Source organism: Alteromonas gracilis, assembly GCF_002993325.1.
Lineage (GTDB): Bacteria > Pseudomonadota > Gammaproteobacteria > Enterobacterales > Alteromonadaceae > Alteromonas > Alteromonas gracilis.
The window spans coordinates 1-57,671 of the sequence record NZ_PVNO01000031.1 but is presented as its reverse complement, the minus strand read 5'-3'; the positions used below and the strand labels follow the sequence as shown (position 1 = coordinate 57,671).

Below are 57,671 nucleotides of genomic sequence, written 5' to 3'. Positions count from 1 at the left end.
ATGCTGTCCCGATTGCAGTATTAAAGTCACGCTGCGCATCACTCGAATCAATGTTTAGTTTTACCGTACCTGCTAAGAAATGTAGTATAACCATCGATAATACCAGTAAAGACGGATAGAGTAGAAATTCGAGAATGAGATTTCCCTTTGACCTATTAGACATCCTTTAATGATGCTCCAAGAAATATAAGCCAAGAAAAGGTTATTAAGGCAATACAGGCTAAAAGCCTGAGCTTATCCCTTCCTAATAAAAGACCCATCGATAACGATTCTAGTTCTTCCACTTCGTATTGAGCTTCCAAGAGTTGTTCAACGTTATTCTTATTCGTTTTACCCTCGTCTTCATCTTTAATATTGCGGACAACTTTTCTTTTCTCAATTAACCACAATGCGCGCAAATTCATAACTGGCTTATAAAGAAAAAAAGCAACGAATAACGAAAATAATAGCGTCATCAAAATATCAAAAGTCGGAATACTCTTTCCAAACCAAAAGACAGGAAAAAGGATTAATGCTCCGCTAGTAAGTGTTGCATTGAAGAGAGCAAACCTTGCTAGTGAAGTGATTGAGTTTAATCGATCGATTCCCGTAGCCGTTTGGTTTATAACAAATTTGTTCAAATAGTTAACGTAGGAGGATAACTGCACGAGGCACAGCAAAAGCAAGAACCAAAACAGAACTGCAGAGAAAGCAATTAGATATTGATGCAGCATCATTTTTGGGATGAGTAAACCCTCGATAAATACATATAACATCGCTATAAATAGGGCCACTATGAGGCAATTGACGCTATTAACATGTAATTTGGTCGTGAGAATGGCCCTATGTTGGTTTAGATGGCTTAACTGGTTCGTTTTTACTAATATCGAAATCAGCGTGCTTGTAACGTTTTTATGATTCAACTGTAGACACAGCCAAAAATATCCCGAAAGAATCGACATCCCAATTGCAGAATTGAAGTCTCGCTGTGCACGGATATTTCCAGCTTCAGGCCAATCAAGAGCGCCTGTGAAATAATGCACTGATAATAAAACCAATGTCGTCAAAAAAGGGAAGAGGCCAATAGAGACACCTTTGTGCATATTGGTGTAGGGGCTGAGTTTCATTTTTATTATTCAGTGGTTATAAAGCGAGAAATTTTTAACCGTAATACGTTTTATTTTCATTGGAAGCTACCTAGGTAACGATAAGCTTTGTGTAGTCTTATAGCAATAGAAATAAACGTAAGAGAATGTGAACGTCTACTTTTCATTCTGCAATAAAAAACCCGCCAGTTGGCGGGTTTTTTCAAAGCTGTGCTTTTTACTTGCGTAACTTCTGAATAAGACGAAGTTGTGCAATCGCTTCTGCAAGCTCGTGAGCTGCTTCTGCATAGTTAAAGTCAGCGCCTGGATTGGCGATGTGCTCTTCTGCACGTCGTTTGGCTTCTTGTGCTGCCTGCTCGTCAAGATCTTCAGCTCGAACCGCGGTATCAGCCAGTACGGTAACATTGCCAGGTTGTACTTCTAGTACACCACCAGCAACATAAATAACTTCTTCTTCACCGTGCTGTTTAACCAAACGCACCATACCAGGTTTAATAGCAGAGATAAGTGGCGCGTGACCAGGGTGGATACCCAGCTCACCTTCGCTACCTGTCACCTGAATCGTTTCAACGCGACCCGAGAAAATCGCTTTCTCTGCGCTTACCACGTCCAAATGTACTGTCATTGCCATGTGAACCTCCTGATTAGGTACGTTAGCATTATGCTAGGCTAGCCGAAGCTAGCCCTACACTTATGCTTTCTTGGCTTTCTCTAGCGCTTCTTCTATAGAACCAACCATGTAGAAGGCTTGTTCTGGAAGGTGGTCATATTCACCCTCTAGAATACCTTTAAAGCCACTGATTGTGTCTTTTAGCGATACATATTTACCAGGTGCACCAGTAAATACTTCTGCTACGAAGAACGGCTGAGATAGGAAACGCTGAATCTTACGAGCACGTGATACCACTAGCTTGTCTTCTTCAGATAATTCGTCCATACCTAGGATCGCGATGATGTCTTTCAGCTCTTTATAGCGCTGTAGAACAGTCTGTACGCCGCGTGCTACGTCATAGTGCTCTTGACCAATTACTAGCGGGTCTAGCTGACGAGACGTTGAATCTAGAGGGTCTACCGCTGGGTAGATACCAAGAGACGCGATATCACGAGAAAGTACTACCGTTGCATCCAAGTGAGCAAAGGTTGTCGCCGGAGATGGGTCAGTCAAGTCATCCGCAGGTACGTATACCGCTTGGATTGAAGTGATTGAACCCGTCTTCGTTGACGTAATACGTTCCTGAAGTACACCCATCTCTTCTGCAAGAGTAGGCTGGTAACCTACCGCAGATGGCATACGACCTAGAAGTGCTGATACCTCAGTACCTGCTAGTGTGTAACGATAGATGTTATCTACGAAGAATAGAACATCACGACCTTCGTCACGGAACTTCTCAGCCATAGTTAGACCGGTAAGTGCAACACGTAGACGGTTACCCGGTGGCTCGTTCATCTGACCGTATACAAGCGATACTTTATCAAGTACGTTTGAATCGTTCATTTCGTGATAGAAGTCGTTACCCTCACGTGTACGCTCACCAACACCTGCGAATACCGAGAAACCGCTGTGCTCGATTGCGATGTTACGGATAAGTTCCATCATGTTTACGGTTTTACCTACACCCGCACCACCGAATAGACCAACTTTACCACCCTTAGCGAATGGACAAACCAAGTCGATTACTTTGATACCAGTTTCTAGTAGTTCTACCGAGCTAGACTGTTCTTCGTAGCTAGGCGCTTCACGGTGAATAGACATACGCTCTTCTTCACCAATTGGGCCAGCTTCGTCGATTGGGTTACCCAATACGTCCATGATACGACCAAGTGTCTTCGTACCAACTGGAACCATGATTGGATTACCGGTATTTTCTACTGCAAGACCACGTTTTAGTCCGTCAGTAGTACCTAGTGCGATGCCGCGAACAACACCGCCACCTAATTGCTGTTGCACTTCCAGGGTTAGACCTGACAAGTCACCTTCGGTAACTCGTAGTGCGTCATAAACTCTTGGTACCGCATCTTGTGGAAACTCAATGTCCACAACGGCGCCAATGATTTGGACGACCTTACCTTGACTCATAATTTGTCCTCGTTATCTCTTTTAAACCTTTGCCTACACCGCTGCGGCACCGCTAACAATCTCACTAATCTCTTGTGTGATTGCAGCCTGACGCGCTTTGTTATATACCAGTTGTAACTCATCAATGAGGTTACCGGCGTTGTCGGTTGCTGCCTTCATGGCAACCATTCGCGCAGCTTGTTCTGACGCCGCGTTTTCTACAACACCCTGATACACCTGAGACTCAATGTAACGAACCATTAGTGCTTCCAAAATTTCTTTTGGATCTGGCTCGTAGATGTAGTCCCAACGATGTTGATATTCTTCGTCTTCTGACTTTGGCAAAGGCAATAACTGATTGATCACAGGTTTCTGTGTCATGGTGTTAACGAAGTCATTGAATACCAAGAATACTCGGTCAATTTGTCCTTCGTCATACGCTTTAAGCATAACGCGTACAACACCTACTACATCGCTCACAGACGGCTTGTCACCTAAACCAGATTCAGCAGCAAGTAATTTGCCACCAAAACGGTTGAAGAAACTGCACGCTTTAGAACCTAATGCAGCAAAATCCACTTCCACACCCTGTTCACGCCATTTTTTGACGTCTTGAGTGACGAGCTTAAATTCATTGGTGTTCAAGCCACCACATAAGCCTCGGTCAGTGGAAATCACAATGTAACCGACGCGCTTGACTTCACGCTCTTCCAAATAAGGATGGCGATATTCAAGGTTACCGTTTGCAATGTGACCAATCACTTTAAGCATATTTTGTGCATATGGACGGCCAGAAGCCATACGTTCCTGCGCCTTTTTCATCTTAGACGCAGCAACCATTTCCATCGCACTGGTAATCTTCTGAGTATTTTTGATACTCCCAATCTTACCTTTTATTTCTTTACCGCTGGCCATGACTATTTCTCCGATTACTCAACGAATTGCGCTGGTGGTTAAACACCAGCACCATTGATTACCAAGTTTGTGTCGCTTTAAAGTTTGTTAAAGCGTCGTTCAACTTAGCGGCAATCTCGTCGTTGTAGTTACCTGATTCGTTGATAGTCTTCATAAGGTCAGCGTGTTCGCTGTTCATATAAGAATGAAGAGCGGCTTCAAAATCTAGGATTTTGTTAAGCTCGATACCCTTAAGGAAACCTTTTTCTACCGCGAACAGAGAAACACCCATGTTAGCAATTGATAGCGGTGCGTATTGCTTCTGCTTCATCAGCTCAGTTACGCGCTCACCGTGCTCAAGTTGCTCACGAGTTGCATCATCAAGGTCAGAAGCAAACTGCGAGAACGCCGCTAGTTCACGATACTGAGCTAGGGCTAGACGGATACCGCCACCCAGCTTCTTGATGATTTTAGTCTGTGCAGCACCACCAACACGAGATACCGAGATACCAGCGTTAACCGCCGGACGGATACCTGCGTTAAACAAGTCAGTTTCTAGGAAGATCTGACCATCGGTAATTGAGATTACGTTTGTAGGTACGAATGCAGATACGTCACCAGCTTGCGTTTCGATAATTGGAAGCGCAGTTAGTGAACCAGTTTTACCTTTCACTTCACCGTTAGTGTAACGCTCTACGTATTGCTCGTTTACACGTGCAGCACGCTCAAGTAGGCGAGAGTGAAGATAGAATACGTCACCTGGGTAAGCTTCACGGCCTGGTGGACGCTTAAGTAGTAGTGAGATTTGACGGTAAGCAACAGCTTGCTTAGACAAATCATCATACACGATTAGCGCGTCTTCACCGCGGTCACGGAAGAATTCACCCATAGTACAACCAGAGTAAGGCGCTAGGTATTGAAGCGCTGCAGACTCAGATGCAGATGCTGCAACCACGATTGTGTGGTCAAGTGCACCGTGCTCTTCTAGTTTACGTACTACGTTAGCGATAGTAGACGCTTTCTGACCAACCGCTACGTACACACATTTGATGCCTGTACCTTTTTGGTTGATGATAGCGTCAACAGCCATAGCTGTTTTACCACACTGACGGTCACCGATGATAAGCTCACGCTGACCACGACCTACTGGGATCATGGCATCAACTGACTTATAACCAGTTTGTACTGGCTGATCTACCGATTGACGCTCGATTACGCCAGGTGCAATTTTTTCAACTGGCTCAAAACCAGCAGCGTCGATTGCGCCTTTACCATCAATAGGCTCACCAAGTGTGTTAACAACACGGCCAAGAAGTGCGTTACCTACTGGTACTTCAAGAATACGGCCGGTAGATTGTACTTTATCGCCTTCTTTCAGGTCCGCATATGGACCCATAACAACTGCACCTACAGAGTCTCGCTCAAGGTTTAGTGCAATTGCGTAACGGCTTCCAGGAAGCTCAATCATTTCACCTTGCATTACATCTGCAAGGCCATGAATGCGGATAATACCGTCAGTTACTGCGACGATAGTACCTTCATTACGTGCTTCACTGCTTACATTGAACTGTTCAATTCTTTTCTTGATCAGTTCAGCAATTTCAGTGGAATTAAGTTGCATGCTCTTATCCCCGTTATGCTTGCAACGCGTCTGCTAGACGGTTCAATTTCGACTTTACGGAACCATCAATAACTGTATCACCGGCATTTATTACCATTCCAGCGATCAGGGCAGGGTCCACGTTACAATTAAGCTTCACTTTACGTGCCAAACGTTTTTCCAAATTTGCAACCAACTCTTTAAGTTGTGCATCGGTCAGCGTAGATGCTGAGGTTACGTCCACTTCTATTTCTTTGTCATAGTCCGCTTTAAAAGCATCAAACAAAGTAGAAATTTCAGGCAACGCGGCTAAACGTTTATTTTCAGCCAAAACCTTTACTAGGTTTTGGCCGTGTTCGTCGAGTTGCTCGCCACAAACATTATTAAAAATGTCAGCTAGCGTGTCGGCTGAAACTGCACCAGTTAATAACTGATGCATTTCATCGTTTTCAGCTACCGCGCTAGCAAAAGCGAGCATTTCTTGCCATTTCACAATGGCGTTTTTCTCGACTGCAAAATCGAAAGCAGCTTTAGCATAAGGACGAGCAACGGTTGTCAATTCAGACATGGCTCATCTCCCTCTTAAAGCTCAGCGACAAGTTTTTCAACAATGTCGTTTTGTGCGTTAGCATCGATTTCACGTTGTAAGATTTGCTGTGCGCCAGCAACTGCAAGAGCAGAAACCTGCTTGCGCAAATCTTCTTTGGCACGATTGCGTTCAGCTTCAATCTCGGCATAACCAGAAGCGATAATTTTCTCGCGTTCCGCATGGCCTTTTTGCGTTTCTTCGTCAACCAGTTGGTTGGCGCGCTTTTTGGCCTGCTCGATAATTTCAGCTGCTTGCGCTTTCGCATCTTTCAATTGCTCAGTAGCTTTCGCTTGAGCAAGCTCTAGGTCTTTCTCTGCACGTTCAGAAGCTTCAAGCCCATCGGCGATTTTCTTCTGACGTTCTTCAATCGCTGCCATTAGTGGAGGCCATACATATTTCATGCAGAACACCACGAACACAGCGAAGGCGATTAATTGACCGATAAAAGTGGCGTTAAAATTCACAATCGCCCCTCCTCTTAAAGTTCGCTAAAAAAGTGTTTAGTAATATTAGGCACCAACAGCGAACAATAGGTATAGAGCGATACCAACACCGATCATCGCGATGGCGTCGATAAGACCCGCTACGATGAACATCTTAACTTGTAGTTGAGGTGCTAGTTCTGGTTGACGAGCAGCAGATTCAAGGAATTTACCACCTAGTAGACCGAAACCAATAGCGGTACCAAGGGCGCCAAGACCAATCAGTAGTGCAACAGCGATGTATAACATTTACGTCTCCGATTTAAGTTAAATTTAAAGTTAATGTTTAAAAGTCAAACTCTGTAAAAACGGTGTCGGATTTCCAGGTAACCGACACCCGTTAATGCTTAGTGTTCTTCACACGCCAGGCTTAAGTACACGATGGTTAGCATCATGAAAATAAACGCCTGAAGCGGAAGTACAAGAATATGGAACACAGCCCACATAAAGTGCAGTGGTAGCTGGAAGTAACCAATTGTAGCAATCAATATAAAGATTAGCTCACTGGCGTACAGGTTACCGAACAAACGCAGGGCTAGTGAAAGCGGGCGCGCAAGCAAAGTAACGGTTTCAAGAATAAAGTTCACCGGAATGAAGACTGGGTGACCAAAAGGCTGCATAGTAAGCTCTTTAGCAAAACCGCCAATACCTTTCATCTTGATTGAGTAGAAAAGAATAAGAATGAATACGCCCGACGCCAGTGCAAACGTCAAGTTAAGGTCAGTGGTTGGTACTGCCTTGTTGTAAACGTCGTGAGGGTCCATACCAAAAGCAGCTTGGCCAATAAGCCCTGACACCCACGGAATAAGATCAACTGGCACAAGATCCATAAGGTTCATTAACAATACCCATACGAAGATAGTCAGTGCTAATGGCGCGATAAGTGCGCTCTTACCGTGGAAGGTGCTTTTCACGTTGTCATCAACGAACTCAACAACAAGCTCTACAAACGCCTGCATTTTGCCCGGTACGCCCGTCGTTGCTTTTGAAGCGACGCTTCTAAAGATAATTAGGAATAGTAAACCAAGACCAATAGACCATGCCAATGTATCAACATGCCACGCCCAAAAACCAGCATCAGAACACGCTTTGTTAAACGCGATTCCGTTGTCAGTTGAGCACATGGTGGCATTGGTCAAGTGGTGCTTGATGTATTCTGAGGTAGTGTATTCAGATGCCATTGTTTAACCCAAGTTGTAAAGTGTAAAAATTTGGTGACTGGTTCTTATGCTTCAATCGATCGATTACGCTTTTTCGTTCTCGCAACGCCCTGCGTTGACTTTATTCTTTCGTACCGTAATGAAACATAGCTAGCCCGTGGCTAGCCGTTGTAATCACGAATGCCATGAAAATTTCCAGTGGCGAGGCATTTAAGCCTTTAAACGCAATTACAAATAAAATGATTGTCAGTGCCAGCTTCATTTTTGAGCCTTGGCTAAAACTACGTGCAACAAGCTCGTTTTTACTTGCTCCAGCATAACGAAATGCAAAAATAGCAAAAACAATATTAGGCAGGATACTTATTAGAGTTCCTGCGGCTGCTGATATGGCTGAATGACTTCCCCCAGCAGCGCCTGCGAGACCGGTAATGACTAAGGCTGTGATTGCCTGAAAAAGTAGCCCTTTCTTGGCGAGGTCTAACCCGCGTCTTGCTAACTTGTTCGTCACTTTTACTCGCAGCTTGTTCACGTCTTACAAAAAGCGTCAGAAGTATACTGTTTTACCGACAATTTTCAACAGTACAACGCTTTTTGAAAGTTATTCTGAAAATATTCTATTGCTATAACCGGAAAGGAGAGTGTCCGGTGTTCACACCAGACAGCGTATCGATTGCGGGTAGGCAAGGGTACTTTATTATTTCTTGTAATTATAAACTATTGAATTTTAGAGATAATTCCATCTAATTGCTCAAGATCACTAAAGCTAATTGTTAGCTTACCTTTGCCTTTAGCGTTGTGGTCAATACTCACTGGTGTACCTAAATTTTCTGAAAGTCGCGTCATTAGGTTTTGTATATCCGGATCAACTTTCTTTTCAGGCTTGGGTTTAGCTGGCTCTAACAGCTTTTTCACCAGCTTCTCGGTATCGCGAACGGTAAGCCCTTTACCCGATACCACTTGCGCCGTTTCTGATTGCGTTTCGCCTTCTAACGCTAAAAGTGCGCGAGCGTGACCCATCTCAATATCACCATGCTCAACCAATAATTTCACGTCATCGTTCAAATTGTTCAAGCGAAGTAAATTTGTCACCGTCGTGCGCGACTTACCCACGGCTTCAGCCACTTCTTGGTGGGTCAGTGCAAATTCATTCATTAAGCGGTCGAGGGCTTGCGCCTCTTCCATTGCATTTAAGTCTTCACGCTGGATATTTTCAATAAGCGCGATAGCAACTGCTGCCTCATCCGGCACGTTTTTAACGATACACGGAATCTCATCTAACTGAGCGAGTTGGGATGCACGCCAGCGTCGCTCACCGGCAATAATTTCATAGCGATGGTCGTCAACCCTTCTCACTACGATAGGCTGAATAATACCCTGTGCGCGAATTGAAGATGCTAATTCTTCTAATGCCTCGGGTGACATGTCTTTACGGGGCTGATATTTCCCCGGCACTAAATATTCAATAGGGAGTTTTTTTAACTCGCCATTTGTTGAACTGACCTCGGCTGCATCCTGTTCTCTTTGAGCAGATGACTGGCTGGTTGCGAGTAATGCATCTAAACCGCGGCCAAGGCCTCTTTTACGTGCTGACATAGTATCCTCTATGACATGTGCTGATGATATTCAGCTTATTGTCGTTTAACTTGCTTTTGCCTGAGCAGGCGATGTTTTATCTCTACGGCGTAGTATTTCACCCGCCAACGCTAAATACGCTTTTGCACCTGTTGATGACTTATCATAATACATCGCAGGTGTTCCGAAACTTGGTGCTTCAGCTAGGCGAACATTGCGCGGTATGACTGTGCGATAAACCTGCTCACCAAAATGGCGCTTCAATTGTTCTGAAACGTCGTTAGCTAGGCGGTTACGCGGGTCGTACATAGTACGCAATACGCCTTCAATCTTCAATTCAGGATTTACCACTGACGCTAATTTCTGAATAGTATCCATCAGGGCTGTAAGTCCCTCTAGTGCATAGTATTCACACTGCATTGGTACCATGACAGAATCTGCGGCAGCAAGAGCGTTAACCGTTAACTGATTAAGAGAGGGTGGGCAGTCGATAAATATAAAATCGTAATAATCCATCACGGGTTTAAGTGCGTTACGCAAACGCACTTCACGAGCGAACATTTCCATGAGCTTTATTTCAGCCGCTGTCACGTCACCGTTTGCTGCAACCAAGTCATATTTACCCGTGGTGCTTTTAACCACTACATCGTTAATAGGCTTTTCTTCTATCAACAATTCGAATGCGGTAGATTCAACGTCGTACTTATCAACGCCGCTCCCCATGGTCGCATTCCCCTGTGGATCGAGATCGATAAGCAATACTTTGCGTTTAGTTGCCGCCATTGAGGCCGCTACGTTAACTGCGGTAGTTGTCTTACCCACACCACCTTTCTGATTCGCGATCGCGATTACCTTAGCCACGTTTGATCCTGTTATTGTCTATTTCTATTTTTCAGCTATTTCTTTTTTAGCCAAACCAGATGTCGTTCGCCTACCAAATTTGGCACAGTGAGGTTTTCCGTTTTACTCACATGGAAGTGATCACTCACTTCGTCTATCTCATCTTGTGGAAACTGACCTTTAAGCGCCAAGAATTGCCCTTCTGAATCTACCAGATGTTGACACCAGTGCAACATATCTTTTAGTGAAGCGAAAGCGCGACTTAACACAATATCATAAGGTGACTCACCGTTGTGCTTTTCAACGCGGCTTTGCACCGGCGATACATTAGTCAAGCCAAGGATATGTACACATTGCGTCATAAAACGTACGCGTTTTCCTAACGAGTCGAGTAAAGTGAACGACTTTTCAGGGAAAGCGATTGCTAGAGGCATGCCCGGAAGACCAGGACCTGTACCCACATCAATTATATTCTCGCCCTCAAGAAACGGCACTATGGCTAATGAGTCCAGGATATGTTTAACCATCATCTGTTTAGGATCTCTTACAGAGGTTAGGTTATAAGCCTTATTCCACTTATCCATAAGCAGCACATAATCAACGAGTTGCTGCTGTTGCTTATCACTTAAATTTAATGAAAGAGCCTCGAGCCCAGAAACCAAAATGGTGTGCAATTCTTGCTGTATAGTCATCGAAAAGTCTGTTTATTCGCGTTGAAATGTTTTGCTTTACGCAGTTCCACATTGCTCAACACTATGCGTGTTAGTCGAAACTGCCATGAGTCTAGCCATTTTTTTCTATTCCCATCATGCTTGTTTCTTAAACGTGAACTGGAGAATAAGGCTACGCGCAGTTTAATTAGGCAATAGGCCTGAGTGAAAAGCGCCGAGTTTTTCTTAATTTCTTATTCACTATAATACGCGAATAAGTGAGAAAAACTAAGCGCTACGCGTTGTATGTTGAATTAAGCGCGCGATTTACGCGCTAATTTTTTCATGCTTACGCAGCATGCCATGTTTTTTCAGGTAAACCAGCAGTAGAGAGATGGCAGCAGGTGTGATGCCTGAAATACGAGACGCTTTACCTATCGTTTCAGGCCTTGCCTCAGTTAGCTTCGCTACAACTTCATTTGAAAGGCCAGAAATTTTGCTGAAATCCATATCAACGGGCAATAACGTATTTTCATGACGCTGAGTTTTTGCAATCTCGTCCATTTGACGGGCAATGTAACCTGCGTATTTAATTTGAATTTCCACCTGCTCAGATGCGATGGGATCTTCAAGACCAGGGCCAACACTTTCAATTTCCATCAACTGGCTGTAAGTCATTTCAGGTCGGCGGATCAATTCTTCCAAAGAATGTTCGCGACTTACAGGGTTCTTTAGCATGGTGTTTAGCTGAGGCGCAGCTACGTGCTCAGGATGGATCCATTGACCGCGTAATCGCTGTAGCTCACTTTCTACCGCTTCCATCTTTTGGTTGAACTTGGCCCAACGGGCGTCATCAACGAGACCAATTTCTCGTCCCATTGCTGTTAAGCGACTGTCCGCGTTATCTTCGCGAAGAAGCAAACGGTATTCAGCTCGGCTAGTAAACATACGATAGGGCTCTTTCGTTCCCATCGTCGCCAAGTCATCAATCAATACGCCCATGTAAGCTTGATCACGACGCAACACGAGAGGATCTTTTTGCTGTACTTGAAGTGCGGCATTAGCACCAGCCACTAAACCTTGTGCTCCCGCTTCTTCATAACCCGTTGTGCCGTTGATTTGTCCAGCGAAGAACAAACCTTCAATAAACTTAGTTTCGAGCGTTTGTTTTAAATCGCGAGGATCAAAAAAGTCATACTCTATCGCATAGCCAGGTCGGACAATATGCGCATTCTCAAAGCCTTTGATAGAACGCACAAGGTTCATCTGGACGTCGAAGGGCAAACTGGTTGAAATACCATTTGGATAGACTTCAATACTGTTTAACCCTTCAGGCTCAACAAATATTTGGTGTGAAGATTTATCGGCAAATCGAGTGATCTTATCTTCAATACTCGGACAGTACCGAGGTCCAATGCCTTCAATAACACCAGTGAACATAGGAGAGCGATCCAACCCGCCGCGAATAATGTCATGGGTTTTTTCGTTAGTATGGGTAATGTAACACGGGATCTGCGTCGGGTGCATGGTTCTATCACCCATGAATGAGAACACTGGTGTTGGATTATCACCTGGCTGAGGTTGCATTACCGAGAAGTCGAGTGAACGTGCGTCAAGTCTAGCGGGTGTCCCGGTTTTAAGGCGATCAACTCGAAACGGAAGCGCACGTAGTCTGTCAGCAAGCGCGATAGACGGCGGATCGCCAGCACGTCCACCTCGATAGTTTTCAAGGCCAATGTGAATGGTGCCGCCCAAAAATGTCCCAACCGTTAACACCACTGTCTTGGCGCTAAATTTTAAGCCCATTTGGGTAACTACGCCGCAAACACGATCATTTTCAACAATGAGATCGTCTACGCTTTGTTGGAAAAGCGTGAGATTTTCTTGATTTTCAACAATGTCTCGTATGGCATTTTTATAAAGCGTTCTGTCAGCTTGGGCACGGGTAGCACGCACTGCTGGGCCCTTTGAAGAGTTCAATGTTCTGAACTGAATACCGCCTTTGTCGATCGCCAATGCCATGGCACCGCCCAGTGCGTCGATCTCTTTGACAAGATGACCCTTACCGATCCCACCGATAGCAGGATTACATGACATCTGGCCGATCGTTTCAATATTGTGAGTGAGCAAAAGCGTATTGGCACCCATGCGAGCAGCTGCGAGCGCCGCCTCTGTACCTGCATGTCCACCACCAACGACGATGACATCAAATGCTTCTGCATAAAACATGGTTAAACCTCACTATTCACGGACGATAAGCCAACTTAAAACTATTTTTTCAAACAGAGAATGCTCAAAAAAGGGCGCGTATTTTATCTGACTTATTGGATAAAGAAAATGATTAAATTTTCCTCAAAACCTTTTGAGAGAAAAGGTGTGATCGTTTAATAAGATCTTAAGATCTCTTTTAGATCTGTTTATTTTTACTTTTATTAGGATCGTCAATTTCTGTGGGTAACCGATCAAAGCATCTAAAGATCATCAAGTTACGCGATCAATAACATTGGGAAACACCGATCCATAACCCTATCTGAATCTTGTGTATAAACACCCTTTTTATCCACATGCCGTTTTGTTTGAAAAGTTATTCTTTTTTCGATCAGAGCTTATACACAGTGGTTTGTAGGATCCTATCCACAGGCGTGATCAAGATGTGATCCAGTTGGGGATAAAATGTTTGCTAATTATGTATTGTGATCTAAAGATCGCGATAGAACCTGCGCTATAGACCGATCACATTGTGGAGGAGATCTTTTATAAAACCTGTGACTAGATCCCGTGATCTCATTTTTAGGCACATCTAAAACTTTGATTATTTTTGACAGCAGCATAAATTTTTTCTGAGATATTTCGCTTTTTTTATTAATTTATACCAATCCGCATAGATAATTGCCACTCAGAAGGTACTGGCAAGTTTCCTAGCGAAGCGTGGGAATGCAGGAATGGCTCTTCCCTTTCAAATTCCCAGAATGAAGCTAGGAAGCTTGCTAGACCTTCCCGAAGGGCGAGTTTAAAATGTCCGTACTCTTTGTTGTGTCACCTTGATGTAGAACCACTATACCTGCGGTAACACGCCGCGATTACGAACATTTTAACTCTCGCTGAGTGGGTAATTATCTATGCGGACTGGTATTACTTCATTCCTCGACCAAGAATAGGAGTGTTGATGCGAAAGAAATGCGCCAGTAAGTAGGGTTGTATGTATCTGTTAGGTTAGTCGTGTGGTTTATTTAAGAGCGACACTGTGTTTATCGATACTTATGAAGGTAACAACACTCTTTAGGTATCGTTTTTTGTAATGGCTATAGACTAAATGCCATGCAGGTATTTAACGAACGGAGAAACACAGGAAAGGTCTATGAAATGCGGTAAGAGTAGCTATGAATGACAATAAACCAGGCGCTATTAACGCACCTGGTTAGGCTGATAGCGTGGCTGTGCCACAGAACCCTGCATGTCTTCTTGCTCTATGGTTAAGCCCTCACGGCGGCTAGGGCCTTGGAACCTCACTTTATATGTATCGTACTCTTTAATAGACTCAAAGCAGTAGCGTCCTAACGCATTTTCAAGTTCTGCTAAGTTGTGATTAGTGATCAAAATACAGTTTTTCTTATTCACTAATCGCTGTCTTAACAAATTTCCAAACCAGCTTTGCGCATTCTTTTTAAGCGCAGATTCGTTAACACATACTTCATCTAATATGAGCAAATCTACATCAAGAAGCTCTTGATTTATTTCTCTGTAGCGTTGGCTAGCGTTGTCAGTTGCAGAGAAGTCGAATGAGAAATTTCGCATTTCAAGCAAGGTTGAAAGCTGACGATAAAGCACAGAGATTTCATATTGCTCAATGAGTTGGTGGGCAATTGCACCTGCAATATGTGATTTACCCCTACCGTAATCACCGTAGAAAATCATCATATGAGAACCGCTTTGTCGCCACGCGGGGTCGTCATGTGCCGCGATGAAAGATTGGGCAATAGAGACGGCTTCAATAACATCGTCGCTGTCTTCTACTAAATTGGCGAAGGTCCACTTTGGATTTAAATCAGAACGGCCATGAATAGCTTCTACGCGCGCCTTCTTACTGCGCTGCTGTAGTTGCGCTATTTCTTCATTAGCTTGTGCCTCATACTGCTTACGCAGCGTTTTGTAGTCGATATACTCACTATTGGGATCGACATCTTTTTTGAGTGCTCTCGCTAAATTAGCAATTTTGTCAGTTATACGATCCATAACGATTTAACTCTTCTTGGTTGCGGCATATTTTTCCACCAGCTTTTTCGCATTATCATCTGCTTCTATGCCCGCTGCAACTTTCACTTTTTGCGTTCCTACAACTTTTGTAGGCGCATAGCCTGAGGCAAGTCGTTTACGCTTGATATTATTAGCGAATTTCTGCGTCCACTGGAACTCACTAAATACGGAACTAGGTCTGCCTAGCCAATAAGCAATAAATTCTCCGACCTCGTTTTCATCGAATGTCTTATCAATGATACCAAGCAGTGAGGCCATTTCTTCAAACAGTGCTTTGTTCGGTGTCCATGTTGCAGTCATGGCACTATGGCGGGTGTGCAGTTGTTCAAAGTCCGACTGTGGCTCGCTTAAAAGAGGAAGAAGTAGGGTTTTGCCATTAATGGTGTGCTCGAGGTCCAATTCAAGGGGGAGGGCAACTAAGCCAACTTGCTCAAGTTGTTTTACCAAGCTATTTATCTGACGACCCCGTTGATAGGTATCGTCTTTGTTGTCGCCATTAAGTAAGGCTAGAAGCTGCTTATAATCAATAGGTGCAGACGATGTAGTGGCCTGATTTGCACCTACGCGAAGCCCAAGGAGATACAACACTCTGCAATCGTTGGAAAGCGGTGATTGTAAAACAGCGAGTTCCGCTTGGGTTAGGCTACTGGTCATTAAATTAAAGTCCAAGTGACAGTGCGGCTATTAGGCATTTGCTAATTTTTCATCAAACCATTCTACAGCGGCATCTTCAGGAATTGGATGTTCTAGCACATCTATGTAAAGGGCGTCGTTAATAAGCTTACCGCCGCCATTTAGGATATGCTTCTCCATTTCTTTTGCACCAAAGCAAAACGTATCATAACTGGTGTCGCCAAGACCGATCACATACGCATTGACTGCTTGCAGATCAGCGTTTTCAAGTTGTCTCGCAAATGGCTGAATATTATCGGGTAGTTCTCCGGCGCCATGGGTAGATGTACATACTATCCATGTGGACGCTTTGTTAATATTCGCAAGGTCGGGCTCTGCGTGAATAGTATGGGTATATCCACGCTCATTAAGCTTTTCAGCAATGGCGTCAGCTACGTATTCTGCGGCACCTAACATAGTACCCACAATAATTTCAAAATGCTTACTCATGAATATGTTACTTCTTTATTTACGATTAAAGATTCAGTGCAACTGACAGCGTTTTATTTGCCGATACAGAACGATGAAAAAATCTTACCAAGCAGGTCGTCAGAGGTAAATTCACCGGTTATCTCACACAGTGCTTGATGCGCTAAGCGAAGTTCTTCGGCTAACAATTCACCCGCCATTGCGTCATGAAGTTGTTGTTCACCAGTGCTTACGTAGCTGTAAGCTTGATCTAGCGCATCTATGTGGCGTCTCCGAGCAATGAATTGGCCTTCTGTTGTCGTATCGAACCCCATGGTTTTTGCTAGATGTGTTTTTAACGTATCTACGCCACTACCTTGCTTGGCTGACAAGTTAATAACAGAGATTTCACCATGCTCAGTTGCTACTGTACTATGCCCGATATCTAAGGTGCTTAGGTCGGCTTTGTTACGTACCACAGTCACGGGAATGCCCTGTGGAAGTCTCGCCATAAACTCAGGCCAAATCTCATAGGGATCGATAATACTGGTTGAGGTAGAGTCAACAACAAATAGCACATGGTCCGCTTCGTTGATGGCTTGCCAAGCTCGTTCAATGCCGATCTGTTCTACTTTATCGGGGCTTTCTCTTAGTCCAGCCGTATCGATAATATGTACCGGCATACCGTCAATGTGAATATGCTCTTTTAGTACATCTCTAGTGGTACCTGCAATGTCAGTAACGATAGCGCTGTCACGACCAGCAAGCGCGTTTAACAAACTGGATTTGCCAGCGTTAGGTCGACCCGCAATCACCACCTGCATGCCTTCGCGTAACAATGTACCTTGCTTGGCTTGTTCTCGCACTTTGGTAAGGCTTTCCATAATGGCACTTAAATCACCTGACACTTTACCATCAGATAAAAAGTCGATTTCTTCTTCAGGAAAATCGATAGCCGCTTCCACATACATTCGCAGATGGACAATTTGGTCAGACAGCGTTTGAATCTGCGTGGAAAACTCACCCTGTAATGAACGTAAAGCGCTTTTGGCTGCTTGCTTTGAACTGGCGTCTATTAAATCGGCAATGGCCTCTGCTTGCGCAAGGTCTAACTTATCATTTAAAAAAGCCTGCTCACTAAACTCGCCTGGATTTGCGAGTCTTGCATGTCCTGTTGCAAGCACCGCATCTATCAACATGTCCATAACCACTTGGCCGCCGTGACCTTGTAGTTCCAACACATCTTCGCCAGTAAACGAATTTGGGCCTTTAAAAAATAGCGCTATGCCCTGGTCTATTACGCTTTTGTTTATATCAACAAATGGCGTATAGGTGGCAAGTCGAGGTGTAAGTGTACAGGGCACCAGCGCCTCGGCAATAGCGCTAGCCTTTGGGCCTGATACACGAACAATACCAACACCGCCTCGTCCTGGCGCCGTGGCTTGGGCGATAATCGTATCCGTTGAAAGGGTGAGTGATTCCATAATTAGTCGCGGAAGTTTTTAAATTGGAAAGGTTGACCTAAGTCTGATTCTTTTACCAATGCAATCGCTTGTTGAAGATCATCGCGTTTTTTGCCTGTAACCCGAAGCTCTTCACCTTGAATTGCAGTTTGCACTTTAATTTTGGCGTCTTTAATCAGTTTTACAATCTTCTTTGCCATTGGCTGTTCAATACCTTCTTTAAAGGTAATGGTCTGGCGATAGGTTCTGCCGTGGGCATCGTAGGGTTTTACATCCATTGATGATGTGTCGACATTGCGTTTGGACATAGCGGTTCTGAACATACTTTCCATTTGCTGAAGTTGGAATTCAGCTTCGGCTTTCATGACAACCGTTTTGTCTTTGTATTCAAAGCTCGCGTCGATACCGCGGAAGTCAAATCGTGTGGTTAGCTCTCGGCTTGCGTTTTCAGTGGCGTTACGCACTTCTTCCATATTGATTTCTGAAACAATATCAAATGATGGCACAGTTTAATCCTCTCAATACAAAACAGCCCGCGTAGGCGGGCTGTATAATTAAATGCTCAACAGCTTACTTACTGCTGATGCCCCGCTTCTCCATTGAAGCATAAATCATTTTGGCTTGAACCAAGGTAATTACGTTACTGACTAACCAGTATAGTACCAGACCTGCAGGGAACCACAGGAAGAACACACTCATTGCTACTGGCATCCACTGCATGATTTTCTGCTGCATAGGGTCAGTAATGGTGGTTGGCTGTAGTTTTTGCAATAGATACATACTTGCGCCAGTAAGAATAGGTAGCACAAAGTATGGGTCTTTCGTAGAAAGGTCAGTGATCCAAAGTACAAAGTCAGCATGGCGAAGCTCAACACTCTCCATCAATACCCAGTAAAGTGCTAGGAAGATAGGCATTTGAAGAAGGAGTGGTAAACATCCACCCATAGGGTTTACTTTCTCTTTGCGGTATAGCTCCATCATGGCTTGAGACATTTTTTGTCTGTCATCGCCAAAGCGGTCTTTTAACTGCTGCATTTTAGGTGCTAGGTTGCGCATACGTGCCATTGACTCGTATTGCTTCTTAGTTAGCCAATACATCGCGCCTTTCACTACTATAGTGATAAGGATAATCGCCACACCCCAGTTATTAACCAGGCTATGTAGGAACGTGAGTAGGGCGAATAGCGGCTGTGAAATCCAGAACAAAATGCCGTAGTCCACGGTTAGATCTAAACCACGAGCAATCTTAGCAAGTTTCTCTTGATCTTTTGGACCCATGTAAAGGGTCGATGCCAGAGTCTTGGTTTCCCCTGGTGCTATGCTTTCAGATGGCGATAAAACACCGATAACCGCATATTGATTATTCAGGTTGCGTGAATACAGTGTGTTGGTTTGCTCTTGTGAAGGAACCCATGCTGAAACAAAGTAGTGTTCAAGCATACCAACCCAACCCGCTTTCGTGGTTTCACGAAGCTTTTCATCTTCTATCTCGTCGAACGAGTATTTCTGATAGCGGTCGTCTTCAGTTGAGTAAGCAGCACCACGATATGTTGGCATAAACATGTTGCTGTCATCTTCAAATTCCATCACTTGTTTAAGCTGCGCATAAGGCTGAACAGTTGCCGCATTACCGGTATTGTTTTCAACACTATAGCTTACGTTTACGTCGTACTTGTCTTTGGTGAACGTAAATGTTTTGGTTATAGCTAGCCCTTGATTATTTTTCCAAGTAAGTGGAATAACCAGAGAATCGCCGGTCATTTCGTAGAATTCACTTTGCGCAGTGTAGACTGGGCGACCGCTGCTGCTTGCATCCGGACCTTGCGCTCCGATAAGGCCGCTTTGTGCTACGTAAAGTCCGTTACCTGAACGAAGTAAGCTATAAGGAATCTCAGACCCTTGCTCGACCGGAAATTTAAGTAAGTCCGCTGATATTACATCACCACCGAGTAAATCGATGCGCACATCGAGTGTATCGGTTTTAACTTCAATGATTCGGTTACTGTTTTGTGATGCTGCAACGGGCTGCGCTGCCGGAACGCTATCACTACTTGGTACATCTTCACTGCCATTATCAACGAATGACGGTACGCCCTTAGATGTTTCTTGCGTTTGTTGTTCAACAGGCACAACTGGCTGTGGCCCATAATCTTTTTGCCATGACTGCCAAAGCAAAAAGCTAACTAGCGCAAGGCCAATTATCAGAAAACTACGTTGCGATTCCATAGAGGTCTCTTTATTTTGAGTGTTTATCTTGTTGTTTTTCCGGCACTGGATCGTATCCACCGGCATGCAAAGGGTGGCATTTTAATATGCGTTTAATAGATAACCAACCGCCTTTTACCAATCCGTGCGTTTTTAATGCGTCTATAGCATACCAAGAACAAGAAGGATGGAAACGACATCGTTGCCCTAATATAGGCGATATGAACCATTGATAACACTTTATCAAGGTCAAAGGCACCACTATTAAGAGTTGCTGCAACGCTTGTTTAATTTTTTCCATAGCTTATCCAGTGTTGAAAATACTTCTTGGTTGCTAAGGTTGTCGGCGCCAGACTTACCAATAACGATAATATCGACATTGGGTAGATTGTGTTGTTTGTGCCTGAAACTTTCTCTGACCAAGCGTTTTAAGCGATTTCTATCATGGGCTTTGCGTATGCGCTTTTTAGCCAAAGTAATGCCTAAACGAGGATTTGAAAGAGTATTTTTTCTAGCTAGGATAGTAAAAGAGGGAGATACAGCTGGGGTTGCGTCATCAAACACATAGGTAAAGTGGGTGGGAGTTAACAGACGTAACTCCCTAGAAAACGTATTCTCGCCCACTTTAGCGTCTTTCAATTAAGCTGAAAGACGAGCGCGGCCTTTTGCACGGCGAGCTGCTAGTACTTTACGACCATTTTTAGTCGCCATACGAGCACGAAAACCGTGAGAACGCTTGCGCTTCAAATTGCTCGGTTGAAATGTTCTTTTCATGACCAAAGTCTCACTTATATTTAGTTAAACATAGGCGTTTTTGGTAACACATTACGCTGCTTTCAGAATAATGTGGTGTTTTCACCAGAAAAGCCCATCGAAAAAGGACGCTGAATTCTAGAGATCTCGTGGCCTCGTGTCAATGGATATTCTTGCTTTTCGGACGAATAAGTGAACAATTTTTACTATATTTTGAACAATACGTCAGATTATCATACAAAGTTCTTGTGAATAACGTGTAAAAGTCGCTCAGGTTATCCACAGTAGTTTGTGTAAAACATCACTAAACTTAAAAATTGCAAGGGGATCTTCTGTATTTTTACGTCGTATTTAGACTGAATTTTTCTCGACATAGCATGATTTGATCTAAAACAAAAGGCTCACAAAATCAATAGTGTAGGGTTTTGATCGGAAAGATCGTCGGGGATCGTTATTTACTTTTTGTTGATAACGTTAGATAATCCACAGCTTATAAAACGATAATTTAATTTCTCGCTGTTACCCAACACTTCCAACGCTATTTCTCTCTGATGGCGCTTTCTGTTGCCTGATTTTCTACATATGGCATTTTCGATGTTGGCTTTTCTTGCGAGTAACGGGAGCTAGCTACCTACTATGTCTTTGTGGAACCAATGCCTTGAAAGATTGCGTCAGGAATTACCAACGCAGCAATTTAGTATGTGGATACGACCGCTTGTTTGTGAAGAAGAGGGCGGCATGGTTTCCTTATATGCGCCAAATCGTTTTGTTCTTGATTGGGTAAGAGATAAGTACCTCAATAATATAACTGGCTTGCTACGAGAATTTGCTGGCAATAATGCGCCCCAGTTGCGCTTAGAAGTGATGAGCCGTCATAGTAATGGGCGCACACAATCAGCTAGTGGAAATGTATCTTCCTCCACAGGAAGCGGCGGCAATGCGGGTTACAGCGGCCAAAATTCGTTAGCAGGTAATCAAGGGCATCAAAGCAGTAATAGCTACGTTCCTAATCAGGCCGCTTCAAATACTAATAATCCTTCTTCTTCCCCTTTTTCTTCGCCGTCGGTGGGAGGAGGTAAATCGTCTGGGCAGTATAATAATGAGTATGAGCCCAGTAATAGAGTACCGCCACCGGCCTCTGCCAATCGACAATATGTTGATCACGGAGATCATGGATCTAAGAACCAAGATCGATACGATCCTAATCAGTATGGTAATCAACCAACACGTTCACCTATGCAGCCAAAAGTGGTCCCGATCCCAGAGGCAATGAAACATAAGAGCAACATAAACCCCACTTATCAGTTCGACAACTTTGTTGAAGGTAAATCTAACCAGCTTGCTCGTGCGGCGGCTACTCAGGTAGCAAACAACCCTGGCGGTTCTTATAACCCGTTGTTTATATACGGTGGTACGGGTTTAGGTAAGACTCACCTTTTGCATGCAGTGGGTAACGGTATTGTTGCAAACAATGGCGATGCAAAAATTGTATATATGCATTCTGAACGATTTGTTCAGGACATGGTGAAGGCTCTTCAAAATAACGCCATTGAGGACTTTAAGCGTTTCTATCGCAGTGTTGATGCGTTACTTATCGATGATATTCAATTCTTCGCTAATAAAGAGCGTTCACAAGAAGAGTTCTTTCATACCTTTAATGCACTTTTAGAGGGTAACCAACAAATTATTCTTACCTCTGATAGATATCCTAAAGAGATTGATGGGGTAGAAGACCGATTAAAATCGCGCTTTGGTTGGGGTTTAACAATTGCTATTGAGCCGCCTGAGCTTGAGACGCGAGTGGCTATTTTAATGCGCAAGGCTGCCGAAAACCGTATCCACTTACCCAATGAAGTGGCATTTTTTATCGCTAAACGTTTGCGTTCAAATGTACGTGAGCTTGAGGGTGCATTGAACCGTGTTATTGCTAACGCAAACTTTACCGGTCGTCCTATTACTATAGATTTTGTGCGCGAAGCATTGAGAGATCTTCTCGCTTTACAGGAAAAATTGGTTACGGTTGATAATATTCAGAAAACAGTCGCAGATTATTATAAGATAAAAGTTGCTGATATTTTGTCTAAACGACGTAGTCGAAGTGTAGCGCGTCCCCGTCAGGTTGCTATGGCGTTAGCGAAAGAGCTCACTAACCACAGCCTTCCAGAACTTGGAAATGCATTTGGTGGGCGAGACCACACAACGGTTTTACATGCATGTAGAAAAATACAGCAGCTAAGAGAAGAAAGTCATGATATAAAAGAAGACTATAAGAACCTCATTAGGACTTTGTCTTCCTAACAACACGACCTTAGAGGCGAGATAGCACTGCGATGAAATTTACTATAAGCCGTGAACAATTTTTACAACCCCTTCAGTTAGTGTCTGGCGCTGTAGAGCGCAGGCATACGTTGCCAATACTTTCTAATGTGCTTATTAAAGTAAGTGAAGACGCACTTTGGCTTACGGGTACAGATTTAGAGGTTGAACTGATTTCTAGTGTAAAACTAGAAGGTGAGTTTACCGAAGGGGAAATCACTGTCCCTGCGAAAAAGCTATTCGATATCATTCGTGGTATTTCTGAGGGAACAGATATTCACTTCTCTCTTGATGGTAGCAAAGCACTTATTCGCGCAGGGCGAGGTCGCTATACACTATCTACGCTTTCTGCTAATGATTATCCTAATCTTGAAGATTGGGAAGGCGAAGTTGAATTCGAATTAACGTGCAGCGATCTTAAGCGTTTAATAGATGCGACAAGTTTCTCAATGGCTCAACAAGACGTTCGTTACTATCTGAACGGTATGTCTCTTGAGACTGAAGAAAACACTATTCGTACCGTTGCTACAGATGGACATCGACTTGCACTTTGCCGATTGAATTACGAAACCACGCTTCCAGCGCGTCAGGTAATTATTCCTCGCAAAGGGGTGTTGGAAATATCACGCCTCATTAGTGAGGACGATAAATCTCTGAAGGTACAAATTGGTGCTAACCATCTACGTATTTTTTCGAACGACTTCATCTTTACCTCAAAGTTAGTTGATGGGCGCTTTCCTGACTATCGACGTGTGCTTCCACAAAATGGCGATAAAGAAATAATCGCGAGTAAAGCAGTTTTAAAAGACGCTTTTTCAAGAGCTGCTATTTTGTCGAATGAAAAGTTTAGAGGCGTGCGTTTAAATCTTTCTTCTGGCGAACTTAAAATTACGGCTAATAACCCTGAGCAAGAAGAAGCAGAAGAAATTGTTGATGTTCAGTATCAGGGTGACGATTTAGAGATTGGATTTAACGTTGCCTACCTTATTGACGTCCTTAATGCACTAGGGTCTGATGGCGTAAAAGTAAGTTTGTCTGATTCAAATGCTAGTGCTTTGATTGAAGATGACGCTGATGATGCTGCTTTGTATGTAATTATGCCGATGCGTCTTTAGAGGCAAACAAATGCATGCTATTTCAAAGGCTATTTAGTAAATTCAATATTGTTTAGTGTCTTATCTCAGGAAGCGATTAACAACAAATGTTTATCGCTTCTTTTTATTTTCAGTGTGACCTCATGAAACTGGACCGTGTCCAGATTACACATTTTCGTAATCTATCTTCTGTCAATTTTTCCCCATCGCCACTTTTAACAATTATAAAAGGTGCGAATGGCAGTGGAAAATCGTCGCTGATAGAAGCGCTATACTATCTTGGGTTTGGTCGTTCCTTTAGAACAAATAAGCACGGATCTGTAATCCAAAATAATAAAGATAGCTTTAGCGTTTTTGCCTCTTGTAAAACAGAAGAAACAGAGTCGCTTAAGTTGGGTATTCAGCGAGGTCGCACGGAATCTTTTATATGCAGTATCAACGGTGCGCATTCAAACAAGCTTTCTGATTTAGTTAGCTTAGTGCCGCTTCAGCTTTTCACACCTCAAAGCACAGATTTAATTATCGGCTCTCCTTCGGAGCGTCGTCGGTTTCTAGATTGGGGATTGTTCCACGTGGAACATGAGTTTCAATTGTTGGCTAATCAGTATTCAAAGTTTCTAAAACATAGAAATGCGCTTTTGAAACAAATGGCTAATTTGAACGCGGCGGAGAATCAATATTGGGAGTCGCAGTTCGTCCAACTCGGGGAAGCGCTAACGGACAAGAGGCGTCAGTACGTTGATAGACTTACCCCAATCTTTAAAGAATATGCACGTGAATTTCTTCCAAACTTCGATGTCGAATTAAGTTACTATAGAGGGTGGGAAAAAGATGTGTGTTTATCAGAAAGCTTGGTTAAAAAGCGTGAGTATGATGGTAAAATAGGACATACCTCTTCTGGGCCTCATAAAGCCGATTTAAGACTTAAAGTTAACGGCGTCAATGCCCAGGAGCTTTTATCAAGAGGGCAGCTTAGAATGGCTGTGGCTGCGCTACAAATGTCCCAAACTAAGCTTTTTAATTCTGCTACAAATCGAAAAAGTATATTCTTACTAGACGATGTTGGTGCGGAATTAGATGCGGATAAAAGAGAACAATTTATTGATGGGTTGCTCGAAATGGATACGCAGGTTTTCGTTACTGCAATAGAATCCTCGCAACTCGCTTTTATACAAAAATATAACGAAAAGAAAATGTTTCACGTGGAACATGGAAGCGTGAAAGAGGAGTAAAAGCTAGTATGTCAGCAGAGAACAACTACGACTCGTCCAGTATTAAAGTACTTAAAGGATTGGATGCCGTAAGAAAGCGCCCTGGTATGTATATCGGTGATACCGATGATGGTACTGGGTTACACCACATGGTTTTCGAGGTGGTCGATAACTCTATCGATGAAGCACTGGCTGGACACTGTTCCGAAATTACTGTGCTCATTCACAGTGATGGTTCAGTTTCTGTGTCTGACGATGGTCGAGGCATACCGACAGAATTGCACCCTGAAGAAGGGGTGTCTGCTGCGGAAGTTATTATGACCGTTCTACACGCAGGCGGTAAGTTCGACGACAATTCCTATAAAGTATCTGGTGGTCTTCATGGTGTAGGGGTGTCGGTTGTAAACGCACTGTCTAGCCGATTGAAATTACGAATTCGCCGCGGGGGAAAAGCACATGAGCAAGAATATGCTCATGGGGTTCCTCAGGCTCCACTAGCAGTAACTGGCGACAGTGATAAAACGGGCACGATGATCCGTTTTTGGCCTAGCTCTGACACCTTTACAGATACGCTGTATCACTATGACATTCTGGCGAAGCGCCTTCGCGAGCTATCGTTCCTTAACTCGGGTGTGTCTATTCGCTTAAAAGACGAACGCGATGGTAAAGAAGATCACTTCATGTATGAAGGCGGTATCAAAGCATTCGTTGAGTACTTGAACGAGAAAAAAACACCAGTCCATCAAAAGGTATTTCACTTCAGCAGTGAACAAGAAGACGGTATTGCAGTAGAAGTTGCGATGCAGTGGAATGACAGCTTCCAAGAAAATGTATTCTGTTTCACAAACAATATTCCACAGCGAGATGGTGGTACTCACCTAGCTGGCTTCCGTGGTGCATTAACTCGTACGTTAAATAACTACATGGAAAAGGAAGGGCTGAATAAAAAAGCGAAAACGAACGCAAGCGGTGACGACGCTCGAGAGGGGCTAACAGCGGTTGTTTCGGTTAAAGTTCCAGATCCTAAATTCAGCTCACAGACTAAAGATAAGCTGGTTTCTTCTGAAGTTCGCCCAGCGGTTGAATCTGCAATGAATGAAAAACTGGCAGAGTTTTTATTAGAAAACCCTGCTGAGAGTAAAATTATTGCGGGCAAAATTATAGATGCAGCACGTGCTCGTGAAGCTGCTCGAAAAGCGCGTGAGATGACTCGCCGTAAAGGCGCTCTAGATTTAGCAGGTTTACCTGGAAAATTGGCCGACTGTCAGGAAAAAGACCCTGCTCTAAGTGAACTTTACATAGTGGAGGGTGACTCTGCGGGCGGTTCTGCAAAGCAAGGCCGTAACCGTAAGAACCAAGCAATTTTGCCGCTTAAAGGTAAAATTTTGAACGTTGAAAAAGCGCGTTTCGACAAGATGCTTTCTTCACAAGAAGTCGCAACACTTATCACGGCACTAGGTTGTGGTATAGGGCGTGACGAATATAACCCTGATAAACTACGCTATCACAGCATCATTATCATGACCGATGCTGACGTGGATGGATCACACATTCGTACGCTTCTACTAACGTTCTTCTATCGCCAAATGCCTGAAATCATCGAGCGTGGATATGTATACATTGCACAGCCACCGCTATATAAAGTGAAGAAAGGCAAACAAGAGCAATATCTTAAAGATGACGATGCCTTAACAAACTACCTTACTTCAATCGCTATCGACGGTGCATCATTGCATACTAGCGATGATGACCCAGGTATTAGCGGTGTTGGCTTAGAAAATCTTGTTAAACAGTATCAGTCTGCAGAGAAGATGATAAATCGTATGAAGCGTATAATGCCTTCATCTATTCTTTACAGAATGCTCTATACGCCAACGCTTAACTTAGAAGATCTTAAAGACCAAAGCGCACTGGAGCATGTTGCTAAACACTTTGTTGAACAGCTTACAGAGCGTGAAAATGACGGTGCAACATATCGCTATGAAATTCGTAATGACGCTGAACTAAGCGAATACTACATTACGATAATCATGCGCATGCACGGTATTGATTATGAATATAATATCGATCATGAGTTTATCGAGTCGTCAGAATATCAACGCCTTAAAGCGCTCAACTTGGCGATTAACGATATGATGGGTGTCGATGCTTACATTCAACGTGGTGAACGCAAGCAGCCAGTAGAGTCGTTTAAAGAAGCACTTGATTGGTTAATGAGCGAAGCAAAACGTGGTCAGTATATTCAGCGCTATAAAGGGTTAGGTGAAATGAACCCAGAACAGCTATGGGAGACGACGATGGATCCTGAAGGCCGTCGTATGCTTCAGGTGACAATAGAAGACGCCATTGGTTGTGACCAGTTATTCACAACTTTAATGGGCGATCAGGTTGAGCCTCGCAGAGAGTTTATCGAAGCCAATGCCCTTAAAGTAGAAAACTTGGACGTGTAAGTGTGTAGTTAGTAAAGAAAGCGACCAATTGGTCGCTTTTTTTGTTCTTAAATGGCAATCAATATGCCATGGTAATGTTTAATAAATTAGTTATTTCATAATCAAATTTAAAGCGTAATCAAAAAGGAATATTCGATGCGCATATATTTCGTAGCACTGCTCTTATTAAGTTTAATTGGGTGTACAGAACGTGACGAGGTTACCGATTCCCAAATCCGCTTCACGACGGCAATGAACGAACACAAACGTATTGTTGCGAAGGCTAATTCTTACTTAGACAAAAATTTAGCCGACAATATTGAACGAAATATTACCCATCTCATATATGCAAAAGAACTTGCCTACCATGCAGAAAAGGTGCTCAAAAGTGCGAAGATTATCGGCGTTCATACTGTTGAAATGCGAGCCTTAGATAAGCGACTGAGTAACTACGATAGAGAAGCGCTAATTCTCGCAGTTGATTTACTTAACACCTCTTTAAATAAAACGATTGAATTCAAACAAACCGTGCGTGAGATGCCGATGGCACCCTTAAGTGGTGTATCACTTAACAGTAAATCGATGATTGGTTTTATGGGGGATGAATATAATAGCGAACTTGCAGAATGTTGTTTAACAACGCTTAAAGACATCGATATTTTATTGAGGGGGCGAAATGATGACATAGCCTGGGCTATCAGAAAAAAAATTCTGAATATTGAAAAACACCTCTCACTTATATTAACTGATGATGAATATCAGGACGTGTATTCCACGCAATTGGCGACGTTAGTTGAAACATTAAAGGTAAACAAATAAAGGGATTTTCAATGAAAAAAATAAATTTACTCTTCCTACTTACAATAACACTATCTCCGCTGAGCTTTGCACAATCGACGGTAACTAAGCCTGAGATAACATACGAAAAAAATTGGCGTACCGGAGAGCATAAAATCATACTTAGCCAGGAGTTTAAAACGAGAATAAAAACCAAGGCTATGCAGTTTGATTTTTCAGGCCTAGAATCAAAAGGAAGTCACCTACCTGCGCAACCCGAACTTGATTCCGACGAAATATCTTTAGAACGAGGCGTTTTTGGGGTTAAGGCTGGAATGAAAATAGTCGATGCATTTGACGTCCTTGGTGTTCCAATGTCAGAAATGGCATTAAATAGTACAGATGTATTGTATTCATTTGGCCGCAATCTCTGGCTTATTACAAAAAACGATAATGTTCAGGTAATAACGAACCAGAATGCTTGGATATCAAGCACTCTAAAGAGTTTTATTGCTTTCGACGACCGTGCTTTAGGAAAATGGAAAATAAATGGAGCTATTGGCCCTGGCGCATCGAAAGAGCAGGTTCTCGAGTCACTTGATGGAGAATTTATCAGTAACACGACATTCCGTGTAAAGTCAGAATCAGACATAAATATTGAAATCGACTTTGTGAAAGACAGTTTTTCGAAAGGCTCAAATTTGATCGTTACTGAATTTCGTTATGGAAACCTAAATGAAAAGGTGATTATAGACTCTGAGTACATTACAAATAATACAAAAGACGGATACGACGTTATTGATGATATTTTGAAAAAAAATGCAGCTGAGAGCACGTCAACGTTAATATCTGATTTGCCTTTTTTTCCGATATTTACCGCATATGGGGCGGACAAGAAAAAAATTTATGCTTACGATAGTCATTTAATTTTAGTTGCTGAAGATGAAATATTAAAGAAACTCTATATAGCAGAGGCACTTTTCAATGAAATAGAAGCGAAAGCAGATTGGAAATTAGGAGGGCTATACGCTAACCAGCCTAGTGAAGAAATCGCAGCTTTATTCGAGGATGATGTGTTGGGAGTGAGCGATTATTGGGAAGTATATTCGGATGCATTCAAATACGATTTTTATTTTAAAAAAATTGATACTTCTTTTATTTTAGATGAGCTAGAGATTGAGGTTTATTAGGCTCAACATATAAATATACAAATATAAAAAAGGTAAATAACTCAGTCAGAAAGCCCGCCTAAGCAGCAGGCTTTGACTGCGGCATATGAAACGCCTACTTCTCTACAATTTTGAAACAACCAAAGCGACTTCTCCCGCACTTGCCGCTGTTGCTGTAAAGCGATAGGTTCCAGTTGAAGAAGGCGTGAATTGTAAGTTCTCTGAGCCTTGCTCACAGACCAAGTAAACGGTAGAGCCTAACATTACGGGTTGACCCTTATATTTGCCGCCACAGCTCTGTGAGGGCGTCCATTTCGCATCTGACAATCTAAAGTCGTAGGGTTGGCCGTCAGCAATGAGCTCAACGTCAACAGTCCAGCCTGAGCTTGAGCGTTTGAACTTGTAGCTCGCATCGGCTTCCCACCAGTTAAATACACCTCTAAGAAACATGTTTTCAAACTGAATGCGAGGGGCATCCGGTGCTATCTCTGGGATATTAAAGCTTCCACTGCTTGAACATGCAGAGAGAGCGATGCACATAGAAGCAATAGTTAATAACTTTTTCACAGCGTCTCCATTTATGAAAAAGCCCAACATTGAAGCTGGGCTTTTCGTCTTTTGCAGTCTTAGACCACGATAACGTTTACTAGCTTACTTACGACTTCGCGAGAATTGAAATATCTGCGGTAGTAAGGAAAAGTTGCCTTAAAAGCGACAGCAAAGCAAGTCGGTTATTTTTAACCGCTTCATCATCTGCCATTACCATTACGTTATCGAAGAAATTATCGATTACATTACGCAGCGTAGCGAGGGCAGTTAATATGCGCGTATAGTCTTGCGTAGGCACTGCGCTTTGAACTTCCTTCTGTGCCTCTTTTAGCTCGGTATAAAGCGCTTTTTCAGCATCTTCTACTAATAGTGATTCATCAATATTAACGGTATCTGTTACTTCTACATTTTGCTTAGCAAGAATGTTTGCTACACGCTTATTAGCGGCGGCTAATGCTTCAGCTTCATCCAAAGCTCTGAACTTATCTACGGCATGAACGCGGGCTAAGTAATCAGCTGGCTTGGTGGGACGACGGGCAGCTACGGCTTGAATTACGTCAATGGCGATAGCTTGATCTTGTAAAAGCGCAGTGAAGCGACCTAGTACAAAATCAACAACCTGTGTTTGCGTATCAATATTGGTTAACTTATCGCCATATACATCGATAGCTTTACCTACCAGGGTTTCAAGATCTAACGGTAGTGATGGCTCAGTGATAATTCGTAAAACACCAATTGCGGCACGACGAAGCGCAAAAGGATCTTTATCACCCTTTGGTAATTGGCCGATACCAAAGATACCTACTAATGTATCTAGCTTGTCAGCTAACGCAACCGATGCGCTAACACCTGAACTAGGTAGCGCATCACCAGCAAAACGCGGCATGTATTGTTCATATAGCGCTTCTGCAACAGGCGCATCTTCACCGTCGTTCAGCGCATAGTATTTGCCCATAACGCCCTGTACGTCTGGAAACTCCATCACCATGTTCGACATTAAGTCTGTTTTGGCGAGAAGACCAGCACGGGCTGCTTGGGTTTCATTCGCATCGATTTGCGAAGCAATGAACGCCGAGAGGGCAGATATACGCTCAGATTTTTCTTTAAGTGTACCAAGCTGCTTTTGGAACAACACGGTTTCTAAGCTCTGAAGGCGACTCTCTAGCGTTGTCTTTTTATCGCTATTAAAGAAGAACTCAGCATCTGCTAGGCGAGGGCGGATAACTTTTTCGTTACCTGAAACAACCTGAGAAGGGTCGCGACTTTCAATGTTGGTAACAAACAAGAAAGTGTTAGAAAGCGCGCCATTACTATCTAAAAGCGGCACGTATTTCTGGTCGTCTTTCATTGTGTAGATAAGGGCTTCTTTTGGCACTTCTAGGAAAGCTTTATCAAACCCAGCTTGAAGGACAACAGGCCACTCTACAAGTGACGCAATCTCTTCAAGTAAGTCTTCGTTATAATCTGGTTTAAGCGACAAGCTTTGCGCTGCGTCTTCTAATTGCTGACGTACTTTATCTTTACGCGCTTCAAAATCTGCTAGCACATATTGTTGTTCTAGAGCCGAAGCGTAATTATCCGCATGATCGAGCTCAAAGCGTCCGTCACCATGGAAGCGGTGACCTTGAACAACACGGTCGCTTGTTAGCCCCAATACTGACACGTTAACCACTTCGCTACCGTAAAGCACACAAAGGGTGTGAACAGGGCGTATAAACTGAGTATTGTAATTACCCCAACGCATTGGCTTTGGAATAGGCAGCTTGCTCACTGCCTGGTTGATTAGCCCTTCTAGTAGTTCAGCAACTGATTGTCCTGGAACTTGAGCTTTATGAAGTAACCATTCACCTTTATCAGTGACGAGACGCTCTGCATCGGCTACATCAATGCCATTACCTCGCGCCCAGCCTTGAGCTGCTTTAGTAGGATTTCCGTCTGCATCAAATGCCGCCGAAACTGCAGGGCCACGTTTTTCTACCACTTTGTCAGCTTGACCTTCGGCAAGGCCTGAAACATAAACAGCAAGACGGCGAGGGGCTGCGAACCAACTAACTGAGTCAAAGTCTAGGTCTGCTTGTGTTAGCGCTGCTTCAAACTGCGTGGCGAAAGCTTCACCCAAAGATTTTAGCGCTTTTGGTGGTAACTCTTCAGTACCTAATTCAACTAAACAATTTTCTGTACGCATGCTTATGCCTCCTTGTTACATAGTGGGAAGCCTAATGCTTCACGCGCTTGGTAATAACTTTCTGCACACGCTTTAGCTAAGGTTCTAACACGAAGAATATAGCGCTGACGCTCGGTAACGGAGATAGCATGACGGGCATCAAGCAAATTAAATGCGTGAGATGCCTTCATTACTTGCTCGTAAGCAGGTAAAGGGAGGTTGTTTTCGATCAGCTTTTTGCTTTCTGCTTCGCATTCGTCGAAAGTTCTAAACAATGCTTCAACGTTGGCATGCTCGAAGTTATACGTCGACTGCTCAACTTCGTTCTGGTGGAATACATCACCATAGGTAACTTTACCCATAGGGCCGTCGGTCCAAACCAAATCATAGATACTATCTACGCCTTGCACGTACATGGCGAGTCGCTCAAGACCGTAGGTAATCTCACCGGTTACCGGCTTACATTCGATCCCTCCTACTTGTTGGAAGTAAGTGAACTGAGTGACTTCCATACCGTTTAGCCATACTTCCCAACCAAGACCCCATGCACCTAGCGTTGGCGATTCCCAGTTATCTTCAACAAAGCGAATGTCGTGGACTAACGGATCAAAACCTAACTCTTTCAAAGAGCCCAAATACAACTCCTGAATGTTATCAGGCGAAGGCTTGAGCATTACTTGGAACTGATAATAATGCTGTAAGCGGTTTGGGTTTTCGCCGTATCGACCATCAGTAGGTCGGCGGCATGGTTGAACATAGGCGCTACTCATTGGCTCTGGACCCAAAGAACGTAAGAACGTCATAGGGTGAAATGTACCTGCACCCACTTCCATATCCAGAGGCTGAATAATAACGCAGCCCTGACGCGCCCAGTAATCTTGAAGCGCAAGGATCAACCCTTGAAAGGTCTTAATATCGTATTTCTGCATACATCCGCTGCTTATTGGTTATCTGACTAAAAATAAAGGTGGGATAGTATACAATTTGTGAGGCATAGTATGTAGGTGTAAAGGGTGAAAAAACGTTACGAATAAAGCCCAATTGCCTGTTCACAGCAAGGATTTAATCTTCATTCATGTCAAACCAAAAGAAAACACACCAAAAAACACCTTTACATCGATGTGGCTGGGTGAGCAACGATCCTATCTATCTTGCTTACCACGATAACGAATGGGGGGTACCGGAGTTGGACAGTCGCGCACTTTTTGCCAAGTTATGTCTTGATGGTCAACAGGCCGGTTTATCTTGGCTGACCATCTTAAAAAAACAGCAGAATTTTGAGCGCGCATTTCACCAGTTTGACCCTGAAAAAATAGCTTTAATTGGATCTTCCGATGTCGATAGGCTTATGCTTGATAGTGGGATAATAAGAAATAGGCTGAAAATAGAGTCGATTATCAAAAATGCCAAGGGGTTTCTTACCATAGAAGAAGCACAGCCGTTTAGTGAATTTATTTGGCAGTTCACTGAGGGACGTACCGTTATCAATGCATGGAACGATTTCAAGCAAGCGCCAACCTCTACGAAAGCGTCGAAGGCGATGTCAAAAGCATTAAAAAAACGCGGGTTTAATTTTGTAGGTGAAACGATTTGCTATGCGTTTATGCAGGCCGTAGGTATGGTTAACGATCATGAAGTAAAATGCCATTGTTATGAGCAAACTTGCCAGCTAGCTGTTAAATGACATCAGCTACATCACTTCATCAGACGACGTTGAAGAGTAATCGCGTTTAAGTCTTTGACCGAAAGCAGTCTGCCCATCGGCTAATTTTCAAAAAACGAGAATACGTGCCCAATAGATTTATTTATTTGTCATAAGTGTTTGGCAGTAGGTTTGCAAAGGAGGAAGCTCTGCTAACACTTTTGACTCGTACTCAGACTCGATTTGCTCTCGGGCTACATCCTGCTTTCTACGTTCGCTTTTAGGCAGCTTTTGCCTCTCTTCTAAAACCGCAAACCCACTTATTTCAGCGAAAAGCGCATAAATTTGAGGATACTGCGCCTTAAAATCTGGTGGTGTTTTAATTGGCAGCGCATTCAGCAAATTCACTATGCGGATAACGCCTTCCGATAAATCGCACTGTTGCTGATCCATCGCTTTAGCAATAACAATAATACTGTCGGTGATATTGGCTATCCTAGATTGCCTTGCGGCCTCCTGACGTGCTTTCTGCTGTTTCAAAAGGAACAGCAGCTTACCTGCATAAAAACCCAATCCAACAATAATTAATAGTGCTATGCCTGAAAGTACTGCCCAAAGCATGAATTCTTCCCGTTCTTATTAATGCTTGAAGTCGTCAATGTTAATAGCGTCTAAATCGTCAAACGGATCCATATCATCGTCTTCGTCGTCCTCTTCGACTATGCCAAGTAAATCGCAAAGAATACGGTGACGGGCCATCTTTTCATCAACATAAGCCTGTTGTTCTCGAGTCAATGGTTTGTCGTCATCAAGCTTATCGAGTAAGTCAGATAGGCGTTGGTCTGCCTCTAGCGCAGCCAACTCTTGTGCTGGTGTAGCGAACTTTTTCTTTTGAACGGGTGTTGGAGTGACAGATTTAACGAGCTGAATAGGCTTTTTACTGCCGTGGCGAGGATCTTTATTCTCTGCACTCTTTTTGCCAGTCACTTTTTTCTGTTCAACATTGTGGCGATTACCAGCAGGCTTGCCTTTGTGCTTTTTCGGGCGAGGCGAGTCAGATTTGCGGTTTTCGCTAGGTTTAAAGTCAGGATCTTTTCGAACGCCGATCAAGCCGACTTTACGAGATTTCTTTGAACGTGCCATAATTTCCAAATAACAAAGAGAGTGAAAAAACAACGCTATTATAGCGCGAATTCGTGCCTACGTATTGATCTTTGGGTTAGCAGTCGAAAATCAATACACACAAGTTTAGGTATTCGATGTTTCGCTCTAGCGTTTTCTCATTAAAACGACATCGTTTTCCGGAAAACTGACATCTAACCCATCTCTACGCGCTAAAAACTCGAAAGTAGCCACACTGAAAAAACTAACGTGAGTTATATCATTCTTATAGTGCCAATTAGCGAAGCGCGCTTTATCAATCACCCGTTTTGTCATAATGGCAAGTACACCTTCGGTGGCTAGAAGTGTGGTAAGCAACGCCCATTCCTTATGAGGAGTATGAAAGTGCTCTATAGCTTCTGTACATGTAATGATGTTGTAGTGCTGATCTAGCGCTTGAGGCGTATTTGCATAGAAGGGGTCGTAAGTGTTCATTTGAATACCTTCATCTTCTAGCATGCTTGCTAAAACGGGGGCAGGGCCACAGCCGAAATCTAATCCTCGTAATTCTTCGCTGCTTAACTCTTTGATAATGGGCATTAGCGGTATCACAAGCTTTCTTAAAAACGTTTTGTAACCTTCGTCTTCAAAATTATTTTCATGCAGATCATATTCTTGTTTTTCCTGCTCTTTAGATGGCAAGTAATCAGGAGAAACATAGACTAAGCTGCAATGGTGGCATTGAAGGTAGTCACGTTTTTTATCACTGTGATAATGAGACGGTGGTGTAGAGCTTAAACATAAAGGGCATGACATAAAAAAGCGGGTAATTTACGAAGTACTAGAAAAAGAAAAAGGTGATGGTTTTCACCATCACCTTGCATTGTATGAGTGTCAATGACACCTCTCCCGTTATACACATCTATGTGTATCTGGCTTCCCTAGCTGTGCTCCCCTTATTTTTTTTGTTAGCAGAGCTGTATTGTTGTTTTTGGCCCTCGTGGCTCTTTATCCCGTCTTCCATGCTGCATTTTTATTATTATTCTTGTTATTTAGCCTGTAGGTTTTCAAAGGCCCCTACAAACTACGCCGTTAGATTACACGAATAATTTCAAAATACAACTTTTTCGGTAACAAAATTTTAACAACAAAGTTTAAAAACGGTCACGCTTAGTGTAAGCCCGCGATATAGTTAGATAAAATCTCGATATCTTCATCGGTTAATTTCATTGCGATATCACGCATCATGCCATTCATGTCGTTATGACGCTGACCTGAACGGAATGCTTTAAGCTGTGAGGCTGTGTAAGTTGCGTGTTGACCGCTGATGTCAGGGAAGCCAGCTAAGCCCATACCGTTACCTTTCGGTCCGTGACACGCGATACACGCTGTTACGCCTCTCGGCTCGTCGCCGCCTTGGTAAAGCGCACGTCCAGCTTCAACGTACTGCTCAGGTGTTTCGCCGGCTTTTGGCTCTTGACTCGAGAAGTAAGCCGCTAAGTCTTTCATGTCTTGTTCTGAAAGTGGAGCAGCCATACCGTTCATAACAGCGTTGTTACGACCTTCTTCACCGCCAGTTTGAGAGGCTAGTTTAAATTCGGTTAATTGTTTAACGATGTACTTCTCATGCTGACCAGCAAGTTTTGGGTTCATGTCAATCATGCTGTTGCCATCAGGGCCATGACAGGCTGCACACACTGCAGATTTCGCTTTTCCTGCCTCGGCATCGCCTTCTGCTATCGCAGTTGCGCTTAAACCTAAAGACATACATACCAACAAACACAGTTTTTTCATAATAAATCTCTTAAATGGATCCAACGGCTCGCGTGATATACGTGATATCATGCGTATTTTACACATTTAACGCGTCAGAAAAACCTATTCCATGATAAAACTATGGTTTTTAGCTGGTTTATTCATTAAATAACTGTAAACCAAAGGTTGTGACGCATGTTGAGGTTATTCTAGATGTCGTACTACACCAAAGCAAAATTCTTTACGAGTGCACCAGACATTCGTCACTTGAAAAATGATACTGGCATTGAAGTCGCCTTCGCGGGTCGTTCTAATGCTGGGAAATCAAGCGCACTTAATACCCTTACTCGTCAAAGAAACTTAGCGAGAACGAGTAAGACGCCAGGTCGAACCCAATTAATCAACGTATTTGAATTAGAGGAAGACCTTCGTCTAGTGGACTTACCTGGCTACGGCTTTGCCAAAGTTCCTGTGGCAATGAAAAAGAAATGGCAGGCATCACTGGGCGAGTACTTACAGAAGCGTAAATCGCTTAAAGGTTTAGTAGTGTTGATGGACATTCGTCATCCGTTTAAAGATTTAGACCAAGACCTTATTCATTGGGCTGTAGCGTCAGATATACCGGTATTGGCACTACTTACAAAAGCCGACAAATTAAAAAGCGGCAAGCGAAAAGCGCAGCTTCTTATGGCCCGGGAGGCCGCAATGGCGTTTATGGGCGATGTAACCGTACAAACCTTCTCGTCACTAAATAAACATGGTTTACCAGAACTAGAGCGCATTTTAGATACATGGTTCGGTTTAAACAAAAATGAAAGTGGTGAAGAGTCTGATAGCGAAGGGGAGTGATCACTTTTGCTATCTTGATATCAAAGTCGTGTGTTTGAAAAAAGAACGCCCCGCGAAGTGCGAGGCGTAAACTGAGAGAAAACACATAAAAACCGTAGATATAGAGTAGCCAGAATTAGAGAAGTTCAGAAAAAGTAAAAAAAATTATTTTTAAATTTTTAAATCACTGATAATTAAAGGTTATTACTTTTCTGCAGACATAAAAAAACCCCGACAAAACTGTCGGGGTTAAAGCAAAGGTTTGAAAACAGCTTTCTCACCTCTGTACCCTACATGCGTAATATTACAACAACGCACAGAAAAGGCAAGGGTGTTATGTAATTAAATTACCAAATAGTGAAGCATATTCTTACATTTCACTATTAAAACTGTAATCTAATTACCGAATTAGTGCGCCTCGTCCCAGTTTTCGCCCACGCCTGCTTCTACAACAAGTGGCACATTTAACGTAGCGGCACTTTCCATTAGTGAAGTAATAGTAGAAACATAAGCATCTACTTTGTCCTCTTTAATCTCAAAAACCAGTTCATCGTGTACTTGCATCATCATAGTGACATCGTCAGATGCATTTTTTCTTATCCAGTCATCTACCTTGATCATTGCCATCTTAATGATATCTGCTGCTGTCCCCTGCATCGGAGCATTAATTGCGGCGCGTTCAGCTCCTTTTCTGCGGGCTCCATTGCTTGCTTTAATATCTGGCAAATAAAGCCTACGACCAAATACAGTTTCTACATAGCCTTTTTCTTTTGCGGTCTCACGGGTTGAATCCATGTATTCAAGTACACCAGGATAGCGTTCAAAGTAGAGATCCATGTATTTTTGTGCTTCATTACGTGGAATATTGAGTTGTTTCGATAAACCAAACGCGCTCATTCCATAAATAAGACCAAAGTTAATCGCTTTTGCACTGCGGCGCTGCTCTGTTGTCACGTCTTCTAATGGCACACCAAATACTTCAGCAGCCGTTGCCTTATGGATATCCTTACCGTTAGCAAACGCATCTAGAAGCCCTTTATCGCCCGATAGGTGCGCCATAATACGAAGCTCGATTTGTGAATAATCGGCGGCGACAAACTTATTACCCTCTCTAGGAACAAATGCCTGACGTACGCGACGACCTTCTTCATTTCTAATCGGAATATTCTGTAGATTAGGATCGGTTGAAGATAACCTTCCCGTTGCGGTTACTGCCTGGTGATAAGATGTATGAACACGGCCGGTTCTATGATTTATCATCTTCGGTAGCTTATCGGTATAGGTATTCTTGAGTTTTGTTAAGCCGCGATATTCCATAATCTTCTTTGGAAGTGGGTATTCTAGCGCAAGCTCTTGTAGTACATCTTCAGACGTGGACGGCGCGCCTTTAGGTGTCTTTTTAATTACAGGTAGCGACATCTTTTCAAAAAGAACATGCTGAAGCTGTTTGGTTGAACCTAGGTTAAATGGTTCACCGGCTTCTTCATGCACCTCGTTTTCAAGTTCAGCAATACGTGTAGCAAGGTCTTGGCTTTGTTGACGCAGTCTCTGACTGTCAATCAAAACTCCTTCTTGTTCCATTCGAGAAAGAACACAGGCAAGGGGAACCTCAACATCTATCAGTAGATTTTTAAGCTCAGGAATATCCTTCAACTTACTCCAAATTGCATTATGTAATCGAAGGGTGATATCGGCGTCTTCTGCGGCATAAGGCCCAGCTTCATCAAGATTAATTTGGTTAAACGTAAGCTGTTTAGCACCTTTGCCTGCAATCTCTTCAAAATGAATCGTTTTATGGCCAAGGTAGGCGAGGGCGAGTGAGTCCATATCGTGGCGCTGTGCAGTACTGTTCAGTACATAGCTTTCAAGCATAGTGTCGAAGCCTATGCCGTTTAACGTAATGTCGTAGTTAGCTAACACATTCTTATCATATTTGATGTGCTGGCCTACTTTTATTACTTGGTCTGATTCCAAAATAGGCTTCAAGGCATCCAGTACAAATTCTCTTGATAATTGGGCTGGTGCGTCGGGATAATCATGGGCAACAGGCACGTAAGCAGCTTCGCCTTCTTCAATACAGAACGACACGCCAACTATCTCTGCATCCATGTAGTTCAGGCTGGTGGTTTCGGTATCAAAAGCAATTAATTCGGCTTTCGCTAATTTATCAACCCACTCATTAAAGCGATCCTTATCAAGTACGGTTTCGTATTTTGACTTATCAATCTCTACAGAGAGCGAAGAACCACTTTCTTCTTCGTTGTCGTCGTTATCGTTAGCATCTGTACTTGGGGTGTTTGATGTATCACCCCCCGCAACCAGTGCACTCACTTCGGCATGCCAGCGCTTAAATTCATATTCTGCAAACAGATCGCGAAGCTGTTCGTTGTCTGCCTGGCAAGGCATCAGCGTTTCGACATCATACTCTAAGTCTAGATCAACACTGATAGTGGCAAGTGTATAGGAAAGGCGAGCTTGTTCCTCATACTCTTCCATTTTAGCAGCCATTGACTTGCTACCTCGAAAGGAAAGATCGGCAATCTTATCTAAATTCTTATAGATGTCGTCAATGCCGCCAATACCGTTTAGCAAAGCTTGGGCGCTTTTATCACCTACACCCGGGACGCCCGGGATGTTATCAACTTTATCACCCTTAAGGGCTAGAAAATCGATCACGAGTTCCGGTGGAATACCAAACTTAGTATTCACTCCTTCAACGTCCATAATCTGGTTCGTCATGGTATTGATCAGAGTAACGTGTTCGTTAACCAACTGTGCCATATCTTTATCACCCGTACTGATCAGGGTTTCTATACCCTTTTCAGTAGCGTGTTTTGCTAACGTGCCAATCACGTCATCAGCTTCAACGCCTGACTCTACAATGACAGGTAAGCCCATTGCTTTAATGATGGTGTGTAAAGGCTCGATCTGACTTCTAAGCTCATCCGGCATGGGAGGGCGATTCGCTTTGTACTCTTTATAAATATCATCGCGAAACGTTTTGCCCTTGGCGTCAAAAATTACCGCCATATGGGTAGGGTTGTATTGTTTGATCAAGCTTTTAAGCATGTTCACAACGCCATAAATAGCACCTGTGTCTTGACCTTTTGAGTTTGTCAGCGGCGGAAGCCCGTGAAAGGCGCGAAAAAGATATGACGATCCATCGACAAGAATAAATGGGGGCTTTTTAGAGTCAGGCATAGATGACGTTTTTCCAATATACAATATGAGCGCAAGGATGCCACAGCCTTGATTAGATCGCCATATAATGAAGGAAGATTAAGATGGAGAGTGGATCGTTATTAGCCTGTGGATAACATTGTGATCTAAAGTTTAAGGCACAGTGATCCAGATGATCTTTGTCAAATTAAAGATCACCTTTTAAATCAAGAAAAATAAGGGAATGAGACAAAGGTGTGAAAACAGCATACCTGCTACTAAACATTCCATTTTATGTGGATAACTTGGTGAACGTTTATTTTTGGTTTAACCAAGTTGGCCAAGTAATGTAGCATAACCATTAACATTGTATATACGTATTATTAAGAACTTTTTTTGAGCAATTGCGTGTTTAATAGCCAAATTTTTTATAAGTAGATGGCAGGTCGCCTAGGAGAATAATATGAAGCAAGTAGCCGTGATTTTAAGTGGAAGTGGTGTATTCGACGGAGCTGAGTTGCATGAAGCGGTATTAACGCTTTTAGCCATAGAGCAAGAAGGGGCTTCCTATCAATGCTTCGCACCTGATGTGGAACAACTACACGTAATCAATCACCTTACGGGAGAGGTTGCTGAAGGTGAAACACGTAATGTTTTGGTTGAGTCAGCGCGTATTGCTAGAGGAAATATAAAACCGATAGCTGAATGCGATGTTAATGCATTCGATGTGCTTATTTTACCCGGCGGCTTTGGTGCTGCAAAGAACCTATGTACTTTTGCCGTAGACGGCAAAAACTGTGCGTACAATGAAGACGTACTCAACGTTTGCGAAGCCTTTGCTCGAGCGAAGAAGCCCGCTGCATACGCATGTATTGCACCAGCGCTTGCCGCAAAAGTATATGGCAATCAAACAAAGATGACGATAGGTAACGATAAAGATACAGCTGAGGGCTTAAATGCGTTAGGTGCTTGTCACGTCGATTGTGCCGTTGATGAAGTGGTGGTAGATAACGACGCTAAACTCGTTACAACACCAGCTTATATGATGGCGAATAGCATTAGCGAAGCTCATGCGAGTATCAGTAAAATGGTGAGTACCGTCCTTGCCATGAAATGATATCTGTACCATCAGTATTTACATAGTAAAGTGAATAGGGGAGACAAAGGTTTCCCCGTATAGATAATCGCCTTATAATCAAAAATCTATACTCGCGACCATCGCTTAAGCCCAAACTATAGCGAGATGAATGTTTCTAACAGTGTTTTTTTAAACATTCATCCAACTCAAACGGCATAACACGCTAGAAAATGTATAGTAAAGAATCATTTGCCTTGGAGTGAGATGCTCTTTGGCATTGTTCAAAGACACACTGAAACGATTGCGCCATTATAAGAACAAAGGCTTAATAAAAAATGCACTACCGTGCCATTATACGAATACTTGGATTACTGATTGCGCTCTTTAGCGTAACCATGATCCCACCTGCTATCGTGTCGTTAGTTTATCAAGATGGCAGCGGCCTTCCTTTCACCCTCGCATTTATATTGTGCGTTATTGGCGGTATGGCGCTGTGGTATCCCAATCGTCAGCAAAAAAATGATTTAAGGGCCCGTGAAGGTTTCCTTATCGTTGCGCTTTTCTGGACAGTACTAGCAAGTGTGGGGGCAATTCCTCTAATTTTGCTAGAACAACCAAGTATGACAATAACCGATGCTTTCTTTGAGTCTTTCTCAGGCTTAACAACCACTGGCGCAACGGTTATAGAGGGAATAGACTTTCTGCCGCACTCAGTACAATTTTATCGCCAGCAGCTACAATGGCTAGGTGGTATGGGTATCATTGTACTTGCCGTAGCAATTCTACCTATCTTAGGTGTGGGGGGCATGCAGCTCTACCGAGCTGAAACGCCGGGCCCTGTAAAAGACAATAAGATGACACCACGCATAGCCGATACAGCAAAGCATTTGTGGTACATTTATCTTTCAATCACTATTGCATGTGCTGGTGCATATTGGCTAGCAGGGATGAGTGTTTTTGACTCTATTTGCCACGCCTTTTCCACTGTCGCTATTGGTGGTTTTTCAAATCATGACGCCAGCTTGGGTTATTTTAACAGCCCTGTAGTAAATGTAGTCTGTACGGTCTTTTTACTTATCGCAGCGCTTAACTTCTCGCTTCATTATGCTGCGGTAAGCTCACGGTCAGTAAAAGGCTACTTTAAAGATCCTGAATTTAAAGCGTTCTTTATTATCCAAGCGTCGCTTATCGGCATTTGCTTTTTAGTGCTTACGCTTTCAGGCTACTATAGTTCAGCGGAGCAAGCTCTCGACCAAGCAATGATTCAAGCGGTGTCAATCAGCACCACGGCAGGTTTTGCAACAACAGATTTCTCTGTGTGGCCAACGTTTCTACCCATCATGCTTATTTTTTCTAGCTTTATTGGTGGGTGCGCAAGCTCAACGGGTGGCGGTTTAAAAGTCGTACGGGTGTGCTTATTGTTCTTACAGGGCAAGCGAGAAGTTGATAGGCTTATTCATCCTAAAGCCGTTTACAGCGTAAAGCTCGGTGACCGTGCAATGCCTGATAGAGTCGTGGAGGCTGTGTGGGGGTTTTTCTCAGCTTATGCTGTGGTCTTTGTGATAATCATGATTGGTTTGATTGCCACTGGTCTCGACAATCTAAGCGCATTTACCGCAACAGCTGCAATGTTGAATAACTTAGGCCCAGGACTTGGCAGTGTAGCAGCGAATTATGCTGATGTTAGCGATGCTGGAAAATGGATCCTGGTAACAGCTATGGTATTTGGACGATTGGAAGTGTTCTCGCTTCTGGTGCTGTTTTCACCTACGTTCTGGCGTAGTTAATTTTACAGTCCATAGCGCATTCAAATTAAGAGAAAGGGCGATGAGTAGCGCCCTTTGGTGCGTGCTGTAAAATTTGTTTCACCTCTATTTTACCGCCTCTAATAACACTGTTATTAGCATTGATTCGCGTGTTAAATTCACTTCCTAATGTACTGCTCTAGCCAAAGAAAAAAGCGCTTGGCTGGAACAGCTTTTCCACATCACCAATGTATTTCTTATCAACTAAGAACAAGATAATGTGGTCGTTAGCTTCTATTTTTGTGTCACTGTGCGCGATTATTACCTGATCGTCGCGAACAATAGCACCAATGGTGGTGCCTGGTGGTAACTTAATATCACCGATTTGTTTGCCAACGACCTTAGAGGTATTTTCATCACCATGTGCAATAGCTTCAATGGCCTCAGCGGCGCCGCGTCTTAACGAGTAAACGTTAACAATGTCACCGCGACGCACGTGGGTTAATAGGGCGGAAATGGTGGCTTGCTGAGGTGAAAAGGCAATATCTATTTCGCCTCCTTGAACCAAGTCTACATAGGCGCTTCGCTGAATAAGCACCATGGCTTTTTGTGCCCCCATGCGTTTTGCTAGCATCGCTGACATTATATTCGCCTCATCATCGTTAGTAACGGCGATGAAAGCGTCTACCTGTTCAATGTTTTCTTCACTAAGCAGCTCTGGGTCAGAGGCATCGCCACTGAAAACGATGGTTTTATCTAAATTGGCGGAAAGGTACTTCGCCCGCTCTGGGCTATATTCAATCAGCTTTACATTGTGGTTATGCTCTAGCTTTTTGGCTAAACCTGCACCAATCAATCCACCGCCTGCAATCATAATTCGCTTATAGCTAGACTCAAGCTTTTGAAGCTCGCTCATCACTGCACGAATATGTTTAGTCGCTGCAATAAAGAAAACTTCGTCGTCAGCCTCTATCACGGTGGTTCCTAATGGACGAATAGGACGGCCCCGCCTATATATGGCAGCAACGCGAGTTTCTACGTTAGGCATATGGTCTTTAAGTGCAGATAGAGCGTGTCCGACTAACAAACCACCATAGTAGGCTTTTACTGCAACCAAGCTCGCCTTACCATCAGCAAACTCAACTACTTGAAGTGCACCTGGGTAGTCAATAAGACGTTTGATGGCTTTAGTGACCAGTTGTTCTGGCGCAATAATATGATCAACGGGAATATCTTGCTGCTTATAAAGCTGCTCTTGATAGATGATGTATTGCTCAGAACGTACACGGGCAATTTTGGTAGGGGTTTTGAACAAGCTGTAAGCTACCTGGCAGGCCAACATGTTACTCTCATCACTGTTGGTCACTGCTATCAGCATATCGGCGTCTTCTGCGCCGGCTTTACGCAGTACATCAGGGTGTGACCCCACACCAGTCACTACTTGCAGATCAAGTCGGTCTTGAAGTCCACGCAGTATGGTAGGGTCAGAATCGATAACGGTAATTTCGTTATTCTCACCGACCAGGTTTTCAGCAAGCGTGCCACCTACTTGTCCTGCCCCCAAAATGATGATTTTCATTGTTATTATTTTGCCTTCGTATTCGTGCCGGTCTTACGTTAATGATATTGCACAACTATTGAGCTCTCATTCTGCCGACTTTACCAGTCTCGCATAATAGAAACCATCCATTTGTTGTTCACCTGGTTTAATTTGGCGACCAGGTTTTTCAGGTGTTTCAGTTTTCGTTATCGGCGACAACATTGCATCGGGAGTATCTGATAAAAACTGCGCTATTTGCGTTGCGTTTTCTTTTGGCAAAATGGAGCACGTAGCATAAAGCAGGGTACCGCCGGGCTTTAGTAGCCCCCAAAGAGTATCCAAAATACGGCGCTGCAGCTGCGCGAGATTATCTATATCATTGGCTTTACGTAACCAGCGAATATCCGGATGTCGACGAATAACACCTGTGGCAGAACATGGGGCGTCCAGCAAAATCCTATCGAACAGCTTACCGTCCCACCATGAATCAGGGGCAGCAGCGTCCCCTTGTTTAATATCAACCTGATGCTTAAGCCGAGTCATGTTTTCTTCGACGCGTTTAAGACGGCTGGCATCCGCATCCAAAGCCAATACATATTCGGTGTTTGGTGCGCGCTCTACAATATGACCTGTTTTCCCGCCGGGCGCAGCGCAACAATCTAAAATTCGTTCATTTGCCTGCGGCTTTAAATAATGTGCCGCTAACTGAGCTGCACCATCTTGTACTGCAAAGTGGCCTTTTTCAAAGCCTGGCAGGGCGGTGATATCTTCTCTGTTAGTGAGTATGATCGCATCTGAATGCTGATCGCTTAGCGTGTATTGAACCCCGGCGCCATCAAGTGCTTCAGTGAAAGCTGTTAAGGATGTTTGAAGCGTATTAACGCGAAGCCAAATAGGGGCCATTGCGTTTGTTTCATTTCGCACGTGATCTGCATCAGCATCGTAGGCCTCTTCTATGGCCTTATACAGCCATTTGGGTAGGCCACTGTTAATGATGGCATCATCAACTGGTTTGCTAGCAAGCTCTTCACGCTGAAAATTACGTAGCACTGCGTTCACTAAGCCTTTAAGCCCGGCGGCATTTAAATGCGACGCTGCGGCTACCGTTTCACCTACCGCCGCATGCTTACTTACGCGAGAAAAATTAAGCTGATAGAGGCCAAGAAGAATCAAATGCTCTACGACTTTTTTGTTGCCTTTTAACGGTCTATCAAGCAGGGTTCTGAGCCAATGCTGCAGCAGCGGAAGACGACGCATTACTCCAAGCGACATCTCCTGCAACCATGCATTATCTCTTGCATTGTGCCTGCGTTGAACGCGCTCTAAACACTCTCGAGATGATTTACCTTGCTCTAAGATTTGATAGATAACCCACGCACAATCGGCACGTAAGTTTTTTTGTTTCGGTAGAGGTAGTGGTTTCACGTTTAATCCGTTTGTGTCAGACAACGACCTACTTCAAACCAAGCTTTGCGAGCATTGATTACGTCAGAGGCAGGGAGCGCTTTCTTACCAGGGATCTGAAGCGATGTAATACAAAGCGCGTCGCGTCCAGTAGCAACAGTAATGCCTTCTTTATTCGCGCTAACGATAGTTCCGGGAGGAGTTTTATTAGGGAGGGTAACCACATTGGCAGCCCACACTTTTACATTTTGGTCTTCAACCTGCATCCAAGCTACGGGCCATGGATTAAACGCTCGAATATTGCGTTCAATCTGTTCGGCGTCGTCAGACCAATCAATTAAGGCTTCTTCTTTAGACAGCTTCTTGGCGTAGGTTGCCTGCGTATCATCTTGCTTCATAGGAGAATAACTTTCGAAGTCATTGACTACATCTACTAAGGCTTTAGGTCCAAGTTCGGCAAGTTTGTCGTACATGGTCGCGCTAGTATCGTTAGCGGCAATGGGCAACGTTGCTATGTGTAGCATGTCACCTGTGTCCAAGCCTTCGTCCATCTGCATTATAGTTACACCGGTTTCAGCATCTCCCGCCCAGATAGCACGTTGAATCGGCGCTGCACCTCGCCACTTAGGCAAAATTGAACCGTGTACGTTGATACACCCGAGTCTGGGCGCATTAAGCACCGCCGTTGGGAGTAACAGACCATAGGCAACAACAACCATTAAGTCGGCGTTAAGGGCAGCAAGTTCTTGCTGTGCATCTTCGACTTTTAAAGAGTGGGGTTGATAAACAGGAATGTTACTTTCTTCTGCAAGTACTTTAACAGGGCTGGCTGTTAGCTTTTTACCACGTCCGGCAGGTCTGTCTGGCTGTGTGTAAACCGCAACAACCTCGTGCTCACTATCAAGTAGTGCCGATAAATGTTTAGCTGCAAAATCCGGAGTACCGGCAAAAATGACTTTCAATGGCGCTGTCACGTTAATCCTTAAGCTTTAGCTGCAAGACGTGCTTCTTTCTCAAGCTTTTTGCGAATGCGTTGGCGCTTGAGCGGAGAAAGATAGTCGATAAACAACTTACCCTTTAAATGATCGAGTTCGTGCTGAATACAAATGGCCAGCAGCCCTTCAGCATCTAGCTCAAACGACTCGCCATTCTGATCTAAGGCTTTAACGGTAATCGCTTCTGCTCGCTCAACCTTGGCGTAGTTGCCCGGCACAGATAAACAACCTTCTTCACTAATTGTCGAACCATCTTTGCGAATGATTTCTGGGTTGATAAACACGCGTGGCTCGTTTTGATCTTCCGATACGTCCATTACAACAACTTGAACATGGCGGTTAACTTGCGTAGCTGCAAGGCCAATTCCGTTCTCGTCTTTCATGGTTTCGAACATATCCGATACCAGTTGTTTAATTTCGTCGTTAACCTCTTCGACGGGTTTTGCTGCCGTACGAAGACGCTCATCAGGAAAACTTAATACGTCTAAAATTGCCATTTCTCGCTTACTTCACCTTTTCGCTGTATAAATTCATATACGATCTAATTGCCAGCACGCTTTACAGTGCCTATTAAGTTACTATTCTAACGTATATCGGTTACTTTCGTGCAGTTTTTTGCCGAAGACCTATAAGAATAACAACTTTTGCCGATATAGTGCTATTGTGCGAAAAAGCAACAAAAAGAGATAGTGAATAATTTGCAGGTGGTTAATTTGAAAAAACGATTAATAGGCGCTCGTCGCGGCGCAATATTACTTATTTGTGCATTGTTGTCGTTACCTGCATTTGCGCTTCAGCTCAAAGAGACAGCACCGGAAACCTATACGGTGAAGCGTGGGGATACACTTTGGGCTATAGCAAATATCTTCCTTAACGAGCCTTGGCTTTGGCCTGAGTTATGGCGTACCAATACGCAAATAGATAACCCTCACTTAATCTATCCAGGCGATGTAATTGTTGTTGGTTTTGTTGATGGTGAGCCTGTTTTAACGGTGAAACGAGACAAACCCACTTACAAACTTTCACCATCCACAGACAGACGACTTAAACCAAAGCCGGTAGACGTCCTCTCTTGGACAACGCTCTCTCCGTTTATCAGGCAGCACATGCTTCTTGAAGAAGGCGCCTATAAAGCGCTGCCTAAATTGTTGGGTAATCAAGACGGAAACGTGAGATTTGCATCGGACGATTTTGTCCTCAGTCAACAGCAATTCAGTACTGACGATCAGTTTAGGGTAGTGAGAAAGCACGCTACTATAAAAAATCTAGACGGAGAGATATTGGGTATTCAAGTTACTCACGTATCTTCGGCTTCGTTGGTAGAAAATGGGCAAGCTGACGATAGTATGTTGCTTTTTATTGATGATGCGGATCAGGAAGCAAAGCGTGGCGATAAGCTAATGGCGGGTGGGTTCGAACATCCCGATAGCTTTGAACTGGTTCCAGCTAAATCGCAAAGAGGAGCAGTAGTTGGCGACTTACACGAATACGATTTACTTGGTAAATACGATGTTGTCATCCTCGACTTGGGCTCCGTTGATGTTTCACCTGGCACCGTCTTAGGAGTTTACGCTCAAGGGCCAGCTATTATTGACGAAGAAAGCCCGCGTTATGTCGACGAGCCTGGCGCGAGAAGCGGCGGAGAATGGTTTATCGATACGGTATCACAGCCCGCACTCAAAGTTGGCGAAGTCGTAGTATTTAAAACATTTGATGCGGCAAGTTATGGATTAATAACGCGAGCGAATAAAGGAATTAAGCGCGGCTTCATAGTGGCGAAACCTTAATGCTTTTTTAAGTTCATTGTCGCTCACTAAGGAGCGATGATGAACTTACAGCTAACCCCCCCCGATAGTATGCAGTTACCGTGGGTTAAACTTGCTTCTGCACAGCGCGTTTCGCCAAAGAGTTGGCTAGAAGTGCTGGAGCGCTACCAGCTTTCTCCCCATGAGCTTTTAAAAGAAAACACAGCCCTTTGCGAAAAAACAAAAGCGCTTATCGGTCAAATATCACAACCGTATGTCGATGCTGCGTTCAAATGGAAAGAAGCCGGTCAAAATAGACATATCATCACCTTAGACTCGCCATTTTATCCAGCCTTACTCAAACAACTGGACAGCCCCCCATTAGTATTATTTGCTACGGGCAATTTAGAACTGTTAGGGCAAAAACAAATCGCAGTGGTAGGTAGTCGGCGAGCCAGCCATCAAGGCAGACGTATTGCTAATGACTTTTCTCTGAGCTTATCTAATAACGGAGTGGTTGTGACAAGTGGTCTCGCGATGGGAATAGATAGCGCTGCACACCAAGGCGCTATGGCAGGGAGCACAGGCACTATTGCAGTTATGGGGACTGGGCCTGATAAAGTTTATCCAGCTAAAAATATTAAGATACTTAATGATATTAACCATAATGGGGGGTTAAGCATTACAGAGTTTTTCCCCGGTCTGGGACCTAAGCCTTGGCACTTTCCTCGTCGCAATCGAATAATTGCGGCATTATCTCTCGGAACCTTAGTGGTAGAGGCAAAAATTAAAAGCGGTACCTTGATAACTGCAAATTTGGCCGCAGATCTGGGGCGAGAAGTATTCGCTGTGCCAGGAAATATCTTTCACGCGTATTCGGAAGGTTGCCACTGGTTAATCCAGCAAGGCGCAAAATTAGTAACTACTAGTAACGATATTCTCGAAGAAATTGAGGTTTATCCCGAGCAGATAAGCTTAGGCATAGATGAACAAGACGAAAAAAGTGCAGCGAATAGCTTGGCAACCGATAAATTATTAGCTAGTGTGGATTATGACATCACCGCTATTGATGTCATAGCCCAGCGCAATGCCTTATCTGTATCGCAAGCAATGGCATCACTATTAGAATATGAGTTGCGTGGTTTAGTAGCCGCTGTCCCTGGTGGTTACGTTAAATTGAGGGGAAAATAATATGTTCGATATCCTCATGTATCTGTTTGAAAACTTCATTCACAGTGAAACGGAAATTCGTGTTGATCAAGACGAGTTAACGGAAGAGCTTGTGCGCGCAGGATTTCATCACGATGAGATTTATAAAGCCCTCGCATGGTTAGAAAAGTTAGCAGCACTGCAAGAAACGGATATTAAACCGTATTTTTGCAAAGGTATCAGTACTAGCTTAAGCCGTATCTACACGCACGAAGAACAAATGCGTTTAGATGTGGAATGTCGCGGTTTTCTTATGTTCTTAGAACAGGTCAATGTTTTGGATGCGTCTACCCGCGAGATGGTAATAGATCGCGTTATGGAAATTGACTCTAGCGAATTTTGTTTAGAAGATCTAAAGTGGGTTGTGCTAATGGTACTGTTTAACGTGCCTGGCAAAGAAAAAGCCTACGCGCAGATGGAAGATCTTTTGTTCGAAGAGCCAGATGGTGTTCTGCATTAATGCAGTCGTAGACTCTGGCATTTAAAAAACCTACATAAGAATACGCTGTTAAATAACAGCGTGTTTAAGGCCTTAACGTCTAATACATGTCTAAAATAGACCATTCACTTTTTTCAGCGCACGAGCATGCTCTTGATGATAATTTCGGAGACTGCCCGGACTGCGGTAAACCTCTTCACATAAAGAACAGCAAATCAGGCCCCTTTATAGGTTGTTCGGGCTATCCTGAATGTACTTTCAGCAAGCCACTTCACGATAAGCAAACCACCATACTCAAAACCTTAGAGGGTGTAGCCTGCCCTGAATGCGCATCTGACTTGGCAATAAAGAAGGGCCGATTTGGTATGTTTATCGGCTGTACTAATTTTCCTTCTTGCCATCACATTGAGCCTATAAAAGAAAAAGAAGATACTTTGGTAGATTGCCCAAAGTGTGAGAAAGGCCAGTTAATCTCGCGTACTAACAAATACGGCAAACAGTTTTTTGCGTGTAACCATTATCCGAAATGCCGTTATGTGCTAAATTTCACGCCAGTAAATGAGAAGTGCCCCGAATGTGGATGGGGAGTTTTGATAGATAAAAAAGGGCAGATTCAGTGCCCTCAGCCAACTTGTGGCTTTAAAAAGTAATTATACGAACAACTAAACGAAGAACTATACGTAGAGATTAAAACCATGTCTGATATCCAAAATGGGAGCGTAAATACGTTTAACCCCGTTGAGGCTAGTTTATCTGAAGTAGACCCAGTTGTTGCCGCATTTCAAGCTGGTCGTTTAATCGTTTATCCAACCGAAGCGGTAATGGGTATCGGGTGCGACCCAGATAACGAAGAGGCAGTAAATGCGTTATTAGAGATAAAGCAGCGACCAGTTGAAAAAGGCGTGATCTTAATTGCTGCGAATTACAGTCAATTGCTGCCTTATGTTGACGACAATGCTATTCGTCCTGACAGGCGCACTGATATCTTTTCAAGTTGGCCGGGTCCTAACACTTGGTTATTACCTAAGTCGGCATCGGCACCAGCATGGTTGACGGGCAAGCACAGTAAAATAGCGGTTCGTGTAACTAATCACCCTGTAGTGGTGGCGTTATGTAATAAGCTAGGTAGGCCTTTAGTCTCTACAAGCGCTAACCTTACCGGTCAACCGCCGGCTACCACCACTGAAGAAGCAAAAGCCGTATTCGCCGATTCTGTCTTTTACATTGACGGAGAAGTTGGCGGTGCATCCAAACCCAGTACCATTCGCGATGGTGACACAGCAGAGGTAATAAGAGCATGACATCAGCAGAATTACTGGATGGCAAAAACGCCGCCGAAGTCATTGAACAGGTAAAAAGCTATCTATTAGGATTGCAAGACACCATTTGCCAAACGCTGGAGCTTGCTGATGGCAAAGGTCAGTTTGTTGAAGACAGCTGGCAACGTGAAGAAGGAGGCGGCGGCCGCTCTCGAGTACTAAAAAATGGTGCGGTGATTGAGCAAGGTGGCGTTAACTTTTCCCATGTATTTGGAAGTCAAATGCCTGCATCAGCAACGGCTAATCGACCTGAACTTGCAGGGCGAAATTTTCAGGCGATGGGCGTATCTCTTGTAATTCACCCGCATAACCCGTATATCCCAACATCCCACGCTAATGTTCGCTTTTTTATTGCTGAAAAAGAAGGCGAAGCACCTATTTGGTGGTTCGGTGGTGGCTTTGATTTAACACCATTCTATCCGTTTAAAGACGATGTCGCGCATTGGCACAATACAGCGAAGAAGTTGTGTAAGCCATTTGGCGAGGATGTGTATCCTAAGTACAAAAAGTGGTGCGACGACTATTTTTACTTAAAGCATCGCAACGAAACCCGCGGCGTTGGCGGCTTATTTTTTGATGATCTTAACGAATGGGGCTTTGAACAGTCATTTGCATTTATGCAAGCAGTCGGCAATGGGTTTATCGATGCTTACGTTCCCATTGTCGAGCGCCGCAAGCACACTGATTACGGCGAAAGAGAGCGTGATTTTCAGCTTTATCGAAGAGGTCGCTACGTTGAGTTTAATCTTGTGTTTGACCGCGGCACCTTATTTGGTTTGCAAACTGGTGGGCGTACGGAATCCATATTAATGTCGATGCCGCCGCTAGCCCGCTGGGAGTATTGCTATTCACCTGCACCAGGTAGCGCTGAAGCTAAGTTAACAGACTGGTTAAAGCCTACTGACTGGTAACGCGCCGCAAACGAGACGCTATCGGGGTTTAAAACTTACTCACTACCGCAATAGTTAAACACTGATTTCAATGACTTAAAATGCGCCGTGTAATATCTTTACACGGCGTTTTTTGATCTACATCAATACTGAATATCATCAGTGTTTCAGTAGCTTACCAACCTTGCGCTGGATCAATGTTTCGCTAAGCGAAAGGCGTAAAGTAGCGCCATCTTAGTTAAACATATAAAGAGACACATCATGCGCAAACACTTTTTATCTGCATCTGCACTTTGTCTTACACTTGCTGCACTTTCACCTTTAGCCAGCGCTCATCAACAGGGCGACTGGATTGTTCGAGGCGGTCTTACGACGGTAGCTCCGGATGAATCAACGTCTAACATCGTGGCCGGTGGGACGGATCTTGGCGTTGCACTTAATATTGGCAACGATACCCAGTTAGGTTTAAACGCTGCGTACTTTATTACCGACAATATCAACATAGAACTTTTGGCAGCAACGCCATTTAAGCATGATGTTAACTTTTCCGTTGCCGATCCATTAGGTACGGGTAATCAGCTTGGTGAGGTAACACACTTACCGCCAACATTGACGGCTAACTATTACTTCAATGATGCAAGCTCGGCGTTTCAGCCTTACGTTGGTGCAGGTATTAACTATACCTTTATCTTTGACGAGGAATTTACGGGTGCAAATGAAACTGCGGGTTTAAGTGACCTCTCGTTAGATAACTCATTTGGCTTATCTGCCCAAATAGGTATGGATTACCAAATTGATAAAAAGTGGCATGTAAACGCATCGGTTCGCTATATAGACATTGATACTGAAGCCACATTTAAAGTGGGCGAGGCATCTGGCACTGTAAACGATATTGAAATAGACCCGTGGGTTTATACACTATCTGTAGGTTACACTTTCTAAGGTTTTACTACTGATAAGTTAGGCTTTCACAATTGCACTACTTTATGCGCCACAAAGAGCGTAGACAGTACAGGGGACTTGCGCGTTAAAAGGTCAATCCTTTCTACGCGCTTTTTTACTGTGTGTTCACCATGTGTTCGGCAAGTTGACCAAGTGCGTCGATTAACTGTTGGGCTAAAGTAATATCATCAACAGTTTTAAACATGGCTTTTTTCATACAGTACATCCACTGTGCCTTCAACTCGGGTGTTACTGTGTAGGGAAGGTGACGCGCGCGCAGACGCGGGTGACCAAACTGCTGCTGATAATCATCAGGGCCGCCCAGCCATAAACTCAAATATAGAAAAAACACGTGACGAATTCTGTCTAGTGGCTGAGGGTGAATAGCAAGTAGCTCTTTCGCTAGCGGGTCGGTCTCCATAATGTCGTAAAAAGCATTTGCTAACTCCCGTACTTTCTCCTCTCCACCTATACGTTCATATGGTGTACTCTTTTTAGAACGATTGTCGCTTTTCTTTATATTAAATAAGTCTCGTATTCCCATGAAAAAATTCGCTGTATTCGGAAATCCTATTTCACAGAGTTTATCACCAACTATCCATCAAATGTTTGCAGATCAAGTGGGAGAAAATATTTCTTATGAAAAGATACTTGCGCCTGAAGATGGCTTTATTGAAGCCGCGAAAGCGTTTTTAGCACAGGATGAAGCAGTAGGTTGCAACGTCACCATGCCTTTTAAGCTCGATGCATTCAATTTTGCAAAGGTAGATGATCAGGCAGCTAAAGATGCACAAGCTGTTAATACGCTAATGAAGAGAGAAAGTGGTGAAGTACTTGGATACAACACGGATGGCGTGGGACTGGTAAATGACTTACTTAATAACGGCGTTGAAATTAAAGATAAGCGTGTATTGCTTATTGGTGCCGGTGGTGCTGCCCGTGGCGTCATTTCACCGCTATTAAAAGCAGGTGCCGCTTCTTTAATCATCGCCAACAGAACAAAAGCAAAAGCTGAGGAGGTAGCTTCCGCTTCTTCAAACCCTAAAGTGCAGGTGGTGGCGATAGAAGATATCGCATCTATTGCGCCACATATTATTATCAATTCAACAGCCGCAAGTTTGAGCGAAGAGTTGCCGTGCAGCTTAAGTGACGGTGTTTTAAAGCACTGTGAGGTGGTATACGACATGGTCTATAAAAACTCACCCACGCGCTTTATGAGAGATGCGGCTGAGCTAGGTGTTAAAACACAAATAGATGGGCTAGGAATGTTAGTTGAGCAAGCGGCCGAAGCCTTCTATATATGGACACAAAAGCGCCCTGACACATCGGATATTGTAAAGCGGGTCAGAGATATCGTTGAGCAAAGCGAGAAGCGAAACTAGTTCGCTTCTTCAAGATATTCATCTTTTAATACTACGTAGTTAATGGCAGATTGTTTTAGGAATGCCATTTCAGCGTCTGTGAGCGGTCTTTTCTTTTGCATAGGGTTTCCGACATAAAGATATCCGCTCTCTAATCGTTTGTTTGGCGGTACTAGTGTGCCTGCACCGATAAACACATCGTCTTCAACAATCACGCCGTCCATCACAATAGCGCCCATGCCTACTAAAATTCGATTACCCAGCTGGCAACCATGCAGCATGCATTTATGACCAACAGTAACGTCATCGCCGATAATTAGTGGAAACCCTTCTGGATTTTTCTCAGATTTACGAGTGACATGTAGAACGCTTCCATCTTGAATATTAGAACGAGCGCCGATTCGAATCTTGTTCACGTCACCGCGAGCGGCTACTAACGGCCAAATGCTCGCATCATCTTCTAATACTACATCTCCAACTATTCTTGCAGAGGCATCGATGTAAACGTGCCTCCCTAAAATAGGTGAGACACCCTTAAAGCTATCTACTGATTTATGCATTACACACTCTTATAAACGAAGTAGGAAAGTGAATGATGCAAACTTTAACAGCAAAAAAGAAGGGTTGATACTGATAAGCGCCTAGAGAATCCCTAATGCAAACACCGCCCAAGGAATGTCGAAAAGAAAAATGATAGAGTAATGCGTCATGAGAAATATCGAGAAGAATAGATGTCAAAACGCTATGTGTTTTTTACCGGGCTTGCTTATGCATACCCTATATACAGACCTCTACAAGAAGCAATCAGAGCTAGAGGCGATGAAGCTGCGTGGTTTTTAGAGGATGGGTGTCCTGACCTTTTAGAGGCTGATGAGGTGAGGCTTAATACCGTTGAAGACATAATCGATTTTAACCCTCTCGCAATTTTTGCATGCGGAAATCTCATATTTCACTTTTTACCTGGCATAAAAGTGTCTGTGTTTCATGGATATCCCATAGGCAAGCGAGGAGAAAAGAATAACGAAAAAGATGACCACTTTTCTATTCGTGGGTGGTTTGATATGTACTGTACTCAAGGACCAAGCAGCACAGAGTATTTCAAGAAGCTCGAAGCGAAACATCAATTCTTCAAAGTGTACCAAACGGGGTGGGCAAAGGTTGATCCTTACTTCTCAGACTATGAGAAGCATAATAAGACTCCAACTATCCTCTATGGCACAACCTTTTCGAAGGGAATTTCATCAGCTCCGCATCTTGTTGACACCATAAGCCATCTGGCAAAAAACAAAAATTGGAATTGGCGATTGACGTTTCATCCAAAGATTAGCGACCAAGCGCTTTTGAATAAGTACCGTGCGTTGGCAGACGAACATAGCAATGTTTCATTTATTGATAATGTACGATTAGAAGACTTCCAGCAATCTGACGTCATGTTGTGCGACAGTAGTTCAATTATCCTAGAGTTTATGTTGATGGATAAGCCTGTTGTTACTTATTGCAATACAAACCCTGGAAAACATCTTTTGAATGTTACCGATGTGAATGAAGTAGAGGGAGCAATAGAAACGGCATTGTCTCGGCCTGATGACTTAATGAAAGACGTTAATGACTTTGCTCATTATCATGAAGCATATAGAGACGGACATAACTGCGAACGGATTTTAAATGCGGTTGATGACTTCAATAACAACTATAAAGATAAAATTAAGAAGAAGCCTTTGAACCTTTGGCGCAAGTTTAGGTTAAGGAATAAGCTGAAATACTGGAAGTAGTTGGTATTTTGAGCGTTCAAAACGAATATGACACTTTTTTTAAAATAAGTGTTGACGTGAGCGCTCATTTCCCTAAAATGCGCATCCGCTTCGGGGGAAAAGCAAAACAGCAACCCTTCTGAAGTGAGTCTCTACTACCTTTATAGGCCAGTAAAGACGGGAGTTTAGAAGAAACGCTTCAGAAAATAAATTTTCAAAAAGTGTTGACAACGAAAACTTCCAGCGTATAATGCGCACCTCACTCGGACAGGGTGAATCACTAAGAAGCAACGGCTTCTAGTGAATAGCAGCGACGCTGCTACGTTCTTTAACAATTTAGACAAGACAATCTGTGTGGGCACTCGTTAAGAGTGTC

At 43.5% G+C, this 57,671-nt stretch carries 57 protein-coding genes (1 of these 57 running past the window's edge); 19 read left to right on the top strand and 38 right to left on the bottom strand.

What is annotated here, in order from left to right:
- The 24 genes from C6Y39_RS16915 to rpmH all read right to left on the bottom strand — a co-directional run.
- Positions 1 to 94, bottom strand: the 5' end (the start) of a protein-coding gene (locus C6Y39_RS16915) for a hypothetical protein (protein WP_146128616.1). The gene continues 683 nt to the left of window position 1, outside the view; only the first 94 of its 777 coding nucleotides appear in the window; the start codon lies at positions 92 to 94; its stop codon lies off the left edge, out of view.
- Between the two features lie 61 nt (positions 95 to 155).
- Positions 156 to 1,106 carry a hypothetical protein gene (locus tag C6Y39_RS16910; protein WP_105932403.1) on the bottom strand — a complete coding sequence of 317 codons (951 nt, stop codon included), beginning with the start codon at positions 1,104 to 1,106 and terminating at the stop codon, positions 156 to 158.
- Between the two features lie 196 nt (positions 1,107 to 1,302).
- Positions 1,303 to 1,716, bottom strand: coding sequence for a F0F1 ATP synthase subunit epsilon (locus C6Y39_RS16905; protein ID WP_105932402.1), 414 nt, complete (start codon positions 1,714 to 1,716; stop codon positions 1,303 to 1,305).
- Between the two features lie 60 nt (positions 1,717 to 1,776).
- Positions 1,777 to 3,162, bottom strand: a complete 1,386-nt coding sequence (gene atpD / locus C6Y39_RS16900) for a F0F1 ATP synthase subunit beta (protein ID WP_105932401.1) — start codon at positions 3,160 to 3,162, stop codon at positions 1,777 to 1,779.
- Between the two features lie 33 nt (positions 3,163 to 3,195).
- A complete protein-coding gene (gene atpG, locus C6Y39_RS16895; protein ID WP_012520217.1) occupies positions 3,196 to 4,056 on the bottom strand; it encodes a F0F1 ATP synthase subunit gamma in 861 nt (286 codons plus the stop codon).
- Between the two features lie 58 nt (positions 4,057 to 4,114).
- A complete protein-coding gene (gene atpA, locus C6Y39_RS16890) occupies positions 4,115 to 5,656 on the bottom strand; it encodes a F0F1 ATP synthase subunit alpha (RefSeq protein ID WP_105932400.1) in 1,542 nt (513 codons plus the stop codon).
- Positions 5,657 to 5,669: 13 nt separating this feature from the next.
- On the bottom strand, positions 5,670 to 6,203 hold the full coding sequence (gene atpH, locus C6Y39_RS16885) for a F0F1 ATP synthase subunit delta (protein ID WP_105932399.1): 534 nt from the start codon (positions 6,201 to 6,203) through the stop codon (positions 5,670 to 5,672).
- Between the two features lie 14 nt (positions 6,204 to 6,217).
- Positions 6,218 to 6,688: a F0F1 ATP synthase subunit B gene (gene atpF / locus C6Y39_RS16880; RefSeq protein ID WP_014951452.1), complete on the bottom strand. Its 471-nt coding sequence runs from the start codon at positions 6,686 to 6,688 to the stop codon at positions 6,218 to 6,220.
- 45 nt (positions 6,689 to 6,733) lie between these two features.
- A complete protein-coding gene (gene atpE / locus C6Y39_RS16875; protein WP_012520222.1) occupies positions 6,734 to 6,955 on the bottom strand; it encodes a F0F1 ATP synthase subunit C in 222 nt (73 codons plus the stop codon).
- Between the two features lie 98 nt (positions 6,956 to 7,053).
- Positions 7,054 to 7,887, bottom strand: coding sequence for a F0F1 ATP synthase subunit A (atpB, locus tag C6Y39_RS16870; protein WP_105932398.1), 834 nt, complete (start codon positions 7,885 to 7,887; stop codon positions 7,054 to 7,056).
- 100 nt (positions 7,888 to 7,987) lie between these two features.
- Entirely contained in the window at positions 7,988 to 8,374 is a 387-nt protein-coding gene (locus C6Y39_RS16865) for an ATP synthase subunit I (protein ID WP_105932700.1), read from the bottom strand.
- 206 nt (positions 8,375 to 8,580) lie between these two features.
- Positions 8,581 to 9,459 carry a ParB/RepB/Spo0J family partition protein gene (locus C6Y39_RS16860; protein WP_105932397.1) on the bottom strand — a complete coding sequence of 293 codons (879 nt, stop codon included), beginning with the start codon at positions 9,457 to 9,459 and terminating at the stop codon, positions 8,581 to 8,583.
- Positions 9,460 to 9,504: 45 nt separating this feature from the next.
- Entirely contained in the window at positions 9,505 to 10,299 is a 795-nt protein-coding gene (locus tag C6Y39_RS16855; protein ID WP_105932396.1) for a ParA family protein, read from the bottom strand.
- A 35-nt stretch (positions 10,300 to 10,334) separates the two neighbouring features.
- Positions 10,335 to 10,970, bottom strand: coding sequence for a 16S rRNA (guanine(527)-N(7))-methyltransferase RsmG (rsmG, locus tag C6Y39_RS16850; protein ID WP_105932395.1), 636 nt, complete (start codon positions 10,968 to 10,970; stop codon positions 10,335 to 10,337).
- Positions 10,971 to 11,255: 285 nt separating this feature from the next.
- On the bottom strand, positions 11,256 to 13,157 hold the full coding sequence (gene mnmG, locus C6Y39_RS16845; RefSeq protein ID WP_105932394.1) for a tRNA uridine-5-carboxymethylaminomethyl(34) synthesis enzyme MnmG: 1,902 nt from the start codon (positions 13,155 to 13,157) through the stop codon (positions 11,256 to 11,258).
- 1,176 nt (positions 13,158 to 14,333) lie between these two features.
- Positions 14,334 to 15,161 (bottom strand): ATP-binding protein, encoded by an 828-nt coding sequence (locus C6Y39_RS16840; RefSeq protein WP_105932393.1) that lies wholly within the window; start codon positions 15,159 to 15,161, stop codon positions 14,334 to 14,336.
- 6 nt (positions 15,162 to 15,167) lie between these two features.
- Positions 15,168 to 15,836, bottom strand: a complete 669-nt coding sequence (locus C6Y39_RS16835; protein WP_105932392.1) for a DnaT-like ssDNA-binding domain-containing protein — start codon at positions 15,834 to 15,836, stop codon at positions 15,168 to 15,170.
- A gap of 30 nt (positions 15,837 to 15,866) precedes the next feature.
- Complete coding sequence (gene mioC / locus C6Y39_RS16830; RefSeq protein WP_105932391.1) at positions 15,867 to 16,304, bottom strand: FMN-binding protein MioC; 438 nt, start codon at positions 16,302 to 16,304, stop codon at positions 15,867 to 15,869.
- A gap of 53 nt (positions 16,305 to 16,357) precedes the next feature.
- Complete coding sequence (gene mnmE / locus C6Y39_RS16825) at positions 16,358 to 17,746, bottom strand: tRNA uridine-5-carboxymethylaminomethyl(34) synthesis GTPase MnmE (protein ID WP_105932390.1); 1,389 nt, start codon at positions 17,744 to 17,746, stop codon at positions 16,358 to 16,360.
- 2 nt (positions 17,747 to 17,748) lie between these two features.
- The gene (locus C6Y39_RS16820; protein ID WP_105932389.1) at positions 17,749 to 18,231 is read right to left on the bottom strand and encodes a YajQ family cyclic di-GMP-binding protein; all 483 of its coding nucleotides are present in this window, start codon (positions 18,229 to 18,231) and stop codon (positions 17,749 to 17,751) included.
- A gap of 64 nt (positions 18,232 to 18,295) precedes the next feature.
- Positions 18,296 to 19,951, bottom strand: a complete 1,656-nt coding sequence (gene yidC / locus C6Y39_RS16815; protein ID WP_105932388.1) for a membrane protein insertase YidC — start codon at positions 19,949 to 19,951, stop codon at positions 18,296 to 18,298.
- A gap of 10 nt (positions 19,952 to 19,961) precedes the next feature.
- Positions 19,962 to 20,231 (bottom strand): membrane protein insertion efficiency factor YidD, encoded by a 270-nt coding sequence (gene yidD / locus C6Y39_RS16810; protein ID WP_173359264.1) that lies wholly within the window; start codon positions 20,229 to 20,231, stop codon positions 19,962 to 19,964.
- Complete coding sequence (gene rnpA, locus C6Y39_RS16805; RefSeq protein WP_105932699.1) at positions 20,195 to 20,554, bottom strand: ribonuclease P protein component; 360 nt, start codon at positions 20,552 to 20,554, stop codon at positions 20,195 to 20,197. Before rnpA ends, yidD begins: the two co-directional genes overlap by 37 nt.
- A 15-nt stretch (positions 20,555 to 20,569) precedes the next feature.
- Positions 20,570 to 20,704: a 50S ribosomal protein L34 gene (rpmH, locus tag C6Y39_RS16800; protein WP_014290886.1), complete on the bottom strand. Its 135-nt coding sequence runs from the start codon at positions 20,702 to 20,704 to the stop codon at positions 20,570 to 20,572.
- A gap of 615 nt (positions 20,705 to 21,319) precedes the next feature.
- Here rpmH and dnaA point away from each other — a divergent pair.
- From dnaA to C6Y39_RS16770, 6 genes are all read left to right on the top strand, one after another.
- The gene (gene dnaA, locus C6Y39_RS16795) at positions 21,320 to 22,981 is read left to right on the top strand and encodes a chromosomal replication initiator protein DnaA (protein WP_105932386.1); all 1,662 of its coding nucleotides are present in this window, start codon (positions 21,320 to 21,322) and stop codon (positions 22,979 to 22,981) included.
- A gap of 32 nt (positions 22,982 to 23,013) precedes the next feature.
- Positions 23,014 to 24,114: a DNA polymerase III subunit beta gene (dnaN, locus tag C6Y39_RS16790; RefSeq protein WP_105932385.1), complete on the top strand. Its 1,101-nt coding sequence runs from the start codon at positions 23,014 to 23,016 to the stop codon at positions 24,112 to 24,114.
- A gap of 122 nt (positions 24,115 to 24,236) precedes the next feature.
- The gene (gene recF, locus C6Y39_RS16785) at positions 24,237 to 25,325 is read left to right on the top strand and encodes a DNA replication/repair protein RecF (protein WP_105932698.1); all 1,089 of its coding nucleotides are present in this window, start codon (positions 24,237 to 24,239) and stop codon (positions 25,323 to 25,325) included.
- Between the two features lie 8 nt (positions 25,326 to 25,333).
- Positions 25,334 to 27,754, top strand: a complete 2,421-nt coding sequence (gyrB, locus tag C6Y39_RS16780) for a DNA topoisomerase (ATP-hydrolyzing) subunit B (RefSeq protein WP_105932384.1) — start codon at positions 25,334 to 25,336, stop codon at positions 27,752 to 27,754.
- 135 nt (positions 27,755 to 27,889) lie between these two features.
- Positions 27,890 to 28,552: a hypothetical protein gene (locus tag C6Y39_RS16775; RefSeq protein ID WP_105932383.1), complete on the top strand. Its 663-nt coding sequence runs from the start codon at positions 27,890 to 27,892 to the stop codon at positions 28,550 to 28,552.
- An 11-nt stretch (positions 28,553 to 28,563) separates the two neighbouring features.
- Complete coding sequence (locus C6Y39_RS16770; RefSeq protein WP_105932382.1) at positions 28,564 to 29,700, top strand: hypothetical protein; 1,137 nt, start codon at positions 28,564 to 28,566, stop codon at positions 29,698 to 29,700.
- Between the two features lie 102 nt (positions 29,701 to 29,802).
- Here C6Y39_RS16770 and C6Y39_RS16765 read toward each other — a convergent pair whose 3' ends face one another.
- From C6Y39_RS16765 to glyQ, 3 genes are all read right to left on the bottom strand, one after another.
- Positions 29,803 to 30,246 carry a hypothetical protein gene (locus C6Y39_RS16765; RefSeq protein WP_240618925.1) on the bottom strand — a complete coding sequence of 148 codons (444 nt, stop codon included), beginning with the start codon at positions 30,244 to 30,246 and terminating at the stop codon, positions 29,803 to 29,805.
- 88 nt (positions 30,247 to 30,334) lie between these two features.
- The gene (glyS, locus tag C6Y39_RS16760; RefSeq protein WP_105932380.1) at positions 30,335 to 32,413 is read right to left on the bottom strand and encodes a glycine--tRNA ligase subunit beta; all 2,079 of its coding nucleotides are present in this window, start codon (positions 32,411 to 32,413) and stop codon (positions 30,335 to 30,337) included.
- Between the two features lie 2 nt (positions 32,414 to 32,415).
- Entirely contained in the window at positions 32,416 to 33,321 is a 906-nt protein-coding gene (gene glyQ, locus C6Y39_RS16755) for a glycine--tRNA ligase subunit alpha (protein ID WP_025257136.1), read from the bottom strand.
- Between the two features lie 146 nt (positions 33,322 to 33,467).
- On the opposite strand from glyQ, the gene C6Y39_RS16750 reads away from it, so the two are divergent.
- A complete protein-coding gene (locus C6Y39_RS16750; protein ID WP_105932379.1) occupies positions 33,468 to 34,076 on the top strand; it encodes a DNA-3-methyladenine glycosylase I in 609 nt (202 codons plus the stop codon).
- A gap of 117 nt (positions 34,077 to 34,193) precedes the next feature.
- Here C6Y39_RS16750 and C6Y39_RS16745 read toward each other — a convergent pair whose 3' ends face one another.
- The 4 genes from C6Y39_RS16745 to C6Y39_RS16730 all read right to left on the bottom strand — a co-directional run bounded on the left by C6Y39_RS16745 (position 34,194) and on the right by C6Y39_RS16730 (position 36,929).
- A complete protein-coding gene (locus C6Y39_RS16745) occupies positions 34,194 to 34,655 on the bottom strand; it encodes a DUF2489 domain-containing protein (protein WP_105932378.1) in 462 nt (153 codons plus the stop codon).
- An 18-nt stretch (positions 34,656 to 34,673) separates the two neighbouring features.
- On the bottom strand, positions 34,674 to 35,177 hold the full coding sequence (yihI, locus tag C6Y39_RS16740; protein WP_105932377.1) for a Der GTPase-activating protein YihI: 504 nt from the start codon (positions 35,175 to 35,177) through the stop codon (positions 34,674 to 34,676).
- Positions 35,178 to 35,303: 126 nt separating this feature from the next.
- A complete protein-coding gene (locus C6Y39_RS16735; RefSeq protein ID WP_105932376.1) occupies positions 35,304 to 35,951 on the bottom strand; it encodes a class I SAM-dependent methyltransferase in 648 nt (215 codons plus the stop codon).
- Positions 35,952 to 36,305: 354 nt separating this feature from the next.
- A complete protein-coding gene (locus C6Y39_RS16730) occupies positions 36,306 to 36,929 on the bottom strand; it encodes a c-type cytochrome (protein ID WP_105932375.1) in 624 nt (207 codons plus the stop codon).
- A gap of 174 nt (positions 36,930 to 37,103) precedes the next feature.
- Between C6Y39_RS16730 and yihA the strand changes: the two genes are divergently transcribed.
- Positions 37,104 to 37,739, top strand: coding sequence for a ribosome biogenesis GTP-binding protein YihA/YsxC (yihA, locus tag C6Y39_RS16725; protein WP_105932374.1), 636 nt, complete (start codon positions 37,104 to 37,106; stop codon positions 37,737 to 37,739).
- Positions 37,740 to 38,126: 387 nt separating this feature from the next.
- On the opposite strand, the gene polA is transcribed toward yihA, so the two are convergent.
- Complete coding sequence (polA, locus tag C6Y39_RS16720; RefSeq protein WP_105932373.1) at positions 38,127 to 40,919, bottom strand: DNA polymerase I; 2,793 nt, start codon at positions 40,917 to 40,919, stop codon at positions 38,127 to 38,129.
- Positions 40,920 to 41,340: 421 nt separating this feature from the next.
- On the opposite strand from polA, the gene elbB reads away from it, so the two are divergent.
- Positions 41,341 to 41,994, top strand: a complete 654-nt coding sequence (elbB, locus tag C6Y39_RS16715; protein WP_105932372.1) for an isoprenoid biosynthesis glyoxalase ElbB — start codon at positions 41,341 to 41,343, stop codon at positions 41,992 to 41,994.
- 296 nt (positions 41,995 to 42,290) lie between these two features.
- On the top strand, positions 42,291 to 43,742 hold the full coding sequence (locus C6Y39_RS16710; RefSeq protein WP_105932371.1) for a TrkH family potassium uptake protein: 1,452 nt from the start codon (positions 42,291 to 42,293) through the stop codon (positions 43,740 to 43,742).
- 157 nt (positions 43,743 to 43,899) lie between these two features.
- Here the strand turns inward: C6Y39_RS16710 and trkA are convergent, their stop codons facing one another.
- The 4 genes from trkA to def all read right to left on the bottom strand — a co-directional run bounded on the left by trkA (position 43,900) and on the right by def (position 48,136).
- Positions 43,900 to 45,279 carry a Trk system potassium transporter TrkA gene (trkA, locus tag C6Y39_RS16705; RefSeq protein WP_105932370.1) on the bottom strand — a complete coding sequence of 460 codons (1,380 nt, stop codon included), beginning with the start codon at positions 45,277 to 45,279 and terminating at the stop codon, positions 43,900 to 43,902.
- Positions 45,280 to 45,345: 66 nt separating this feature from the next.
- Positions 45,346 to 46,665 (bottom strand): 16S rRNA (cytosine(967)-C(5))-methyltransferase RsmB, encoded by a 1,320-nt coding sequence (rsmB, locus tag C6Y39_RS16700; protein ID WP_105932369.1) that lies wholly within the window; start codon positions 46,663 to 46,665, stop codon positions 45,346 to 45,348.
- Between the two features lie 2 nt (positions 46,666 to 46,667).
- Positions 46,668 to 47,618, bottom strand: coding sequence for a methionyl-tRNA formyltransferase (gene fmt / locus C6Y39_RS16695; protein WP_105932368.1), 951 nt, complete (start codon positions 47,616 to 47,618; stop codon positions 46,668 to 46,670).
- Positions 47,619 to 47,626: 8 nt separating this feature from the next.
- Positions 47,627 to 48,136: a peptide deformylase gene (def, locus tag C6Y39_RS16690; RefSeq protein WP_105932367.1), complete on the bottom strand. Its 510-nt coding sequence runs from the start codon at positions 48,134 to 48,136 to the stop codon at positions 47,627 to 47,629.
- Between the two features lie 216 nt (positions 48,137 to 48,352).
- Between def and C6Y39_RS16685 the strand changes: the two genes are divergently transcribed.
- The 7 genes from C6Y39_RS16685 to C6Y39_RS16655 all read left to right on the top strand — a co-directional run bounded on the left by C6Y39_RS16685 (position 48,353) and on the right by C6Y39_RS16655 (position 54,183).
- Positions 48,353 to 49,426, top strand: coding sequence for a LysM peptidoglycan-binding domain-containing protein (locus C6Y39_RS16685; protein ID WP_105932697.1), 1,074 nt, complete (start codon positions 48,353 to 48,355; stop codon positions 49,424 to 49,426).
- Positions 49,427 to 49,465: 39 nt separating this feature from the next.
- Positions 49,466 to 50,575: a DNA-processing protein DprA gene (gene dprA / locus C6Y39_RS16680; protein ID WP_105932366.1), complete on the top strand. Its 1,110-nt coding sequence runs from the start codon at positions 49,466 to 49,468 to the stop codon at positions 50,573 to 50,575.
- Position 50,576: 1 nt separating this feature from the next.
- Entirely contained in the window at positions 50,577 to 51,053 is a 477-nt protein-coding gene (locus tag C6Y39_RS16675) for a DUF494 family protein (RefSeq protein WP_025257120.1), read from the top strand.
- A gap of 86 nt (positions 51,054 to 51,139) precedes the next feature.
- A complete protein-coding gene (locus C6Y39_RS16670; RefSeq protein ID WP_105932365.1) occupies positions 51,140 to 51,682 on the top strand; it encodes a DNA topoisomerase family protein in 543 nt (180 codons plus the stop codon).
- 45 nt (positions 51,683 to 51,727) lie between these two features.
- On the top strand, positions 51,728 to 52,333 hold the full coding sequence (gene tsaC, locus C6Y39_RS16665; RefSeq protein WP_105932364.1) for an L-threonylcarbamoyladenylate synthase type 1 TsaC: 606 nt from the start codon (positions 51,728 to 51,730) through the stop codon (positions 52,331 to 52,333).
- Positions 52,330 to 53,262, top strand: a complete 933-nt coding sequence (gene hemF / locus C6Y39_RS16660; RefSeq protein ID WP_105932363.1) for an oxygen-dependent coproporphyrinogen oxidase — start codon at positions 52,330 to 52,332, stop codon at positions 53,260 to 53,262. The genes tsaC and hemF overlap by 4 nt, the downstream gene beginning before the upstream one ends.
- Positions 53,263 to 53,502: 240 nt before the next feature.
- Positions 53,503 to 54,183, top strand: a complete 681-nt coding sequence (locus C6Y39_RS16655) for an OmpW/AlkL family protein (protein WP_105932362.1) — start codon at positions 53,503 to 53,505, stop codon at positions 54,181 to 54,183.
- 115 nt (positions 54,184 to 54,298) lie between these two features.
- On the opposite strand, the gene C6Y39_RS16650 is transcribed toward C6Y39_RS16655, so the two are convergent.
- A complete protein-coding gene (locus C6Y39_RS16650; protein ID WP_105932361.1) occupies positions 54,299 to 54,727 on the bottom strand; it encodes a group II truncated hemoglobin in 429 nt (142 codons plus the stop codon).
- On the opposite strand from C6Y39_RS16650, the gene aroE reads away from it, so the two are divergent.
- Positions 54,726 to 55,565 (top strand): shikimate dehydrogenase, encoded by an 840-nt coding sequence (gene aroE / locus C6Y39_RS16645; RefSeq protein WP_105932360.1) that lies wholly within the window; start codon positions 54,726 to 54,728, stop codon positions 55,563 to 55,565. The two genes, C6Y39_RS16650 and aroE, sit on opposite strands and share 2 nt — an antisense overlap.
- Here aroE and C6Y39_RS16640 read toward each other — a convergent pair.
- Positions 55,562 to 56,104, bottom strand: coding sequence for a gamma carbonic anhydrase family protein (locus C6Y39_RS16640; RefSeq protein ID WP_105932359.1), 543 nt, complete (start codon positions 56,102 to 56,104; stop codon positions 55,562 to 55,564). The genes aroE and C6Y39_RS16640 overlap by 4 nt on opposite strands.
- 171 nt (positions 56,105 to 56,275) lie before the next feature.
- Between C6Y39_RS16640 and C6Y39_RS16635 the strand changes: the two genes are divergently transcribed.
- A complete protein-coding gene (locus C6Y39_RS16635; RefSeq protein WP_146128615.1) occupies positions 56,276 to 57,316 on the top strand; it encodes a UDP-N-acetylglucosamine 2-epimerase in 1,041 nt (346 codons plus the stop codon).
- The last annotated feature ends 355 nt before the right edge of the window (positions 57,317 to 57,671 follow it).

Coding starts and splice junctions, on each gene's coding strand:
- atpB (WP_105932398.1), bottom strand. CDS start 7,887: ATGGCATCTGAATACACTACCTCAGAATACATCAAGCACCACTTGACC.
- C6Y39_RS16840 (WP_105932393.1), bottom strand. CDS start 15,161: ATGGATCGTATAACTGACAAAATTGCTAATTTAGCGAGAGCACTCAAA.
- C6Y39_RS16860 (WP_105932397.1), bottom strand. CDS start 9,459: ATGTCAGCACGTAAAAGAGGCCTTGGCCGCGGTTTAGATGCATTACTC.
- C6Y39_RS16675 (WP_025257120.1), top strand. CDS start 50,577: ATGTTCGATATCCTCATGTATCTGTTTGAAAACTTCATTCACAGTGAA.
- C6Y39_RS16710 (WP_105932371.1), top strand. CDS start 42,291: ATGCACTACCGTGCCATTATACGAATACTTGGATTACTGATTGCGCTC.
- rpmH (WP_014290886.1), bottom strand. CDS start 20,704: ATGAAAAGAACATTTCAACCGAGCAATTTGAAGCGCAAGCGTTCTCAC.
- C6Y39_RS16635 (WP_146128615.1), top strand. CDS start 56,276: ATGTCAAAACGCTATGTGTTTTTTACCGGGCTTGCTTATGCATACCCT.
- aroE (WP_105932360.1), top strand. CDS start 54,726: ATGAAAAAATTCGCTGTATTCGGAAATCCTATTTCACAGAGTTTATCA.
- glyQ (WP_025257136.1), bottom strand. CDS start 33,321: ATGCAGAAATACGATATTAAGACCTTTCAAGGGTTGATCCTTGCGCTT.
- C6Y39_RS16750 (WP_105932379.1), top strand. CDS start 33,468: ATGTCAAACCAAAAGAAAACACACCAAAAAACACCTTTACATCGATGT.
- C6Y39_RS16905 (WP_105932402.1), bottom strand. CDS start 1,716: ATGGCAATGACAGTACATTTGGACGTGGTAAGCGCAGAGAAAGCGATT.
- atpG (WP_012520217.1), bottom strand. CDS start 4,056: ATGGCCAGCGGTAAAGAAATAAAAGGTAAGATTGGGAGTATCAAAAAT.
- yidC (WP_105932388.1), bottom strand. CDS start 19,951: ATGGAATCGCAACGTAGTTTTCTGATAATTGGCCTTGCGCTAGTTAGC.
- rsmG (WP_105932395.1), bottom strand. CDS start 10,970: ATGACTATACAGCAAGAATTGCACACCATTTTGGTTTCTGGGCTCGAG.
- trkA (WP_105932370.1), bottom strand. CDS start 45,279: ATGAAAATCATCATTTTGGGGGCAGGACAAGTAGGTGGCACGCTTGCT.
- C6Y39_RS16745 (WP_105932378.1), bottom strand. CDS start 34,655: ATGCTTTGGGCAGTACTTTCAGGCATAGCACTATTAATTATTGTTGGA.
- C6Y39_RS16735 (WP_105932376.1), bottom strand. CDS start 35,951: ATGTCATGCCCTTTATGTTTAAGCTCTACACCACCGTCTCATTATCAC.
- yihA (WP_105932374.1), top strand. CDS start 37,104: ATGTCGTACTACACCAAAGCAAAATTCTTTACGAGTGCACCAGACATT.
- glyS (WP_105932380.1), bottom strand. CDS start 32,413: ATGCGTACAGAAAATTGTTTAGTTGAATTAGGTACTGAAGAGTTACCA.
- C6Y39_RS16770 (WP_105932382.1), top strand. CDS start 28,564: ATGAAAAAAATAAATTTACTCTTCCTACTTACAATAACACTATCTCCG.
- def (WP_105932367.1), bottom strand. CDS start 48,136: ATGGCAATTTTAGACGTATTAAGTTTTCCTGATGAGCGTCTTCGTACG.
- elbB (WP_105932372.1), top strand. CDS start 41,341: ATGAAGCAAGTAGCCGTGATTTTAAGTGGAAGTGGTGTATTCGACGGA.
- dnaN (WP_105932385.1), top strand. CDS start 23,014: ATGAAATTTACTATAAGCCGTGAACAATTTTTACAACCCCTTCAGTTA.
- C6Y39_RS16835 (WP_105932392.1), bottom strand. CDS start 15,836: ATGACCAGTAGCCTAACCCAAGCGGAACTCGCTGTTTTACAATCACCG.
- yidD (WP_173359264.1), bottom strand. CDS start 20,231: ATGGAAAAAATTAAACAAGCGTTGCAGCAACTCTTAATAGTGGTGCCT.
- C6Y39_RS16730 (WP_105932375.1), bottom strand. CDS start 36,929: ATGAAAAAACTGTGTTTGTTGGTATGTATGTCTTTAGGTTTAAGCGCA.
- atpA (WP_105932400.1), bottom strand. CDS start 5,656: ATGCAACTTAATTCCACTGAAATTGCTGAACTGATCAAGAAAAGAATT.
- C6Y39_RS16640 (WP_105932359.1), bottom strand. CDS start 56,104: ATGCATAAATCAGTAGATAGCTTTAAGGGTGTCTCACCTATTTTAGGG.
- hemF (WP_105932363.1), top strand. CDS start 52,330: ATGACATCAGCAGAATTACTGGATGGCAAAAACGCCGCCGAAGTCATT.
- C6Y39_RS16655 (WP_105932362.1), top strand. CDS start 53,503: ATGCGCAAACACTTTTTATCTGCATCTGCACTTTGTCTTACACTTGCT.
- recF (WP_105932698.1), top strand. CDS start 24,237: ATGAAACTGGACCGTGTCCAGATTACACATTTTCGTAATCTATCTTCT.
- dnaA (WP_105932386.1), top strand. CDS start 21,320: ATGTCTTTGTGGAACCAATGCCTTGAAAGATTGCGTCAGGAATTACCA.
- polA (WP_105932373.1), bottom strand. CDS start 40,919: ATGCCTGACTCTAAAAAGCCCCCATTTATTCTTGTCGATGGATCGTCA.
- yihI (WP_105932377.1), bottom strand. CDS start 35,177: ATGGCACGTTCAAAGAAATCTCGTAAAGTCGGCTTGATCGGCGTTCGA.
- atpH (WP_105932399.1), bottom strand. CDS start 6,203: ATGTCTGAATTGACAACCGTTGCTCGTCCTTATGCTAAAGCTGCTTTC.
- C6Y39_RS16670 (WP_105932365.1), top strand. CDS start 51,140: ATGTCTAAAATAGACCATTCACTTTTTTCAGCGCACGAGCATGCTCTT.
- C6Y39_RS16650 (WP_105932361.1), bottom strand. CDS start 54,727: ATGGGAATACGAGACTTATTTAATATAAAGAAAAGCGACAATCGTTCT.
- tsaC (WP_105932364.1), top strand. CDS start 51,728: ATGTCTGATATCCAAAATGGGAGCGTAAATACGTTTAACCCCGTTGAG.
- mioC (WP_105932391.1), bottom strand. CDS start 16,304: ATGAGTAAGCATTTTGAAATTATTGTGGGTACTATGTTAGGTGCCGCA.
- C6Y39_RS16910 (WP_105932403.1), bottom strand. CDS start 1,106: ATGAAACTCAGCCCCTACACCAATATGCACAAAGGTGTCTCTATTGGC.
- atpE (WP_012520222.1), bottom strand. CDS start 6,955: ATGTTATACATCGCTGTTGCACTACTGATTGGTCTTGGCGCCCTTGGT.
- gyrB (WP_105932384.1), top strand. CDS start 25,334: ATGTCAGCAGAGAACAACTACGACTCGTCCAGTATTAAAGTACTTAAA.
- dprA (WP_105932366.1), top strand. CDS start 49,466: ATGAACTTACAGCTAACCCCCCCCGATAGTATGCAGTTACCGTGGGTT.
- C6Y39_RS16775 (WP_105932383.1), top strand. CDS start 27,890: ATGCGCATATATTTCGTAGCACTGCTCTTATTAAGTTTAATTGGGTGT.
- mnmE (WP_105932390.1), bottom strand. CDS start 17,746: ATGGAATCACTCACCCTTTCAACGGATACGATTATCGCCCAAGCCACG.
- mnmG (WP_105932394.1), bottom strand. CDS start 13,157: ATGTTTTATGCAGAAGCATTTGATGTCATCGTCGTTGGTGGTGGACAT.
- atpD (WP_105932401.1), bottom strand. CDS start 3,162: ATGAGTCAAGGTAAGGTCGTCCAAATCATTGGCGCCGTTGTGGACATT.